Source organism: Gordonia sp. GN26 (genome assembly GCF_054823965.1).
Map to the genome: position 1 here is coordinate 1 of NZ_JSYC01000067.1, position 46,540 is coordinate 46,540.

The 46,540-nt window shown below is 67.2% G+C and carries 46 protein-coding genes; 28 read left to right on the forward strand and 18 right to left on the reverse strand.

Annotated features, from left to right (window positions below; genetic code table 11):
* Positions 1–103: 103 nt before the first annotated feature.
* Complete coding sequence (gene eccB / locus OK17_RS14940) at positions 104–1,582, forward strand: type VII secretion protein EccB (protein WP_461417924.1); 1,479 nt, start codon at positions 104–106, stop codon at positions 1,580–1,582.
* 18 nt (positions 1,583–1,600) lie between these two features.
* On the opposite strand, the gene hpxO is transcribed toward eccB, so the two are convergent.
* Positions 1,601–2,761 carry an FAD-dependent urate hydroxylase HpxO gene (hpxO, locus tag OK17_RS14945; RefSeq protein WP_461417941.1) on the reverse strand — a complete coding sequence of 387 codons (1,161 nt, stop codon included), beginning with the start codon at positions 2,759–2,761 and terminating at the stop codon, positions 1,601–1,603.
* Between the two features lie 125 nt (positions 2,762–2,886).
* The gene (locus tag OK17_RS14950) at positions 2,887–3,513 is read right to left on the reverse strand and encodes a TetR/AcrR family transcriptional regulator (RefSeq protein ID WP_232717640.1); all 627 of its coding nucleotides are present in this window, start codon (positions 3,511–3,513) and stop codon (positions 2,887–2,889) included.
* A gap of 111 nt (positions 3,514–3,624) precedes the next feature.
* Between OK17_RS14950 and OK17_RS14955 the strand changes: the two genes are divergently transcribed.
* The 5 genes from OK17_RS14955 to nrdF all read left to right on the forward strand — a co-directional run bounded on the left by OK17_RS14955 (position 3,625) and on the right by nrdF (position 8,890).
* Complete coding sequence (locus OK17_RS14955) at positions 3,625–4,182, forward strand: NAD(P)H-dependent oxidoreductase (RefSeq protein WP_461417925.1); 558 nt, start codon at positions 3,625–3,627, stop codon at positions 4,180–4,182.
* 414 nt (positions 4,183–4,596) lie between these two features.
* Positions 4,597–4,833, forward strand: coding sequence for a redoxin NrdH (locus OK17_RS14960; protein ID WP_005198719.1), 237 nt, complete (start codon positions 4,597–4,599; stop codon positions 4,831–4,833).
* Positions 4,834–5,059: 226 nt separating this feature from the next.
* Positions 5,060–5,524 (forward strand): class Ib ribonucleoside-diphosphate reductase assembly flavoprotein NrdI, encoded by a 465-nt coding sequence (gene nrdI / locus OK17_RS14965; protein WP_006865648.1) that lies wholly within the window; start codon positions 5,060–5,062, stop codon positions 5,522–5,524.
* A gap of 99 nt (positions 5,525–5,623) precedes the next feature.
* On the forward strand, positions 5,624–7,819 hold the full coding sequence (nrdE, locus tag OK17_RS14970; protein WP_232717642.1) for a class 1b ribonucleoside-diphosphate reductase subunit alpha: 2,196 nt from the start codon (positions 5,624–5,626) through the stop codon (positions 7,817–7,819).
* A 66-nt stretch (positions 7,820–7,885) separates the two neighbouring features.
* Positions 7,886–8,890 carry a class 1b ribonucleoside-diphosphate reductase subunit beta gene (gene nrdF, locus OK17_RS14975; protein ID WP_232717643.1) on the forward strand — a complete coding sequence of 335 codons (1,005 nt, stop codon included), beginning with the start codon at positions 7,886–7,888 and terminating at the stop codon, positions 8,888–8,890.
* A 47-nt stretch (positions 8,891–8,937) separates the two neighbouring features.
* Here nrdF and OK17_RS14980 read toward each other — a convergent pair whose 3' ends face one another.
* Together OK17_RS14980 and OK17_RS14985 are read right to left on the reverse strand one after the other, a co-directional pair.
* Positions 8,938–9,747 (reverse strand): SWIM zinc finger family protein, encoded by an 810-nt coding sequence (locus tag OK17_RS14980; protein WP_461417926.1) that lies wholly within the window; start codon positions 9,745–9,747, stop codon positions 8,938–8,940.
* Positions 9,744–12,731 carry a DEAD/DEAH box helicase gene (locus OK17_RS14985; RefSeq protein ID WP_461417927.1) on the reverse strand — a complete coding sequence of 996 codons (2,988 nt, stop codon included), beginning with the start codon at positions 12,729–12,731 and terminating at the stop codon, positions 9,744–9,746. Before OK17_RS14985 ends, OK17_RS14980 begins: the two co-directional genes overlap by 4 nt.
* Positions 12,732–12,852: 121 nt before the next feature.
* On the opposite strand from OK17_RS14985, the gene OK17_RS14990 reads away from it, so the two are divergent.
* Complete coding sequence (locus tag OK17_RS14990; protein WP_232716096.1) at positions 12,853–13,011, forward strand: hypothetical protein; 159 nt, start codon at positions 12,853–12,855, stop codon at positions 13,009–13,011.
* 68 nt (positions 13,012–13,079) lie between these two features.
* Here the strand turns inward: OK17_RS14990 and OK17_RS14995 are convergent, their stop codons facing one another.
* Both OK17_RS14995 and OK17_RS15000 read right to left on the reverse strand, forming a co-directional pair.
* Positions 13,080–13,568 carry a beta-class carbonic anhydrase gene (locus tag OK17_RS14995; RefSeq protein ID WP_232716097.1) on the reverse strand — a complete coding sequence of 163 codons (489 nt, stop codon included), beginning with the start codon at positions 13,566–13,568 and terminating at the stop codon, positions 13,080–13,082.
* Positions 13,569–13,646: 78 nt separating this feature from the next.
* On the reverse strand, positions 13,647–14,582 hold the full coding sequence (locus tag OK17_RS15000) for an ABC transporter substrate-binding protein (protein WP_461417942.1): 936 nt from the start codon (positions 14,580–14,582) through the stop codon (positions 13,647–13,649).
* Between the two features lie 379 nt (positions 14,583–14,961).
* On the opposite strand from OK17_RS15000, the gene ctaD reads away from it, so the two are divergent.
* The 4 genes from ctaD to OK17_RS15020 are packed head-to-tail and all read left to right on the forward strand — an operon-like array spanning position 14,962 to position 19,291.
* Positions 14,962–16,746, forward strand: coding sequence for an aa3-type cytochrome oxidase subunit I (gene ctaD / locus OK17_RS15005; protein WP_006359429.1), 1,785 nt, complete (start codon positions 14,962–14,964; stop codon positions 16,744–16,746).
* A gap of 3 nt (positions 16,747–16,749) precedes the next feature.
* Positions 16,750–17,991, forward strand: coding sequence for a phosphoserine phosphatase SerB (gene serB, locus OK17_RS15010; RefSeq protein WP_232716102.1), 1,242 nt, complete (start codon positions 16,750–16,752; stop codon positions 17,989–17,991).
* Positions 17,992–18,000: 9 nt separating this feature from the next.
* Positions 18,001–18,819, forward strand: coding sequence for an aminoacyl-tRNA hydrolase (locus OK17_RS15015; RefSeq protein WP_232716103.1), 819 nt, complete (start codon positions 18,001–18,003; stop codon positions 18,817–18,819).
* A 19-nt stretch (positions 18,820–18,838) separates the two neighbouring features.
* Positions 18,839–19,291, forward strand: coding sequence for a cupin domain-containing protein (locus OK17_RS15020; RefSeq protein ID WP_232716104.1), 453 nt, complete (start codon positions 18,839–18,841; stop codon positions 19,289–19,291).
* 15 nt (positions 19,292–19,306) lie between these two features.
* On the opposite strand, the gene OK17_RS15025 is transcribed toward OK17_RS15020, so the two are convergent.
* Positions 19,307–20,320 (reverse strand): LLM class flavin-dependent oxidoreductase, encoded by a 1,014-nt coding sequence (locus OK17_RS15025; protein WP_232716163.1) that lies wholly within the window; start codon positions 20,318–20,320, stop codon positions 19,307–19,309.
* Between the two features lie 121 nt (positions 20,321–20,441).
* Between OK17_RS15025 and OK17_RS15030 the strand changes: the two genes are divergently transcribed.
* Positions 20,442–21,278: an ABC transporter ATP-binding protein gene (locus tag OK17_RS15030; protein ID WP_232716105.1), complete on the forward strand. Its 837-nt coding sequence runs from the start codon at positions 20,442–20,444 to the stop codon at positions 21,276–21,278.
* The gene (locus OK17_RS15035) at positions 21,275–22,099 is read left to right on the forward strand and encodes an NUDIX hydrolase (RefSeq protein WP_119032821.1); all 825 of its coding nucleotides are present in this window, start codon (positions 21,275–21,277) and stop codon (positions 22,097–22,099) included. The genes OK17_RS15030 and OK17_RS15035 overlap by 4 nt, the downstream gene beginning before the upstream one ends.
* A gap of 3 nt (positions 22,100–22,102) precedes the next feature.
* On the opposite strand, the gene ligD is transcribed toward OK17_RS15035, so the two are convergent.
* Complete coding sequence (gene ligD / locus OK17_RS15040) at positions 22,103–23,083, reverse strand: non-homologous end-joining DNA ligase (RefSeq protein WP_119032820.1); 981 nt, start codon at positions 23,081–23,083, stop codon at positions 22,103–22,105.
* A gap of 102 nt (positions 23,084–23,185) precedes the next feature.
* On the opposite strand from ligD, the gene OK17_RS15045 reads away from it, so the two are divergent.
* The 3 genes from OK17_RS15045 to OK17_RS15055 all read left to right on the forward strand — a co-directional run bounded on the left by OK17_RS15045 (position 23,186) and on the right by OK17_RS15055 (position 25,412).
* The gene (locus tag OK17_RS15045) at positions 23,186–23,974 is read left to right on the forward strand and encodes an enoyl-CoA hydratase-related protein (RefSeq protein WP_005198736.1); all 789 of its coding nucleotides are present in this window, start codon (positions 23,186–23,188) and stop codon (positions 23,972–23,974) included.
* A 78-nt stretch (positions 23,975–24,052) separates the two neighbouring features.
* Entirely contained in the window at positions 24,053–25,027 is a 975-nt protein-coding gene (locus tag OK17_RS15050; RefSeq protein WP_006865666.1) for a class I SAM-dependent methyltransferase, read from the forward strand.
* A gap of 127 nt (positions 25,028–25,154) precedes the next feature.
* Positions 25,155–25,412, forward strand: a complete 258-nt coding sequence (locus OK17_RS15055) for a hypothetical protein (RefSeq protein WP_232716106.1) — start codon at positions 25,155–25,157, stop codon at positions 25,410–25,412.
* A gap of 6 nt (positions 25,413–25,418) precedes the next feature.
* Here the strand turns inward: OK17_RS15055 and OK17_RS15060 are convergent, their stop codons facing one another.
* Positions 25,419–26,039, reverse strand: a complete 621-nt coding sequence (locus tag OK17_RS15060; RefSeq protein WP_461417929.1) for a P-loop NTPase family protein — start codon at positions 26,037–26,039, stop codon at positions 25,419–25,421.
* On the opposite strand from OK17_RS15060, the gene OK17_RS15065 reads away from it, so the two are divergent.
* Both OK17_RS15065 and OK17_RS15070 read left to right on the forward strand, forming a co-directional pair.
* The gene (locus tag OK17_RS15065; RefSeq protein WP_232716108.1) at positions 26,038–27,237 is read left to right on the forward strand and encodes a class I SAM-dependent methyltransferase; all 1,200 of its coding nucleotides are present in this window, start codon (positions 26,038–26,040) and stop codon (positions 27,235–27,237) included. The genes OK17_RS15060 and OK17_RS15065 overlap by 2 nt on opposite strands.
* A gap of 58 nt (positions 27,238–27,295) precedes the next feature.
* Entirely contained in the window at positions 27,296–27,928 is a 633-nt protein-coding gene (locus OK17_RS15070) for a DUF3887 domain-containing protein (protein ID WP_461417930.1), read from the forward strand.
* 73 nt (positions 27,929–28,001) lie between these two features.
* Here the strand turns inward: OK17_RS15070 and OK17_RS15075 are convergent, their stop codons facing one another.
* Complete coding sequence (locus OK17_RS15075) at positions 28,002–29,339, reverse strand: outer membrane protein assembly factor BamB family protein (protein WP_119032815.1); 1,338 nt, start codon at positions 29,337–29,339, stop codon at positions 28,002–28,004.
* Between the two features lie 90 nt (positions 29,340–29,429).
* Between OK17_RS15075 and OK17_RS15080 the strand changes: the two genes are divergently transcribed.
* Complete coding sequence (locus OK17_RS15080; RefSeq protein ID WP_232716111.1) at positions 29,430–30,194, forward strand: acyltransferase; 765 nt, start codon at positions 29,430–29,432, stop codon at positions 30,192–30,194.
* A gap of 158 nt (positions 30,195–30,352) precedes the next feature.
* Here the strand turns inward: OK17_RS15080 and OK17_RS15085 are convergent, their stop codons facing one another.
* The 8 genes from OK17_RS15085 to OK17_RS15120 form a co-directional block, all read right to left on the reverse strand.
* Positions 30,353–31,864 carry a S24/S26 family peptidase gene (locus OK17_RS15085; RefSeq protein WP_461417931.1) on the reverse strand — a complete coding sequence of 504 codons (1,512 nt, stop codon included), beginning with the start codon at positions 31,862–31,864 and terminating at the stop codon, positions 30,353–30,355.
* 107 nt (positions 31,865–31,971) lie between these two features.
* Positions 31,972–32,415 carry a hypothetical protein gene (locus OK17_RS15090; protein WP_461417932.1) on the reverse strand — a complete coding sequence of 148 codons (444 nt, stop codon included), beginning with the start codon at positions 32,413–32,415 and terminating at the stop codon, positions 31,972–31,974.
* Between the two features lie 128 nt (positions 32,416–32,543).
* The gene (locus OK17_RS15095) at positions 32,544–33,251 is read right to left on the reverse strand and encodes a signal peptidase I (protein WP_461417933.1); all 708 of its coding nucleotides are present in this window, start codon (positions 33,249–33,251) and stop codon (positions 32,544–32,546) included.
* The gene (locus OK17_RS15100) at positions 33,248–33,820 is read right to left on the reverse strand and encodes a hypothetical protein (protein ID WP_461417934.1); all 573 of its coding nucleotides are present in this window, start codon (positions 33,818–33,820) and stop codon (positions 33,248–33,250) included. The genes OK17_RS15095 and OK17_RS15100 overlap by 4 nt, the downstream gene beginning before the upstream one ends.
* A 13-nt stretch (positions 33,821–33,833) precedes the next feature.
* On the reverse strand, positions 33,834–34,424 hold the full coding sequence (locus OK17_RS15105; protein WP_232716116.1) for an alternate-type signal peptide domain-containing protein: 591 nt from the start codon (positions 34,422–34,424) through the stop codon (positions 33,834–33,836).
* A gap of 82 nt (positions 34,425–34,506) precedes the next feature.
* On the reverse strand, positions 34,507–35,790 hold the full coding sequence (locus OK17_RS15110) for a glycosyltransferase family 4 protein (RefSeq protein ID WP_232716117.1): 1,284 nt from the start codon (positions 35,788–35,790) through the stop codon (positions 34,507–34,509).
* The gene (locus OK17_RS15115; RefSeq protein ID WP_461417935.1) at positions 35,787–37,340 is read right to left on the reverse strand and encodes a 1,4-alpha-glucan branching protein domain-containing protein; all 1,554 of its coding nucleotides are present in this window, start codon (positions 37,338–37,340) and stop codon (positions 35,787–35,789) included. Before OK17_RS15115 ends, OK17_RS15110 begins: the two co-directional genes overlap by 4 nt.
* 3 nt (positions 37,341–37,343) lie before the next feature.
* Entirely contained in the window at positions 37,344–38,162 is an 819-nt protein-coding gene (locus OK17_RS15120; protein WP_406566965.1) for a class I SAM-dependent methyltransferase, read from the reverse strand.
* Between the two features lie 231 nt (positions 38,163–38,393).
* On the opposite strand from OK17_RS15120, the gene OK17_RS15125 reads away from it, so the two are divergent.
* From OK17_RS15125 to OK17_RS15165, 9 genes are all read left to right on the forward strand, one after another.
* Positions 38,394–39,179: an electron transfer flavoprotein subunit beta/FixA family protein gene (locus OK17_RS15125; RefSeq protein WP_006865681.1), complete on the forward strand. Its 786-nt coding sequence runs from the start codon at positions 38,394–38,396 to the stop codon at positions 39,177–39,179.
* Positions 39,180–39,231: 52 nt separating this feature from the next.
* Positions 39,232–40,188, forward strand: a complete 957-nt coding sequence (locus tag OK17_RS15130) for an electron transfer flavoprotein subunit alpha/FixB family protein (protein WP_232716120.1) — start codon at positions 39,232–39,234, stop codon at positions 40,186–40,188.
* An 86-nt stretch (positions 40,189–40,274) separates the two neighbouring features.
* Positions 40,275–41,201, forward strand: coding sequence for a GNAT family N-acetyltransferase (locus OK17_RS15135; protein WP_461417936.1), 927 nt, complete (start codon positions 40,275–40,277; stop codon positions 41,199–41,201).
* Between the two features lie 4 nt (positions 41,202–41,205).
* On the forward strand, positions 41,206–42,054 hold the full coding sequence (locus OK17_RS15140; protein WP_461417937.1) for a lysophospholipid acyltransferase family protein: 849 nt from the start codon (positions 41,206–41,208) through the stop codon (positions 42,052–42,054).
* A 63-nt stretch (positions 42,055–42,117) separates the two neighbouring features.
* Positions 42,118–42,597 (forward strand): DUF4334 domain-containing protein, encoded by a 480-nt coding sequence (locus tag OK17_RS15145; protein WP_006359407.1) that lies wholly within the window; start codon positions 42,118–42,120, stop codon positions 42,595–42,597.
* A 144-nt stretch (positions 42,598–42,741) separates the two neighbouring features.
* Complete coding sequence (locus OK17_RS15150) at positions 42,742–43,944, forward strand: cysteine desulfurase family protein (protein ID WP_461417943.1); 1,203 nt, start codon at positions 42,742–42,744, stop codon at positions 43,942–43,944.
* On the forward strand, positions 43,944–45,062 hold the full coding sequence (gene mnmA, locus OK17_RS15155; RefSeq protein WP_461417938.1) for a tRNA 2-thiouridine(34) synthase MnmA: 1,119 nt from the start codon (positions 43,944–43,946) through the stop codon (positions 45,060–45,062). The genes OK17_RS15150 and mnmA overlap by 1 nt, the downstream gene beginning before the upstream one ends.
* A complete protein-coding gene (locus tag OK17_RS15160; RefSeq protein WP_461417939.1) occupies positions 45,008–46,075 on the forward strand; it encodes a uroporphyrinogen decarboxylase/cobalamine-independent methonine synthase family protein in 1,068 nt (355 codons plus the stop codon). Before mnmA ends, OK17_RS15160 begins: the two co-directional genes overlap by 55 nt.
* A 49-nt stretch (positions 46,076–46,124) precedes the next feature.
* Positions 46,125–46,517 carry an MmcQ/YjbR family DNA-binding protein gene (locus OK17_RS15165; protein WP_461417940.1) on the forward strand — a complete coding sequence of 131 codons (393 nt, stop codon included), beginning with the start codon at positions 46,125–46,127 and terminating at the stop codon, positions 46,515–46,517.
* The last annotated feature ends 23 nt before the right edge of the window (positions 46,518–46,540 follow it).

Sequence of the window (46,540 nt, forward strand, 5' to 3'; positions counted from 1 at the left end):
TAGGCTACTACCGCGCGGCTGGGGGTACGCCGCAGGAGATCACAACCGGTCCACACCGACGCCCGTTCGCGGGCGCATGGGATCGGTGCGGACAGGGGGAGTCGTGGCACGTCAGCTGACGACCAAGGCTCAGGTCAACGGCTATCGTTTCCTGATCAAGCGGCTCGAGCACGCGCTCGTGCGCCGCGATGTGCGGATGCTGCACGACCCGATGCGGTCCCAGCTGCAGGCACTGGTGGTCGGAACCGTCCTCGGCCTGCTCGTCCTCGGCGGTTGCGGTGTGTACGGCCTCGTCCGTCCGCAGGGATCGGTCGGGGACGCCACCATCATCGTCAGCAAGAACAGCGGCAGCACCTACGTCCTCATCGAGGACACCCTGCATCCGGTGCTCAATCTCGCCTCGGCCCGCCTGATCACGGGGAGCTCCGAGAAGCCGGCGTCGGTGGCCGACTCCAAACTCGAGCCCTACCCGCGCGGCCCGCTGCTGGGCATCCCGGGTGCGCCTGCCTCGCTGCCGGGTTCGGCGCACAAGAGCACCTCGATGTGGACCGTGTGCGACTCGTCGACGGTCTCGTCGGACTCCGCGAGCGAGTCGATCCGACAGACGGTCATCGCCGACAAACCCGTGTTGGGGTCGTCGACCGTGGAGACCGCCCGTCCGGAGGACGCGGTGCTCGTCCGCACCGGCGACGAGACCTTCCTGATCTATCAGCTCTTCCGCGACGGGGCCTGGAGCCCGGTCCGGGCGGAAGTCGACACCGACAGCGCCCCCGTCATGCGTGCCCTCGGTCTCGACGGGGTGACACCGCGCCTGATGACCCCTGGCCTCCTCAACAGCTTCCCGCTCGTCGAACCGCTGAAGGTGCCCACCGTTCCGGGTGCCGGGCAACCGGGAGCGGTCGACTCGACGACCGTCGGTTCCGTCGTGAAGTCGGTCGACGTCGACGACGAGACGAGCTATCACGTCGTGCTCCGCGGCGGTGTGCAGGAGATAAGCGCCCCCGCCGCCGAGATCCTGCGTCTCGCCGATCGCGACGGCGCCGCACCCGTGAAGACGGTGGCACCCGGCGAGCTCGCCACCCTGAAGGTGGTGGACGAGTTACCGATCGGGGACTTCCCCCAGGTCAACCCGTCGATGCTCGGCCTGTCCGCCGATCCGACCCTGTGCCGCAGCTGGTCCCGCGGCGCCGACGAGCCGCGGGCCGAGACCGCGCTGTTGGCCGGCCGCGCACTTCCGCTGAAGTCCGACGCCCGGCCGGTACGACTGACGTCGGCCGACGGTGCCGGACCCGGTCTCGACGAGGTCTATCTGCCGCCGGGGTCGGGGGAGTACCTCCAGGTGACAGGCAATGAGGCCGACAGTGCCCGCACCGAATCGCTGTTCTACGTGAATGATTCGGGTGTGCGCTTCGGCATCCCGGACCTCGAGACGGGTGGGACCCTGGGCCTCGGTGACTCGCCTTCGCGTGCACCGTGGTCGGTGGTGTCGCTGCTCGCGCAGGGGCCGACGCTCTCCGCGGAAGCGGCGCTGGTCGCCCACGACGGTCTGAAGACGGTCGGCATCGACCCCGCCGGCGAATGATCCGGACGGGCCGGCGTCTCAGGACGTGAGCGGCCCGCCGACGATGTTCCCGACGATCCCGCGGATGATGTTGGTGCCGTCCTCGCCGCGCAGTTCGTCGTACCAGGCAGCTGTCTTCTCCGGATCCTTGCCGTGGGTCACGTCGCAGCGCTTGCGGGCGCGCAGTACGAGATCGCCGGCCCGCTCGGTGCGAGCGGCTTGATAGGCCGCCAGGGCTGCGAACGGGTCGTCGGGGTGGTCGCGGAACGCGAACTGCAAGGCGACTGCGTCCTCCATCGCCGAGCAGCCGCCCTGCCCGATGTCGGGGGTGGTGTTGTGTGCGGCGTCGCCGAGCACGGCGACGCGTCCCTTGACCCAGGTGTCGAACGGGTCGAGGTCGAGGATCTCGACCCGATTGGTGGTCGCGGGATCGAGCTTGCCGATGAGGGTCTGGACTCCCGGCGCCCAGTCGGCGAATTCCTCGGCGAGCACCTCGCGTGCGGTGCCCCGTTCGAACGGGACGCCCTCGGGCATAGGGACGTCGAAGAAGAAGTAGAAACGGTTGCCCGCCACCGGCATCACCGACACACGACGCGAATCGCCCACGTAGGTGGTCCATTCGGTGGCCGGACCGATGTTCTCATCCACCTCGACGAGTCCGTTGAAGTTGACGTATCCGGCGTAGCGGCGCTGGACCGGGCCGCCGAGCACGTACTCGCGGGTCAGCGACTTCGCCCCGTCGGCGCCGATCACGATGTCGGCGGAAGCGGTGGTGCCGTCGGCGAATTCGACGGTCGCGCGATCGGTGCCGTCGTGGACGGCCACCATCTTCTTGCCGAAGTGGATGTCGTCGTATCCATAGGCGTTCATCAACATCAGCTGCAGCTCGGCCCGCGCGATCGGGTAGGGGCGCTGGCCCACCTCGTCGATGAGCGGCAGCATGCTGAAGCGGCACATGGTGTCCCCGGTGAAGCCGTCGATGTAACTCATCGAGTCGACGATGCCGCCGAGTTCGGCGGTCTCCTTCTCCAGGCCGAGGTGGTTGAGACACTTGACGCCGTTGGACCACACCGAGATCGCCGCACCCACCGGCTTGTTCTCGGTCACCTGCTCGTAGACCTCGACGTCGACGCCGAGCTGCTCGAGGGCGATGGCCGCCGACATGCCGCCCATACCCGCGCCGACGATCACTGCCTTCACACTCACCACCGCTTTCTCGAGATCACCTGCCGACGCCGACGCTGTCGGCCCGACACCAGGCTAAGGGGCGACCGACAGCGGCGCGCGACGAAGTCACGGTGATGACGACGGCCGGTCGGTGGCGGTCAGTGCGAGCCGCGGGAGGTCACGAGCGCGGTGACCATCTCCTGCCACTGGGTGGTGATGGTCTCGAGATCGAGACCGACCTCGACCATCAGATAGCGCACCGATCCGGCGGCCAGCGGAGCCTGCACGGCCAGCGACATGAAGTCGAGCTCATCGGCGAACCCCAACTGCCGCAGCAGGATCTGAACGTGCTGCGTCGACGCGCGGCCCACCGGGTGGGTCATGAAGTCGTCACCGGCCGCCCCGGCCTCGAGGAGGATGTCGAGGTGGTCGCAGGTGAGTTTGAGGCGGGCCCGGCCGTAGGCCAGCAACCGGTCGAGCGGCGGCGCGCCGGGACCCAGCGGTTCGGGCCCGGACAGGTAGGCCTGCTGCATCTCCGATTCGGAGTGGTCGAGAAGCGCGAGCATGAGCCCGGTCCGGTTGCCGAAGCGGCGGAACACCGTGCCCTTGCCGACGCCGGCCTCGCGGGCGACCGCCTCCATGGTCACCGCGGCGGCGCCGTGGTGATCGATCAGGTTCTTGGCGGCAGCCAGCAACAGACGCCGATTGCGTGCGGCGTCGGCACGTTCGGTCCCCGAGGTGTTGAAGGAGATATGGAGCGGGGAGTGGTCTGGCCCGTTCGGCACGTGATGAGGGTAACTCTTTCCCCGGATCGGGAATCAATCGGACCCGGGTCCGGTTGCTGGCTTCGTATCCACCGCCCTCGCCGGGCCGGTGCCCTCGTCGAAAGGAATGACATGTCGGATCGAGTCGTCGAACTGGTAGCCCTCGTCGGAAGCCTGCGTGCTGCCTCCGTGAACCGTCAGCTGGCCCAGGTCGCTGCCGACAACGCCCCCGACGGAGTCCACGTCACCGTCGTCGACCATCTCGGTTCGCTGCCGTTCTACAGCGAGGACGTCGATGTCGAGGGCACCCTCGACGCCGGTGTGATCGCCCTGCGCGAGGCCGTCGCCAAGGCGGACGGCGTGCTGATCGCCACCCCCGAGTACAACGGCACCATCCCCGCCGCGCTGAAGAACGCCATCGACTGGCTCTCGCGCCCCTATGGCAACGGCGCCCTCAGCGGCAAGCCCGTCGCCGTCCTGTCCGCCGCGCTCGGCCAGTACGGCGGCCTGTGGACCCGCGAGGACACCCGTAAGTCGGTCGGCATCGCCGGTGGCCGCGCGATCGAGGAGGCCGACCTCGGTCTGCAGATCCCGGCGCTCCCCGAGGGCGGACTGGCCGATCCCGCGATCGTGGAGAAGGTCGTCGCCTCCGTCGCCCGCATCGTCGACGAGGTCGCCGTCAGCGCCTGATCCGTCTCCTCCGTTTCTTCGACGCCGCGCCGGGTACATACCCGGCGCGGCGTCGTCTTTTCGGACGTCCATATAGAGGTATGGCCACCAGGGCCTTGTGGACTGCCGGTGCACACCTTGTGGAGGACCCCTGGACAACCTGTGAGCGACACGCCGGAGGCAAGCGTGACACGCCGGAATTTATGATCCTGCACCCGCCCGACCTGCACGTCTTCCACCAATGTTATTCACAACCCCTTGTGGTGCCCAGAAATGTCAGCCACTAGGTGTAGTGTTTGCACTACCAGTCAGGCGGACAAGAGGAAGCGGATGTACTCCTCTGGAAACGCCAGGAAGACGGTGACCCAGATCACCATCTTCACGCTGGGAAACTGCACGTCACTGGCGTTCCAACGACCCGAGGAGAACCACTCGATGTCTTCCATCACCGTCTACACGAAGCCGGCATGTGTCCAGTGCAACGCCACCTACAAGGCCCTCGACAAGCAGGGTCTGTCCTACGAGATCGTCGACATCAGCCAGGACCCGGAAGCCCGTGACTACGTCATGGCGCTCGGCTACCTGCAGGCTCCGGTCGTCGTCGCCGGCGACGAGCACTGGTCGGGCTTCCGTCCCGACCGCATCAAGGCGCTCGCCACCGCTGCTGCCTGATCGCCCGCAGTCTGCCGTCACCATCGACCCCGACGCGGGTGTGATCCGAAGGGGAAGCCGGATCCGCCGCGTCGGGATGTGACAGCCGAGATGAATGTGGCCGTCGGCCCCGATGAGGGAAATGGTCACGACGGTTCCGGTGTTGGAACCACCAGGCGTCGGCGATCGCGGACGCAACGAACAATCGTCATCACAATCGGTCATCTCAGCAGGGTTGGAGGGAGATATGTCGGCCACCTCGCCGCTGATCGTCTACTTCTCCTCGGTCTCCGAGAACACCCACCGGTTCGTCGAGAAGCTGGACATGCGTTCCGTGCGCATCCCGCTGACCGGCGCAGCCGGTGAATTCGGTGTCGACGAGCCGTACGTGCTGGTCTGCCCGACCTACGGGGGAGGCAAGGCGACGGGGCAACCCGGCGGCTTCGTCCCCAAGCAGGTCATCCGCTTTCTCAACGACGAACACAACCGATCCCTGATCAGGGGGGTGATCGCGGCGGGCAACACGAACTTCGGTGAGGAGTTCTGCTACGCCGGCGACATCATCTCGCGTAAATGTCGCGTGCCCTACCTGTACCGATTCGAACTGATGGGCACCACCGACGACGTCGACCGCGTCCGCGCGGGACTGGCCGACTTCGCCCAGAGCCCGGCGTTCGCAGGTGGTGTGTCGCTGCACGCCACACCGGCCTGACGCCCCGCCCAGCGCGTCGCCACCGGACTGTCACACCCCGCCCATACTCTGCCCACGAGGCACTTGGTAAGCCCCCACTAACCGCAGGAGTCATCTGTCGTGTCGCCCACCGCCGCCGCCGTCTCGGACACCTCTTCAGCAAGCAAGTCGGGCGTGCATGCCGGCCCGTCGGGTCATGAACCCGGCGAGCTCGACTTCCATGCGCTCAACGCGATGCTCAACCTGTACGACGCGGACGGCAAGATCCAGTTCGACAAGGATCGCGAGGCCGCGCGTCAGTACTTCCTCCAGCACGTCAACCAGAACACCGTGTTCTTCCACGACCTCGACGAGAAGCTCGACTATCTCGTCGAGGAGAACTACTACGAGCCCGAGGTCCTCGACAAGTACGACCGCGAGTTCGTCAAGGGCCTGTTCAAGCACGCCTACGACAAGAAGTTCCGCTTCCCGACGTTCCTCGGCGCGTTCAAGTACTACACGAGCTACACGCTCAAGACCTTCGACGGCAAGCGCTACCTCGAACGCTTCGAGGACCGCGTCTGCATGGTGGCGCTGACGCTGGCCGACGGCGACACCGCCCTCGCCCGCAACCTGGTCGACGAGATCATCTCGGGCCGATTCCAGCCGGCCACCCCGACCTTCCTCAACTCGGGCAAGAAGCAGCGCGGCGAGCCGGTCTCGTGCTTCCTGCTCCGCATCGAGGACAACATGGAGTCGATCGGCCGCTCCATCAACTCGGCACTGCAGCTGTCCAAGCGCGGTGGCGGAGTTGCGTTGCTGCTCTCCAACATTCGCGAGCACGGCGCCCCGATCAAAAAGATCGAGAACCAGAGCTCGGGTGTCATCCCGATCATGAAGCTGCTCGAGGACTCCTTCTCCTACGCCAACCAGCTCGGTGCGCGCCAGGGCGCGGGCGCGGTCTACCTGCACGCCCACCACCCCGACATCTACCGCTTCCTCGACACCAAGCGCGAGAACGCGGACGAGAAGATCCGCATCAAGACGCTGTCGCTCGGCGTGGTCATCCCGGACATCACCTTCCAGCTGGCCAAGAACAACGACGACATGTACCTGTTCAGTCCGTACGACGTCGAACGCGTCTTCGGAGTGCCGTTCGCCGACGTCAACGTCACCGAGCGCTACCACGAGATGGTCGAGGATCGTCGTATCCGCAAGACCAAGATCAAGGCGCGCGAGTTCTTCCAGACCCTCGCCGAGCTGCAGTTCGAGTCGGGCTACCCGTACATCATGTTCGAGGACACGGTGAACCGGTCGAACCCGATCGACGGCAAGATCACCCACTCCAACCTGTGCTCGGAGATCCTGCAGGTCTCGACGGCGTCGACGTTCAACGACGACCTGTCCTACTCCCATGTGGGCAAGGACATCTCGTGCAACCTGGGGTCGCTGAACATCGCCAAGACGATGGACTCGCCCGACATCGGCCAGACCATCGAGACCGCCATCCGCGGACTCACCGCGGTGAGCGACCAGACCTCGATCACCTCGGTGCCGTCGATCGAGCACGGCAACAACAACTCTCACGCCATCGGCCTCGGCCAGATGAACCTGCACGGCTACCTGGCCCGCGAGCGCATCTTCTACGGCAGCGACGAGGGCATCGACTTCACGAACATCTACTTCTACACGGTGCTCTTCCACGCCCTCCGCGCGTCGAACCGCATCGCCCGTGAGCGCGGCCAGGCGTTCACCGGCTTCGAGAAGTCGAAGTACGCCTCGGGCGAGTTCTTCGACAAGTACACCAACAAGGTGTGGGAGCCGGAGACCCAGAAGGTGCGGGACATCTTCGGGCAGGCCGGGATTCACATCCCGACGCAGGACGACTGGCGTGAGCTGAAGGAGGCCGTCCAGCGCGACGGCATCTACAACCAGAACCTGCAGGCCGTCCCGCCGACCGGTTCGATCAGCTACATCAACCACTCGACCAGCTCGATCCACCCGGTCGCGGCCAAGATCGAGATCCGCAAGGAAGGCAAGATCGGTCGCGTCTACTACCCGGCGCCGTACATGACGAACGACAACCTGGAGTACTACCAGGATGCGTACGAGATCGGGTACGAGAAGATCATCGACACCTACGCCGCGGCGACGCAGCACGTCGACCAGGGCCTGAGCCTGACGCTGTTCTTCAAGGACACCGCGACCACGCGCGACGTCAACAAGGCGCAGATCTACGCATGGCGCAAGGGGATCAAGACGCTGTACTACATCCGCCTGCGTCAGATCGCGCTCGAGGGGACCGAGGTGGAGGGCTGCGTGTCATGCATGCTGTGACCCCCTGCGCCACCGCACCTATCAGCACTCCCGGCCCCCACACCCCCCGTTAGACGAGGAACAGTCATGACCTCCACCGAAAGCCACAGCCCCGCCGACGGCGCCCCCATCAAGCTGGTCAGCCGGGTCTCGGCGATCAACTGGAACCGCGTCCCCGACGAGAAGGACGCCGAGGTGTGGGATCGCCTCACCGGCAACTTCTGGCTGCCGGAGAAGGTGCCGGTGTCCAACGACATCCCGTCCTGGGGCACGCTGACCGCGTACGAGAAGCAGCTCACCATGCGGGTCTTCACCGGCCTGACGCTGCTCGACACCATCCAGGGCACGGTCGGTGCGGTGTCGCTGATCCCGGACGCCACCACTCCGCACGAGGAGGCGGTGCTCACCAACATCGCGTTCATGGAGTCGGTGCACGCCAAGTCCTACAGCTCGATCTTCTCGACCCTGTGCTCCACCAAGGAGATCGACGAGGCCTTCCGCTGGTCGGAGGAGAACGAGAACCTGCAGCGCAAGGCGCGCATCGTCATGGACTACTACCGTGGCGACGACCCGCTCAAGCGCAAGGTCGCCTCGACGCTGCTGGAGTCGTTCCTGTTCTACTCGGGCTTCTACCTGCCGATGTACTGGTCGAGCCGCGCCAAGCTCACCAACACCGCCGACCTGATCCGCCTCATCATCCGTGACGAGGCCGTCCACGGTTACTACATCGGTTACAAGTACCAGCGTGGCCTCGAGACCCAGACGCCGGAGCGTCGTCAGGAGCTCAAGGATTACACCTTCGAGCTGCTGTTCGAGCTGTACGACAACGAGAGCGACTACACAGAGGCGCTCTACGACGAGGTCGGGCTCACCGAGGACGTCAAGAAGTTCCTGCGCTACAACGCCAACAAGGCGCTGATGAACCTCGGCTACGAGGCGATGTTCCCGAAGGACGAGACCGACGTGAACCCGGCGATCCTGTCGGCACTGTCGCCGAACGCCGACGAGAACCACGACTTCTTCTCGGGATCGGGTAGCTCGTACGTGATCGGCAAGGCCGTCAACACCGAAGACGAGGACTGGGACTTCTAGTCCACAGCCGTTTTATAGCCCGGAGCCGCGCTCAGCGCGGTTTCGGGCTATAGATCTGTGGCGGTCAGGCGGTCGTAGAGATCGCCGAGTTCGTCGATGGCCTCGGCGATGTCGGCCGGCGCGACACCCGTGGCGCGCAGCGCGGCACGGAGATCCGAACCGTCGAGCGCGGTGAGCGGATTCATCCGCGGAACCGTCGGAAGCGGCGGCAGCGTGGACGCGGTGCCGTAGAAGTCGTCGGGGCGCAGCGTCCCCGACGACGAGTCGGCCTCGGCGACGGGGGATTGCGCAGGCCGCGAGTCGATCTCGGCGAGCAGGTCACGCAGATCGGTACCCATCACCGTCAGCAGCGTCAGCGGCGACCGGTCGATCTCGGCAGCGATCTCGTAGCTGGTGACAAGGGCATGGACGCACCGTGGGGCCTCGTCGGGGCAGGTGCAGTCGGTCGCGACGTCAGCGGATTCGGTGGGTACGAGCAGTTCACCGAGGATCGGCGGCTGTTCTCCGCGGGTGAGCCGCATGAGTTCCTCGACGCCGCCGCGGTCGCGGAGCAGCCCGGCCAGCGTCGGGGTGTCGACGGTGCGGGTGGTGATGATGACGTCGAACGGTTCGAGCTGGGTGCCCTCGACCGACGCCGTCACCTGGCCCGCACCGATCCGGAGTCCGCGCACATGCCGGTCGCGGAAGTACCTGCGCGCCTTGGTGACATGCCGGCTGTCGGCGACCGCCTCGCCGTCGGCGCCGCGACCCTCGACCACGTCGACGAACGCCCGCGACCACGGTGTGAGGCCGTACCCGCGGACGGCGATGGTGCCGCGTTCGCCCTTGCGCTGGGTGCCCTTCTTGCGGACGGTCATTCGCTCACCGCCTCCTCGCGGAGGCGGAACAGATCGAAGAGTTCGTCATCGGCGAGGTCGGACACCCAGTTCTCGCCGGCGGCGACGGTGAGCCGAGACAGTTCGCGCTTCTTGGCGATCATGTCGTCGATCCGTTCCTCGATGGTGCCGACGCAGACGAACCGGTGCACGGACACCTTCTGGTTCTGGCCGATGCGGTAGGCGCGGTCGGTGGCCTGGTCCTCGACGGCGGGATTCCACCAACGGTCCACGTGGATGACGTGGTTGGCCGCCGTGAGGTTGAGGCCGGTACCGCCCGCCTTGAGGGTCGCCAGCATCACCGGGGGACCGTCGTCGGACTGGAAGCCGGCGACCATGCGATCGCGTTCCGTGCGGCCGAGTCCGCCGTGGAGCAACGGGATCTCGGTGCCGAACTGTTCGGCGAGCCAACCCGACAGCATCTCGCCGAACGCCGCGAACTGGGTGAAAACGAGTGCGCGGTCACCCTCGTCGGCGACGGTGGAGACGATGTCGGCCAGCAATTCGACCTTGCCCGAGCGGTGTTCGCCGTCGCGGATGAGGTCGGTGCCGTCGCCGAGGTAGTGCGCCGGGTGGTTGCACACCTGCTTGAGTCGGGTGAGTGCGGCCAGCACGTTGCGACGTCGCAGGGTGCGTTGCTGTTTGTCGCGCAGCGCGGCCATGAGTTCGTCGATGACCGCACGGTAGAGGGCGGCCTGCTCGACGGTGAGGTTGGCGCGCACCGCGAAATCCGCCTTCTCCGGCAGATCGGCGGCGATGGCGGGGTCGGTCTTCTCGCGGCGCAGGATGAACGGCCGGGTGATCGCGGAGAGGCGTCGGAGGGCACCGGGGTCGCGGTCGCGTTCGATGGGTTCGGCATATCGGGCACGGAACACCGACGCCGACCCCAGCAGTCCGGGGTTCACCAGGTCGATCACCGCGCGCAGGTCCTCGAGGCGGTTCTCCACCGGGGTGCCGGTCAGCGCGAGGCGTCGGTCGGCGGGGATGTTCCGGATGGCCTTGGAGGCAATCGTGTTGACGTTCTTGAGGTGTTGGGCCTCGTCGACGACGACGCGGTGCCAGGGATGTTCGGAGAGCAGTTCGAGATCGCGGCCGGCGATCGCGAAGGTCGTGATCACCACGTCGACGGAGTTCCGGATCGCGGTGAAGGCGGCTCCCGATGCCCGCGAGGGGCCGTGGTGGATCGCCACCCGCAGCGTGGGCGCGAAACGTGCGAACTCACGAGACCAGTTGCCGACCAGCGACATCGGGCAGACCACCAGGGTGGGTCCGGGGGTGTCGTCGACCACATTTCGCTCGTGGCACTCGAGTGCGATCACCTGCAGCGTCTTGCCCAGTCCCATGTCGTCGGCGAGTACTCCTCCGACGCCCAGATTCGACAGATGTGCCAGCCAGTCCAGACCCCGCTGCTGATAGGGGCGCAGCACGGCCTCCAGATCGGCTGGGGGAGTGACGGGCTCGGGTCGGATGGCGCCCCCTTCGGCGACGTCGTCGAGCCACGAGAGTCCTTCGACCCGGGTTACCGGGACCGGGAGCTTGTCGGCCTCGCCCGTCACCAGGCCGAACAGTTCGCCGAAGTCTGCGGGCGGTTGGGATGCGGCGAGCGCCCGCTGGGTTGCCACGAATGCGGCGGCGCGCGTCAGCGCCGATCCCTCGGCGCGAACCCACACGCCGCGTACCCGGACGAGATCGCCCTTCTGCCCGGACAACTCGTCGAGGTCGGCGTCGGTCAGGGTGATGGCGTCGGAAGTGTCACCCAGAGCCAGGCGCCATTCGAACTCGCGGATCTCGCGGAGTCCGACCATCGCCGCCGGTGCGCCGCCACCAGGTGGGGGCAGTGCGCGCAGGGTGAGGCTTGGTCGGACCTCGGCGATGGTGCGGGGGAGCAGCACCGGGATGCCGGCGGCGCCGAGAGCGGCGGCGCCGGTGGCGAACAGCTCGGCGGCGACGTCGGTGGGGAGCATGAAGTCGAGGGAGCCGCGATCCGGGTCGGCCCGGTCGAGTTCGGGGAACTCGCGTACCGCGGTGGCCAGCGCCGTGGTCAGCTCGTCGAGCTCGTGGGCGTCGAGACGATGAGGCGCCACCGGTTCGATCTGACCGTCGATGCTGCGCCGGCAGACCTCGAGTCGCCACCGGGAGGCGTCGGCGACGTCGTCGCGGGTCGGCAGGTCGAAGGAGTCGTCGTCCCACGCGTCGTCCCAGTGGGACTCGGCGAGGTCGTCGTACTCGGGTTCGTGGAGACGGAAGATGAGGGACTGGTCGTCCCGCGGCACCCCGGCATTCCACCGGGACCAGCTCCCCACGGCGGCCGCGAGTCGCTCGGGGGAACAGGGCGGGCCGGCGTCGGTGCCGGGCAGCAGCGCTCGGACCACCGGCGACGCCGGACGCGGCTCGCCGAGCCGGGGGACGGAGCGGGCGATCGTGGTGCGGCACTCGTGGTCGACGAGCTCGGCGAGGAAGTCGTCCAGCGCGGCGTGGGAGCCGTTGTGCAGCAGAGAGTCCGGAGCGCTCCCCAGGACGACGGCATGCCAGCTGCGCCACGTCGGCGTCGGGATGACGACCCAGCGGAGCAACCATTCGCCCGCAACCTGCTCGACCGACGGTGCCACCGAGCCGGCGGCGACGAATGATCGCACGCCGTCGAGCAGATACCGGTACCACCGGACGTCACCGGTGACCGTCACCGACCGCGAGACGTCGAGCAGGGACACCGCAGAGGTCAGGCCGAGCGTCGCAGCACGGACGAACTGCCGTCGGTTGCCCTCGCCGACGATCGGGATCTCGCTGCGGAACCGGCGGCCGGACAGGGCGTCACGGAGCGGCTCCGGCAGGTCGGCCGGTTCGCCGTCGACCCACACGGCCATACCCACACCGGGTCGCCACAGGGCGTGAAGCGGTGCGAGGGAACGAGGCGTCGGGGCGGAGTCCGGGGGAGTCGGCCCACTGAGCTGCGATTCTGATGGCATCGAGGATCGCCCGCCAGTCTAACGACGGCCCCCGACACGGCGGTTTCCCCGTCGATCGTCGCGGGTAAGGGAGAAGATCGATTCGCAGGCACAGCGGCATCACGAGTGCGAGGAGGCACCGATGGGACAGTCGAAGGACCAGCAGGCCGAACATGACGAGGGCACTGCCGAGGTTCGCAAGGACCCGCCCGGCCCCAAGGACCACGGACGTGAGGGCGGCATGGCGACCCGGGAGAACGCGCCCGACGCGGTGAAGCGCTCGGACGACTCCGGGGCCTGACGAGAAGCGACTGACCGGATACGCAGCAGTGCGCGTACCCGGTCAGTTCTGTCTACAGATCAGAAAGGTCAAGAGACCTCGCGGAGAAGACCGGTCGCGACGTCGAAGACGAACCCGCGCAGCGAGCTGGTCTTGGTGATGTACGGGCTGTTCTTGATGCGGTTGAGCGACTGGCGCACGTCCTCGTCGAGGTCGCTGAACGCCTCGGCGGCCCATTCCGGCTTCTGACCGATCTCGGCCTGGATGTCGCGCTTGAAGTCGTCGTCGGTGAAGGTGAGCATTCCGCAGTCGGTGTGGTGGATCAGGACGATCTCGGTGGTTCCGAGAAGGCGCTGACTGATCGCGAGAGAGCGGATCTCGTCGGCGGTGACGACGCCGCCGGCATTGCGGATCACGTGGGCCTCGCCCTCGTTGATGCCGAGGGCGCGATAGACGTCGAGGCGGGCGTCCATGCACGCGACGATGGCGATGTGCTTGCTCGGCGGGAGAGGCAGCGGGCCGTTGAACGATTTGGCGTATTCGGCGTTGTTGGCCAGGTACTGATCGGTGACAGTCATGCGCAAACAGTGATGGGTTGCGGTGTCCTAGGCGAGGGTTTGACCTGCGCTGATCCAAACGGTGGACGCGGGGGCGACTCAGGAGTTCCCGTCGAGCGAACCCTTGACGTCGTTGAGGACCAGCCAGGCGGCGGCGAGGCCGGAGGAGTCGTACCAGACGGCGTCGTCGACGGCGAGGACGCGCTTCCACATCGAGGCGCCGAGGCCCAGCCACTCGTCGCTGAGCAGAACTTCTTCGCCGTGCTGCTGGCCCTTCTCGCCCTCGAAGCTCACATAGATGAGGTCACCTTCGGCCTCGCGGAAGTTCTCGGACGTGACGGGGAAGGAGTCGGGGACCCGTTGCGGAGCGGGTCGCTGCACGCCGATCTCGCCGAGGATCTGGCCGGCGAAAGTGTCCATGCCGGCGATGGTCTCCGAGTCCTCGCCGAACCGGACCAGCGACACCTGGGTGTGCGAGGCGTCCATGCGCCTGCCGGTCTTGGCGGCCTCTGTGGTGAACTCGGCCAGACGCTGACGGCCGGCCTCGCTGCGGTCGACCGCGTCGGCCACCGCCTGGAACTGTTCCTGCCAGTCGCCGGCCGGGATGGTCACCGAGCGGACATCGCGGAAGGTCTTCGACGCCGCAACGGTCTCGGGCGTCGTGAGGACGAGGTCGGCGTCGGCCTCCGCAACCGTAGCGGCGTCGGGGGTGGCCCCGATCGCCGGTACGGACGTCAGTTGCGGCCCGAGGTACGCGGGCACCGAGCCGGGAGCGGCGGTCACAGCGGCCACCTTGTCGCCCATGCCGAGAGCACACAGTGCGTCGAGGAGCGTCGGATCGGTCACGACGATCCGGGCGGCGTCGGTGGTGCCGGATTCGGCGGTCGTGGGCGCGAGACATGTCTTCGAGAAGTCGCGCTCGGGGGAGACGATGTTGACCTCCGCGACGCGCGTGACGGTGGTCGAGATGGGGGAGCCGTCGGGAGTGGTCAGCTGCTCGTCACTCGAGCACGCCGCTGCAGCGACGACGACCATGCCGAGGGCCGCTGCTGCCCAGACGCGCCGGCGACCCCGAACACGACGAACACGTACATCCGTGACCCCGTTACCCCTGCTCTGCACCCGCCCAACCTAGCACCGGCGCCGAGGCGTCGAGCGTAGGCTTCTACGGGGCCGCGAGACCGTCGGTCGCAGACGCCGCCGAGGGTGTCCCGAACACGCGGCGCGTCGACGAGGAAAAGGGTTTGAGCACCACCGATGTGGTGTGTCGGGCGTCGAATACGACAGATCGTAGGACCCGCTCGGCCCGGGCGTCGGGAAGGGTTTAGGATCAGTACTCAGCGCTCGGTTTGTGTTCATGTGCCGACCGACGTTCGAAGGGGTTCGACGTCGAGCTCGCGCAAGAGGAGGATCTGTGACCGCGGTAGACCAACCCACCACGCAAGTGGCTCCAGTGCGACCATTCCCGGAGCGCTATCAGCCCAAGGGTTCGTTCATCTACAAGCTGTTGACGACGACCGATCACAAGCTGATCGGCATGATGTACATCACTGCATGTTTCGCGTTCTTCCTCATCGGCGGCCTGATGGCCCTGCTGATGCGTGGTGAGCTCGCGGCTCCGGGCATGCAGTTCCTGTCGACAGAGCAGTTCAACCAGCTCTTCACGATGCACGGCACCGTGATGCTGCTGATGTACGCGACCCCGATCGTCATCGGCTTCGCCAACTTCGTGTTGCCGCTGCAGATCGGTTCGCCCGACGTCGCCTTCCCGCGACTGAACGCACTCGGCTTCTGGCTGTTCGTCTTCGGTTCGACCATCGCCATCGCCGGCTTCATCACCCCGGGCGGTGCCGCCGACTTCGGTTGGACGGCGTACACGCCGCTGACCGACGCCGTACACAGCCCCGGCCTCGGTGCCGACCTGTGGATCATGGGTCTGGGTGTGTCCGGTCTGGGCACCATCCTCGGCGCGGTCAACATGGTCACCACCGTGGTCTGCCTCCGTGCACCCGGTATGACGATGTTCCGCATGCCGATCTTCACCTGGAACATCCTGGTGACCAGCGTGCTCATCCTGCTGATCTTCCCGCTGCTGACCGCTGCCCTGATGGGCCTCGAGGTCGACCGCCAGTTCGGCGCCCACATCTACGACCCGGCCAACGGCGGTGTCATCCTGTGGCAGCACCTGTTCTGGTTCTTCGGACACCCCGAGGTGTACGTCATCGCGCTGCCGTTCTTCGGCATCGTCTCGGAGGTCTTCCCGGTCTTCTCGCGTAAGCCGATCTTCGGATACTCGGGCCTGATCTACGCGACCCTGGCCATCGCCGCCCTGTCGGCCGCGGTGTGGGCGCACCACATGTACGTCACCGGCGCCGTGCTGCTGCCGTTCTTCTCCTTCATGACGTTCCTGATCGCGGTTCCGACCGGCGTGAAGTTCTTCAACTGGATCGGAACGATGTGGCGAGGTCACATCACGTTCGAGACGCCGATGCTGTTCTCCGTCGGCTTCATCGTGACCTTCCTCTTCGGTGGTCTGACCGGCGTCCTGCTCGCGAGCCCGCCGCTGGACTTCCACCTGTCCGACAGCTACTTCGTGGTCGCGCACTTCCACTACGTGCTCTTCGGAACCATCGTGTTCGCCACCTACGCCGGCATCTACTTCTGGTTCCCGAAGATGACCGGACGCATGCTCGACGAGCGCCTCGGCAAGATCCACTTCTGGCTGACGTTCATCGGCTTCCACATGACGTTCCTGGTGCAGCACTGGCTGGGCAACGAGGGCATGCCGCGTCGCTACGCCGACTACCTGCCGTCGGACGGCTTCACCACGCTGAACACCATCTCGACCATCGGTGCGTTCATCCTCGGCCTGTCGACCCTGCCGTTCCTGTGGAACGTCTTCCGCAGCTACCGCTACGGCGAGGTCGTAACCGTCGACGATCCGTGGGGCTTCGGCAACTCCCTGGAGTGGGCGACCTCGTCGCCGCCGCCGCGCCACAACTTCACCGAGCTGCCCCGCATCCGTTCGGAGCGTCCGGCCTTCGAGCTGCACTACCCGCACATGATCGAGCGGATGCGTGCCGAGGCTCATGTCGGCCCGGGTCACGACGCGGGCAAGGATCGCCAGATGGAAGAGGCTCGTCGCGAGCCGTTCACCGTGGGATCGCACGAGGGATCGCCTGATCCCGATCCGCGCTGACCGGTGGGCAACGACTCAACAGGCACTACCGGTACGACCGTTCTCTTCACTGTCACCGGTCCCGACCGGCCAGGTGTCACCTCTGTTCTCATGGGTGCCCTGGCCGGTCAGGCCGTGGCACTGCTCGACGTCGAGCAGGTGGTCATCCGCGGTCAGCTGACGCTCGGCGTGCTCGTCTCCGCGAACGGAGATCCCGAGACGCTGCAGGAGATCGTCGAGCAGGCGATGGCCTCCATCGGCTTCGACGTGCGGGTGGAGATCGGTGTCGATTCGGGTAGCCGTTCGACCTCGTCTCATGCCGTCGTGATCCTGGGCAGTCCGGTCACGGCCACCGCCTTCAGCGCGGTCGCCGCGAAACTCGCCGGTCAGGGCGGAAACATCGACTCGATCCGCGGTATCGCCGACTATCCGCTCACCGGCCTCGAACTGATGGTCAGCGTGGCCGGACGCGGCGGGGTGGCCGCCGACGCGGCCCTGCGCAAGGGTCTCGCCGAGGTCGCCGCGAAGCACTCGGTCGACATCGCCGTCGAACGCGGTGGTCTGGCCCGACGTGCCAAGCGCCTCATCGTCTTCGACGTCGACTCCACCCTCATCCAGGGTGAGGTCATCGAGATGCTCGCCGCGAAGGCCGGCCGCGAGGCCGAGGTCGCGGCGGTCACCGAAGCCGCCATGCGCGGTGAACTCGACTTCGAGCAGTCGCTGCATCAGCGCGTCGCGGCCCTCGCCGGGCTTGACGCCGGGGTCATCGACGACGTCGCGAAGTCCCTGCAGCTCACTCCTGGTGCGCGCACCACGATCCGCACGCTGCATCGGCTCGGTTTCCACTGCGGCCTGGTGTCCGGCGGATTCCGGCAGGTCATCGACGGGCTGGCCCACGAACTCGAACTCGACTTCGTGCGCGCGAACACCCTCGAGATCGTCGACGGCAAGCTCACCGGACGTGTGATCGGCGAGATCGTCGACCGGACCGGCAAGGCGCATGCGCTCCGCTCCTTCGCCGATCAGGTCGGTGTGCCGATGGAGCAGACGATCGCCGTCGGCGACGGTGCCAACGACATCGACATGCTCAGCGTCGCTGGACTCGGCATCGCCTTCAACGCGAAGCCCGCGTTGCGAGAGGTCGCCGACGCGACGCTCAACCATCCGTTCCTCGACGCCGTGCTGTTCATCCTCGGCGTCTCACGCGACGAGATCGAGGCCGCGGACGCCGCCGACGGCGTGTACCGGCGGGTCCCGCTCGGCTGACGTGTGGACATGTCGGACAGCGCTGACGTCACGGGTTCGCCGGTGCCGCCCGACGCCGTGACCGGGGAACCCGACAATTCGACGCGGCCACCCGTCACCCCCGATGCAGTGGTGACGAACCATCGACGCCTCGTCGGATACGTCGGTGGCGGTGAGGATCCCGAGGACCCGGCCGACGTCCTGGCGATGGCGATGGTACTGCGCATCGAGAAATCCGATCCGCCGAATCGCACCGATCTGCTGACCGCGGCCGCGCGGGCCGTCGCACTGCTGTGTCTCGACGACCGCGCAGCCGGAGACGGGCCGTGGGCGAAGCCGATGGACGACTGGTGCAACGCGCGAATCCGCAAGATCGCCCGCCGTGCGCGTGGGGCGCAATGGGCTGCGGCGCAAGAGGTGTGGGGCGTGACCGCCACCGAGGGCGACGCCGAGGCGCGTGCGTTCGTACCCGGCCGCGTCGGCGATCTCGACCGTCGGGTGAAGAAGCTGCAGATCGGCGGCACCGAGGTCGACGGCGCACCGCGCACAGAGAAGCCAGATCACGGCGTGGTGCTGTGGACCAATCCCGGACTCGACATGACCGTCGGCAAGCTCGCCGCACAGGTCGGGCACGCTTCGATGCTCGCCGCGAAGTTGCTCGACGCCGACGAGGCGATCCGGTGGCGGCTCGACGAGTGTCCGCTGGCGGTGCGTGAGGCCACCCCAGAACGGTGGCGGGATCTGCTCGACGCCGATGCCGCCGGAACCGCGGTCGCGGTCCGCGACGCCGGCTTCACCGAGATCGCGCCCGGTTCGGTCACCGTCATCGCCGAGGTCGTCGGGAACTGATCACGAGACAGGGGAGCAGATGAGCGCTAGCGAGCTACCGGACTGGGCGAAAAGCCTTGACCTGCAACCGCACCCGGAGGGTGGCTGGTTCCGCGAGACCTGGCGCAGCGAGGTGGGTCTGCCGAACGCGGTGCTCCCGGCCGGTTACACCGGTGACCGGGCGGCCGGGACCGCCATCTACTTCGTTCTGATGCCCGGCCAACAGTCGGCCTGGCGCACCGTACGCAGCTCGGAGATCTGGCTGCACCACCGCGGGGCGCCGGTCCAACTCGATCTCGGCGGCGACGGCGAGGCCCCCGGCGACCCGACCCCGATCATCGTCGGGCCCGACATCGAGGCCGGACAGCATCCGCAGGCGCTGGTGCCGCCCGGCGTGTGGCAGCGTGCCCGCCCCGTCGGCGACGAGGCGGCTCTGGTCAGCTGCGTCGTCGTGCCAGGCTTCGACTTCGCGGACTTCCGGCTCGAGGACTGAGGCCCGCCGCCGGGATCAACTGCCCACGGCGACCGGTGAATTCGCCGGGGCGAGGTGTCCGAGCGTGCTCATCCAGACATCGCGGCTCGGCGCCAGCGACGCGACGATCAGCTCGTCGGCGTCGGCATGCCCGGCGAACCAGCTCAGGTACTGGCGCACCTCGTCGGGTGTTCCGATGCCGGCATAGGTGAGCATCTCGTCGATCTGGCGCCCCTGGGGCATCGACAGGACGGCGTCGGCCTCCTCGTCGGTGAAGGTCCGGCCGCGTCCGTACAGAAGTGAGACACGGTTGCGTCGGGCGATCTGCAACTGCTGCTGCGCTACGTCCGGGTCGTCGTCGGCGATCACGCCGACACCGGCGATCACATACGGCTCGGCGAGGACCTCCGACGGCCGGAACTCGCGGCGGTACAACTCGACTGCCTGCGTGAGGGCCTGCGGTGCGAAGTGGGACGCGAAGGCGTAGGGGAGTCCGAGGGCGGCAGCGAGCTGTGCGCCGAACAGCGACGAACCAAGGATGTAGAGAGGGACGTGGGTCCCGGCACCCGGGGTCGCACGGACCCCTTCGATGCGTGATTCGTCGCCGAGGAACGCCTGCAGCTCGAGCACGTCGTGGGGGAAACGCTCGGCCGAGGCGTGCGTCCGACGCAGTGCCTGGAAGGTCTGCTGGTCGCTGCCCGGCGCGCGGCCGAGTCCGAGGTCGATGCGGCCGGGATGCAGCTCGGCGAGGGTGCCGAACTGCTCGGCGATGGTGAGCGGGGCGTGGTTGGGCAGCATGACGCCGCCGGCACCCAGGCGGATGGTCGAGGTGTGGGCGGCGATGTGCGCGATGAGCACAGCAGGCGCCGACGACGCGATCGCCGACATGTTGTGGTGTTCGGCGTACCAGATCCGCTTGTATCCCCACTTCTCCGCGTTCTGCGCGAGATCGACACTGGCGGCAAGGCTTTCCGCGACGGTCTCGTCGCGGCCGACGGTGGCGAGATCCAGGATGGACAGAGGAAGGTTTTGAGCGGTCACGTAGTCCATCAACCCGCCGGACGGGTCGGAGTATTCCCGCCCGGTCCCTTCGACGCAGCTCACACCGGCCGTCCCCGACACGGCTCATCCGAACCGGTCGAACGCCCGGGCGTGAGGCAGGATAGGGGGCGTGACCGAATCCGATCCCGACCTCTTGATCGACTTCCGCGACGTCGCGATCGTCCGCGGCGGCAAAACGCTCGTCGGCCCGGTGTCCTGGCAGGTCGAACTCGACGAACGCTGGGTCATCATCGGCCCGAACGGCGCCGGTAAGACGACCCTGCTGCGCCTCGCCGGTGCGGAGGTCCACCCGACCTCGGGCACGGCGTTCGTGCTGAACGAGAAGCTGGGCCGGATCGAGATCCGCGAACTCGCGACGCGGATCGGCGTCGCCAGTCCCGCCCTCGTCGACCGGGTGCCCGACCACGAGGTCGTCAGCGACGTCGTCATCTCTGCGGGTTACGCGGTCCTGGGCCGCTGGCGCGAGGCGTACGACGACATGGACCGCGACCAGGCCGTCGAATCGCTGGAGTCGATGGGCGCCGAGCATCTCGCCGAACGCACCTTCGGGACCCTGTCGGAGGGGGAGCGCAAGCGCGTCATCATCGCCCGCGCTCTCATGACCGACCCCGAACTGCTGCTGCTCGACGAGCCGGCCGCAGGTCTCGACCTCGGCGGCCGTGAGGAACTCGTCGACCGTCTCGCCACCCTCGCCGCCGACCCCGATGCCCCCGCCATCGTGCTGATCACCCATCATGTGGAGGAGATCCCGGAGGGGTTCACGCACGCGCTGATCCTGTCCGAGGGTGGTGTCGTGGCTCAGGGCCTCCTCGAGGAAGTCATGACCAGCGAGAACCTGACGGCCGCCTTCCGGCAGCAGATCATCCTCGACAAGGTCGACGGCCGGTATTTCGCTCGACGCCGTCGCCGCGCGGGCGGTCACCGTCGAGCAGGAGGCAACCGATGACATCCACCGATCAGGGACCCGAGGTCGTGTCCGCACCGATCCGCGACGCCGCGACGGTCGTCCTGGTCCGGGACTCCGCCGACGGCATCGAGGTGTTCCTGCAGCGTCGGGTGAAGCAGATGGCCTTCGCCGGCGGCATGACCGTCTTCCCCGGTGGCGGCGTCGACAAGCGCGATGCCGGCGCCCACGTGGCCTGGACCGGGCCGGACGCCGCATGGTGGGCGTCGCAGTTCAACACCGATGACGAGCTCGCCCAGGCGCTCGTGTGCGCAGCCGTCCGCGAGACCTTCGAGGAGTGCGGGGTCCTGCTCGCGACCACCGCCGACGGGTCCTTCGCCGACCCGGGCGCGCTCGCGGACGACCGGCAGCGCCTCGTCGAGAAGTCGCTGTCCTTCGCGGAGTTCCTCACCGCCCGCGGCCTCACCTTGCGTGCCGATCTGCTGAGTCCGCTCGCACACTGGATCACCCCGGTCAACGAGAAGCGGCGCTACGACACCCGCTTCTTCCTCGCCGCCATGCCCGAGGGCCAGAAGGCCGACGCCGAGACCACCGAGGCCGAGGTGGCGCGCTGGGTCAACGCCCGCGTGGCGATCGACACCTGGGCCGACGGCAAGCACTTCCTGATGCCGCCGACCTGGGCGCAGCTCCACTACGTCAGCGGCTTCCCGCGCGTCGAGGAGCTGCTGGCCGCCGAGCGGTCCATCGAATGCATCCTCCCGAACACCACCCCGGGCGCCGGGCTCGCCGGACTCGGGTTCCCGGGCTCGGACGAGTACTTCCGCACGCTCGGCGATCAGACGCCGCCGGAGATCACGCTCTAGACCTCAGGCTTCGTCGAGATCGACGGTCTCGTCCTCGTCCTCGCCGATCTCCTCGCGATCGGCCCACTCGAGCAGGGTGTCGAGCCGGTAGGCGACGTCGTCGATCTCGGCGTGCAGGTCTCCGAGCTCCGCGAACCGCGCGGGCACGGTGGCGATGGTGAAGTCGTCGGGTTCGATGTCGTCGATCTCGTTCCAGCGGATCGGCGTGGACACCGTCGCACGCTGGTTCCCACGTACCGAGTAGGCCGACGCCATGGTGTGGTCGCGGGTGTTCTGGTTGTAGTCGACGAACACCGCCGCCGGGTCGCGGTCCTTGCGCCACCACGTCGTCGTGACGTCCTTGGGGGCGCGACGCTCGACCTCGCGGGCGAAGGCGAGCGCGGCGCGTCGTACCTGTGGGAAACCCCATTCGGGGGCGATGCGCACGTAAATGTGCAGACCGCGACCACCCGAGGTCTTCGGGAAGCCGCGCATGCCCAGCTCGTCGAGGACCTCCTCGACGACGTGGGACACCCGCTGGATACGCGAGAAGGTGCAGTCCGGCATGGGGTCGAGATCGATGCGCCACTCGTCGGGGGACTCCGGGTCGGCGCGACGCGAGTTCCAGGGGTGGAACTCGACCGTCGACATCTGCACCGCCCAGATCACCGACGCCAGCTCGGTCACGCACAGCTCGTCAGCGGTCCGCCCGTACCGGGGGAAATAGATCTCGGTGGTCTCCAACCAGTCCGGTGCGCCCGCCGGGACCCGCTTCTGGTGCACCTTGTTGCCGCTGACGCCCTTGGGGAAACGGTGCAGCATGCAGGGACGTTCGCGCAGGGCCCGCACGATGCCGTCGCCGACCGACAGGTAGTACTCGGCGAGGTCGCGCTTGGTCTCACCCCGCTCGGTGAAGTACACGCGATCCGGACTCGACAGGCGGACGGTGCGATCACCCACCGTCAGCTCGATCGGCTCACCTGCGGAACCCGCGCCTTTGGCCATGTCGCCCACTGTAGGGCGGTTCGATGTGACGCGTGGGATCTCCGGGACCGGTGACACCGGCCTGCGACACCGGGCCGACTTACCAGACGGTAGCCTTCGAGAATGCCTGAGTTCGTGACCCTCGAAACGTCCGACGATCATCCCGGCGTGGGCACCATCCTGCTGGCCCGCCCGCCGATGAACGCGTTGAGCCGCCAGGTGCAGGCCGAGCTGGCCGCGGCCGCCGAGGAGGCGACGCTCCGCGACGACATCAAGGCCGTCGTCGTCTACGGCGGACCCAAGGTCCTCGCCGCCGGCGCCGACATCAAAGAGATGAACGACCTCGGTTACGCCGAGATGAGCAAGGTCGCCGGTCGACTGCAGCGCGACCTCGGCGCCATCTCCGAGATCCCGAAGCCCACGGTCGCGGCCATCACCGGCTACGCGCTGGGCGGTGGCCTCGAAGTCGCTTTGGGAGCCGACCGCCGGATCGCCGGTGACAATGCGAAGCTCGGCGTCCCCGAAGTCCTGCTCGGACTCATCCCCGGTGGCGGCGGCACGCAGCGTCTGGCGCGACTCATCGGACCGGCCAAGGCCAAGGACCTCATCTTCACCGGCCGCTTCGTCGGCGCCGAGGAGGCACTCGCCATAGGCCTGGTCGACGAGGTCGTCGCCCCCGACGAGGTCTACAACGCCGCCCTCGCCTGGGCAGGGCAGTTCACCGGCGCCGCGTCGGTGGCGATCGCCGCCGCCAAGAAGGCCGTCGACCAGGGCCTCGGCGTCGACCTCGACACCGGACTCAAGATCGAAGAACAGCTCTTCGCCGCGCTGTTCGCCACCGAGGACCGTGCCATCGGCATGAAGTCGTTCGTGGAGAACGGCCCCGGCAAGGCGAAGTTCACCGGGCGCTGAGCGAAGCGACCCTCGAACGCTGAGCGACGCCCCATACAGACATCAGTAGTGACCGACCCACGCGACAAGGAAGCGATCATGACCACCGACGCCACCCCGGGTATCGATCCGGCGCCGAATCCGCATGCCACAGAGGAGCAGGTGCAGGCCGCTCTGAAGGACACCAAGCTCGCCCAGGTGCTCTACCACGACTGGGAGGCCGAGACCTACGACGAGAAGTGGTCGATCAGCTTCGACGAGCGCTGCATCGATTACGCGCGTGGACGTTTCGACGCCATCGAGACCGACGAGCCGCTGCCGTACGGGCGTGCGATGGAACTCGGTTGCGGCACCGGCTTCTTCCTGCTGAACCTCATGCAGTCCGGTGTGGCCGAGAAGGGTTCGGTCACCGACCTGTCGCCGGGCATGGTGAAGGTCGCGCTGCGCAACGCCGAGAACCTGGGCCTCGACGTCGACGGCCGGGTCGCCGACGCGGAGAAGATCCCCTATGACGACAACACCTTCGATCTCGTCGTCGGACACGCTGTGCTGCACCACATCCCGGACGTCGAGCAGGCGCTCCGCGAGGTGCTGCGCGTGCTGAAGCCGGGCGGCCGGTTCCTGTTCGCCGGCGAGCCGTCGACCATCGGTGACTTCTACGCGCGCTGGATGAGCCGCGCGACGTGGGCGGTCACCACCAACGTCACCAAGTTCGGACCGCTGCAGAGCTGGCGTCGCCCGCAGGAGGAGCTCGACGAGTCCTCCCGCGCCGCCGCTCTCGAGGCCGTCGTCGACATCCACACCTTCGATCCCGACGAGCTGGCCGGCATCGCCCGTTCCGCCGGTGCTGCCAAGGTCTCCACCGCCACCGAGGAACTGGCCGCCGCCATGCTCGGCTGGCCGGTCCGCACCTTCGAGGCCGCGGTTCCGCCGGAGAAGCTCGGTTGGGGATGGGCGCGGTTCGCATTCGGCGGCTGGAAGCGTCTGACCTGGCTGGACGAGAACGTCCTGCGCAAGGTCGTCCCGCAGAAGTTCTTCTACAACGTGGTGGTCACCGGCACCAAGCCGGAGTAACTCCAGCGTTTTGTAGAAAGCGCAGGGTTATGGCGCGCATTCTCTCTACAGATCGGGTCGTCGCTTCCGCGGCGGCCCGATCGTCGTTTTCGGGACCGGGGCCGCATCCTGCGTGCAACCATTGGCTATGGCCACCCTGCTGTCGTCCGATGAGTTCGAGATCCGTCTGCTCTTCAGTGACCCGGTGCCGGAGGTGAGGCAGTTCCTTCACGAGGTCATCGAGAAGCGCGAACCCATTGCTCTCGACGTTGAGGGCACGGTGCATCTGCTGAACGTCGCCAACGCCAGGCACGTGGTGCTGGCCGAGCAGGACCCGGACGACGAGTCGCTGGTCACCGACGATCGGACCACCGTCGTCACGTCGATCGTGGAGTTGCGCCAGTAGGACCGATCAGGAGAGTCCGGCGAGCCACGCGTCGACGTCGGCCTGGGATCGCAACCGCACGACCGGAAGTCCAGGCTCTGACCGCTGGAGCTGCGGTACCGCCGCGGCGACCGCGTGCCGTTGGCTCACCGACCACCGGATGATGTGCTCGGGGTTGGTGAAGATGGTCCGCAGGGGCGCCTCGAGGTTGCCGTTCCACAAGACCTCGCGCCGCAGTCGCCGCCGCACAGTACGCCTCACGACGCGAGGGAAAGTGGTCGTCCAGTAGGGCAGGTCGAGCCAGACCAGCAGTTCGGCACGCGCGGCTATCAACGGTCGCGCGTCGCGGTACTGCCACTCGGTCACCCAGGCGTCGCCTGCCAGGAACTCCCGTACATCGTCGAGGAACTCGGGTCGGCGTACCCAGCCCGGTCCGTGGTGGAGGGCGTCGATCTCCACATGCGGAACGTCGAGGAGTCCGGCGATCCGGCGCGCCGTGGTCGTCTTGCCGACGCCGGACACCCCCGCGACCGCGATGCGCCGGGGATGCCGCGGACGGTCGTCGTGGACGTTCACATCCGCCATCGTCGCAGACGTGGCGGGCGATCCGGGGAGGGGCAGGTGACGACGGTAGCCTGCAAGGATCATGAGCTATTCCTTCGGTCTCGACGACGTCGCGTTCCTGCGGTCGCGCCACGGTGAGAAGGCGCTGGAGACGGTGTCGGGTCTGGCGCTCACCCCCGCGTCGATGCTGTCCGACATCACCGAGGTGCGCAGTCGGTACGCCCCGCACGACGCCGCGCTGATCGAGACCGTCCGGAACCGTCGGCGAGCCACAGCGAAGCTGCGGGACCCGGCGGGGTTGTTGCTCACCGACGACGGGCTGCAGCAGGCGACAGCGTCGGTCGTGGCCGCTCATCGCGCCGCCGAGATCTCCACTCGTTACCCGGCGTCGGTGGTTCACGACATGACCTGTTCGATCGGTGCAGAGCTCCGGGAACTGGTGCGCGTCAACGGCATCGCCGGAGTGATCGGCAGCGACCTCGACCGCGTCCGGCTCGCGATGGCGCGCCACAACGTTCCCGGTGCGACGCTTCTGGTCGCCGACGCGTTGACCCCGACCTCGACTGCGGATGTTCTTCTCGCCGACCCTGCTCGACGCTCCGACGCCGGCCGGATCTTCCGTCTCGACCAGCTGACCCCACCGCTGCTCGAACTGCTCGCCACCTATGCGGGCCGCACACTGATCGTGAAATGTGCTCCCGGACTGGATCATCAGATGCTGCGCAACCGGTTCGGTTTCGACGGCGAGGTACAGGTGACCTCGCTCGATGGCGGCGTCCGCGAAGCCTGTCTGTGGTCGGGGCCGGGAGTCGAGTCCCGGCGCCGGGCAACGGTTCTGCGCACCCGGCCCGACGGTACGGTGACGGAGTTCGAGATCACCGATCACGAGGACGACGACGTACCGGCCGGCGAGGCGGGGGAGTGGATTGTCGATCCGGACGGCGCGATCGTCCGGGCCGGGCTCGTCAAGCACTACGCCCACCGCTTCGGTCTGTGGCAACTCGACCCGCAGATCGCTTACCTGACCGGCGATTCGGTGCCCGCCGGGGCGCGCGGGTTCCGGGTGATCGAGCAGGTCGGGGTGACGGAGAAGATTCTCCGCAAGGCCCTGGCGGCCCACGGTTGCGGCCCACTGGAGATCCTCGTCCGCGGCCTCGACGTCGACCCCGACCAGCTCCGCAAGAAGCTCAAACCCAAGGGCGACCGCCCACTGTCTGTGGTGCTCACCCGGATCGGACGCAAAGGGGCCGCATTCATCTGCGAGCCGGGCGTGAGGTTCTGACGAGACCTTTGTAAACCGGAGCTTGACACCTCGACACTTGTAAATCTAATCTTTACAAGTGTCCGAGGTGGAAGAAACAGCACGGGAGATCGAGCGGTACGCGCGCAGTGTGGCAACCGGACCCGGTTCCGAACCGGGGGACCCGGGTGCTCGCGAAGCGGCACTGACCCGAGTCCATGACGCACTCCAACTGGGCCGTCGCGCAGAGGAATTGCTCAGCGCCACGGCTCGCGCCGCACGAGAGTTCGGATGTACCTGGCAGGAGATCGGCGACGTCGTCGGTGTCACCCGTCAGGCGGCGTTCCAGCGCTTCGGCAAACCCATCGACCCCAGAACAGGAGCACCCATGCAGAAAGTCACGATCGCCCACGCCGACGTCATGGCCCTCGACATCATCGAGAAGATCACCAAGACGGAGTGGGCCAGTGTCACAGCACGTTTCGACGAGACGATGACGGCTGCCCTGTCGGACACCGCACTCGCCGACGCCTGGGCGGCGGTGGTGGCTCTCCAGGGTGAACTCGAGAGCACCGGAACGCCTTTCGTGCGCGGTCACGGCCTGCACACGGTGGTCGACGTCCCGCTGGAGCAGGAGGCCGGGGATATGGTCTTCCGCGTCGCCTTCGACGCCGACGGCCGGATCGCGGGACTGTTCTTCCTCAATCCCGACGCGGCGAGCAAGGAACTCTGAGCGACCACGTAGAAACAGAATGCGGGCTGAGTGCTGGTTTCGGGCACTCAGCCCGCATTCTTGTTCGGACGCTCTATCCGAGGTTGGCCTTGCTGTCGAAGAAGTACACCTCGCCGAGGTTGGTCGCGGTCGCGATCTGCCCCGAGAATGAGACCGAGACGCCGGTCGCGAACCCTGACGAATTCGGCAGCGGGAGGGTACGTTTCGTCGCCCCGTCGTCGGTCGAGACCTCCACCAGTGACAGGGTGTCCTTGCCGGCATCACGGACGACGGTCCAGGCGGTCTTCTGCTGGGTCAGCGCGGAGAGACTGACCGTGGCGAGATCGGTGCGCTGCCACACCTTTTCGGCGCGGTCACCCGCATCGCGGTACAGGGTCAGCGGGGCACCGAGCGAGCCGGTGGGGATGATCAGGCCATCGGGTGACACGGTCATCGTCGCGAAGCCGTGGCCGCCGATGTCCTGGGTCCACTTGGTCGACCCGTTCTCGGTGTTCAGCGCGACGATCTTGCCATCCCGCGAGAAGGCGTAGAGCGTGGCGCCGTCGGCGGACAGGGTCGGTGTACCGATGACGCCGCTCGGGACGTCGGCCTGCCAGGCGGTCCGCACCTCGCGCTTGCCGGCGACCTTGTTGTACTTCATCGCCCGGATCTGCGACGACGCCGCGCCCTGGGGGAAGAAGTTGAGGTAGAAGCGTTCTCGGCCGGTGTCGACCGCAGCGGGTGCCGGGATCGCGCATTGCGGTCCGTTGCGCACGCAGTCGCCGAAGCCGAGGAGCGGCTGTTCCGGGTCGGCGTCGTCGCGCAGTTTCACCTCGGGGGCGGTCAATTCGTTGCGCTGGGTGTCGATGAGCAGGATCTGGCCCTGCGTCGTCGTCACGAGCACCTCGTTCGGGGCGGCGAACTTCGCCGACAGCGGGACACCGATCACGCCGGCACGCCAGCGGATCGCACCACCGGCGTTGTACGCGAGGAAGGTGGTCTCCTCGCCGAGGTACGGCTGGTCGTACTGGTCGACGAGCATCGCGTTGACCTCGACGCCGGCGCGCATGTCCTTGCAGAAGTTCTTGCGGCCCGACCGGCCGTCGAGCACCAGGACGTTGCAGCCCTGGGCGGCGTTCGAGGTGACGCCGACGTTGCCCTTGCCCGAGATCGTGACGGGTGCGGTGACCGGTCCGCCGGTGGGGCGCGTCCAGCTGAGGGTGAGGTCGTCGGGGACGTCGGCGTAGGCGAAGTTCGCGTTGCCGGGGACGCCGCCGTAGCTGGGCCAGCCGACGCTCGGGATCGAGCGGACGTCGATGTGCCCGTCGGAGCAGCCGGCGAGTACCAGCGAGCTCACGGCCGTGACGGCGACGAACAGGCGGGTCAGCGCAGATCGGCGGTGTCGGGACACCTGCGGTCGTGCCAAGGCCATCCTGCTCCTCATCGTCGGTCCTCACCGGCACGAGACGTGCCAGCAGTGAGCCTATCGTGTGCGAAAAACCGGTCGTTTAGGGTTTGTCCCATGACCACCATGTGGAACGCCTCCTACCGGTCCCGTCGCCGCGCCGGCCGTCGCCGCGATCCCGAGCAGGCACGATTCCTCACTCTCGATTCGCTGCGCTGGGTGAAACGCAATCGCGCGTACACCCCGTGGTACCTGGTCCGTTACTACCGTCTCGCGAAGTTCCGCCTGGCCAACCCGCATGTCGTGCTGCGCGGCATGGTGTTCCTCGGCCGCAACGTGGAAATTCACTGCACTCCGGAGCTGGCCCGGATGGAGATCGGCCGTTGGGTGCACATCGGCGACGGCAACTCGATCCGGTGCCACGAGGGCAGCCTGAAGATCGGCGACAAGACCGTCTTCGGCTGCAACAACGTCGTGAACGCCTACCTCGACCTCGAGATCGGCGGGTCCACGCTCGTCGCCGACTGGTGCTACATCTGCGACTTCGACCACAAGATGGACGACATCACGCTGCCCATCAAGGACCAGGGCATCGTGAAGGGCCCGGTCCGCATCGGACCCGACACCTGGGTGGCGGCCAAGGTGTCGGTGCTGCGCAACACCATCGTCGGACGGGGCTGCGTCCTCGGCTCGCATGCGGTGGTCAAGGGCGTGATCCCCGACTACTCAATCGCGGTCGGAGCCCCCGCCCGCGTGGTCAAGAATCGCATGGACGACTGGGCCAAGAACGCCGAACAGCGCGCGGAACTCGAACGCGCCCTCGCCGACATCGAACGCAAGAAGGCCGCCGCCGAGAAAGCTGCCGCAGAGCGGGCCAAGTAGCGTCCGGCTGTCCGGGTTGATGTCGCGCGCGACGTCAGTCCGGTCCTGCGAACTCGGCTGCGGTCGCGCGGCCGGGTCGACGTCGCACGCGACCTCGCTTCGACCGTGCAACCCGGCAGGGATCAGCATTAGGTACCGCCTGCGATACCTATTGCTGATCAGGATTCGGCTGGGTCATCCGCAGACGGCACCGATGTGGCGGCAGGGGTAGGTGCCGAGTCCGACGGCGCATCGTTGTCCTCGGTCGGAGCCTTCGCCCCGGCGGCTGCAGGTTCGACAACGGTCTCGGTCCACCGGTTCCCGTCCCGCTCGACGGTTGTCACCGTGCCGTCGGGTTCGGTGATCTCCAGGGTCGAGGTCCCTGGAAGCCAGCGGATCTCGCTGCTCGAGGAGAACCGACCCTCGTACTCACGGTCGCCGGTTTCCGCGCTACGTATCGTCACCTTGCCGCCCGACTCGTAGTAGGCGTAATCGCCGGCATCGGACAGGGTTCCGCCGGATGGCAAATCCACCTTGGTCGAGGTGGGGGTCGACGAGTCGTCATCGGCGGACTCGCCAGCAGGGGTCGACGCGTCGAGTTCGGCAGACTCGTTGGTGGACTCGTCGGATGCGGCGGACTCTGATGATTCAGCTTCGGTGGATTCCGAGGGCTCGGTAGTCAGTGACTCCGGCGCTGCGCGACGCGCTGCTGCTCCAGACGTGGCATAGATATATCCCGGGCTGTCACATCGGGCGCCGCTTAGGAGAGTGGCGGAAAAGTTATGAGTAAGAGGCTGCGAAGAAAAGTCGCCTTTGTACACCCGCAGGACGACTCTTGTGTCCTGCATCAACAGCGTCGAAAGCAGGGTTGTCAGGCCCGTGACAAGAGCGGAAGGGAACGTGTAAGTGATCGGGTTGGCGGTCGTCTCGTCGGCCTCCCAGGTCAGAGATATTCCCAGATTCGCAAGAAGGGGAAGAATATTCACCAGCGGCAGATCAGGAAAGGACAGCCTGTAGATATAACCGGCTTGTTGGTTCACCGGGGGGTTCGGCCAGCTGATAGTGATGGTATTCGCCAGCAACCCGATCGTTGTGTTCTGGCACCTGAACCAGTCGATGGGGGGCCGTGCGAGAGAAACCGACCCGACGGCAGTCACCTGGTCCGTCAACGCGGCGCGCGCGTTCCCGGGCCCATGCACCTGTGAAACTCCCAGTGCGACAACTGTCGCAGCGGCGGTGCCGGCCAGAATACGTTGACCTGCAGGTGAATGGCGCCACCCCTGTTTCGGTGCGAAAGCGACGGTAAGAAGGAACAGTGCAGCGAGCGCCTCGAGTGCCAGTGTGTACGGATTCTTCAGCCAGGCAGCAACGTAACCGAGAAATGGCACCGTGCCGACGACGCGCTGGACCTCGGTGACGGTGTAGCTCCTCGGATCAGCGATGTTGTTCGCGTCGCCGCGCAGCGTGAATGTCACCGAGTTTCCAGTCGGTGTGGAGACGGTTTCGGCTCGGTGAGTAACGCGGATACCGTCGTCGCGAACGATGCTGACCACATCGCCAGGGCGCACCGACGTGGCAGGAACGGAGTGTCCGAGGCCAAGTGAGCCCGTGGGGATCGTGGGTGTCATGGACCCGGTCTCGAAAATCATCGGTCGAAGCCCGAGTATCAGTGCGAGGACCGTCGCGACCATGCACAGTCCACCCACTACCGCGCCTACGGTCAGCAGTCGGTCGCCGCGACCACGGGGACGTTGCGGCTCGAACTCTACCGTCGGTAACTCGTACAAGTCTGTCGGAGTCATGAGGGCGTCGTCGCTGCGAAACTAAAGGTAACGGACCCTTCACCGTTGTTCGGCGGTTCAAGGAGGCTTGAGGAGGCCGACAATGGCAAGGAGAGTTCGAAACACAGGAACTCTTCGCCAGAACCTGCCGCCAGATCGCCGCGGTTGGACGTGAACGTGTTGATTGAAGAGGTGATCACCTGATTGTTGACGATCACTGAACCACCTGAGCAGGTCCTACCGCTCATCGTGGGGGTGGCTACGGCGCGGAGAATCATCGATCGGCCGACGGGGTTATCGCTCGCAACACCGACGCTGTACTTGAATGCGACGGACCCGATGTTCTGCACCTTGACCACCTTCGCGGTCCGTTCTCCCGGAAGCAGGGGGTCGGGAAAGTCGAAATCGTATTGCACGGTTCTGTCGTCCACTGCGAGTTTGATGCTGGCGGTGGTGAACATGCCCGACGTGGTGGCCGCGGTCGTCGCCCACAACGCCGTTGTGCCGATTGTCGCTGTGGAGAGCAGAGTTCCACACGTCAGGAGTGCGCGCACTCGCCTGGACAGGCTGGGGGACACGGTCGGAAGCTTCAACGGGCTGTCTCCGCTTCCGGGTCTTCGGCTTCGTCGTGTGGGGTCTCATCGATCTTCTTCTCGCGACGATCGGCGATGAATTGCCATCCGCCGTAAACGAACAGCGCTCCAGCAAGCACGAAGATCAGTATGGTCCGGGACTGGCTCGCGAGCCAGTTGTTGACCCAGCCGACGTAAGGCACGGAGTACCACAGGGTGCCGCGTACCTGAACGGGGCGGACGGGCTCGGCGTCGGGGGCACCGTTGTCGTCGCCCTGTGTGATGAACCGCGGTTCTCCCGCGTCGCTCTCCGCGATCTCGATGACGCGGTGGGTGACGACTTCCGGCGACCCTGAACGGATCTGGTAGGTGACCACGTCACCGACCCGGATATCCTCCGCCGGCCCCGGTTTCACGACGATGAGTGTTCCCGGCGGATAGTTCGGCTTCATCGACCCGGTCAGCACCGTGTAGGCCTGTGCGCCGGCGATTTTGGGGATGAGAATGGTCGCACAAAGGATCGCGATGGCGCCAATGAGGAGCAGCCAGGAGATGCCCTGCCACACAATGTGCAGAACGCCATGCTTGGTGTCAGTGCCACCTGAATTACCGGTGTCAGGCGACCCAGACTGATCCGAATCAGTAAGCTGCGGGGCAGCTTTCGCAAGTTCGACGGTGCGTTGTTCGTCGTCCGTCGTGCCCGGCACGTGCGTGTACTCGTTCATGGTCGGTCCTGGTCCGCCTTGAAATTGAAGGTGATGGTGAAGGTGGCCGGTTGTTGCCCGCTCACCGAGACCAGTTCGGCGCGAATGCACCACATGGTCGAGGCGCCCACCGCGAGGGGAAACACAGGGCCGACGATGCCAGTGTGTTCGTCAATGGCGGTAGTTGCGGAGAATGCGCCGCCCAGCGGGACTTCGCTACCGGGACATATCGATGCCTGACTACCGGACAACTTGATCGAGACTGACGCGCCGGAGGTCGAGACCACTGGTCCGGCGGAGGCCAGATGGAACAAAAGCGGTGTAGAGCCGGTGTTGGCGATCGTCAGGACCGCCTGCGACGACTGGCCGGGAAGCATGTTGGTCCCGTTCAGTGCAGGGAAAGTGAACGACGAACCACCACCGGAACCCGGTGCGAGACCGATAGTTCCGGTGGTGATGTTGGACGTGGGGCCATCCGCCTGCGCGGTCCACAGTGCCAGAGTGGTCTGTACCGATCCGAAGATCAGCACGACCACCCCGATCGCGAGGGCCGCGAAGAGGACGCCCCGCCGCTTCAGGGCCGCGGGCACGAGTAGACCAGCGCTACGACGGACGGACCTGATTCAGCATGATCTGCATGCCACTGACATTGATCTGACCGTTGGTGAAATCGGTACCTGTTGTTGCAGGGTCGAAGGCCACTGTGACTTTGACAGGCAACACCTGGCCACCGGACACGACAATCGGCGCATTGGTGTAGGCGGCATTGTCAACTTCGGTTTCGATGTCGACCCGACTTGTGGGAGGCAACGTCGAGTCTGTCCCGAGGTCGGTCACCGAGAGTTGAGCACGCATATTCTTACCCGTGGCAGTGACAGTACAAGTGACGTTGTACTCCCAAATGTCGCCGGGGACCATGAGCGTGGTGCCTGGTGTCACAGCGGTGACTGGAACGTCTCCCGAGACGTCCGTCCACGCCCCGTTCGGGCATGCGAGTCCGAAGGCTCCCGCTGTTATATCCGCGCCCGCAACGTCCTCCGCATCACTCCACAACGCATACGACCCCATACCTCCGAGGAGCAGGATCGCGCCCGCGCCGACGGCAATGGCGCCCTTTGTTTTCCGATTCATGAACGTGCCCCTTTCAGGGAAAGCCGCGCCCCAGAAATGTTTGCTGTGGGCAATGCGCGTCACGTTAGCGAATCGGAACAGGGTCCGCTTTCGAAACGGATGTTATTGGTGATGCTAGAGACTAATTTGTTATGGAAAGTACAAATCAGGGCTCGACGGGTTTTCCGGGGTCGCGTTCCGGAAGTGGCCGCATCGGGATATCCGGACGTCCGACGGGGTGACGCACCCGGCGCTTGGCGGCCAGGTGCACCGATGCGGTGCGTTCGGCCACCTCGGCCCAGGAGAACTCGGCGGTGAGTCGGGCCCGCGCGCGGACAGCTCGTTGTGCAGCCGCGCCGGGGTCGGACAGCGTCGCTCGTACTGCAGCGGCGAGTCCGGCGACGTCGGCCGGTTCGAAGGTGAGGCCGGTATCGGGTTCCTGTACGGCCTCGCCCAGGCCGCCGGCGGTCGAGACGATCAGCGGGATACCGGTGGCCGCCGCCTCCAAGGCGACGATGCCGAACGGCTCGTAGCGGCTCGGCAACACGATGGCGTCGCAGCGGTGCATGAGGGTCACCAACTGGTCGTGGTCGACGGCGCCGATGAACCGCACCGCCTTGCTCACCCGATGCTTGCGGGCCTGCTCCATCAACCACTCTCGCTGGGTGCCGTCACCGGCGATGGTGAGGGTGGTCCCCGGATGACTGCGACGGATACGGGGGAGTGCTGCCAGCAGGTCCTGCACACCCTTCTCGTATTCGAGGCGGCCGGCGAACAACAGTTCCGCCGGGCCGCTGGTCCGCGTTCGTGCCGCGAACGGCCACGTGCGGATGTCGATTCCGTTGTGGATCACGGAGATGTCGGCGGCGTCGTAACCGAACAATCGGTTCACCTCGTCGCGCATGGACGCCGAACACGTGATGAGAGCGTCGGATTCGGCGACGAGCCACCACTCCACCGAATGCACCTGCCGGTTGGTGCGGCCGCTGACCCAGCCACTGTGCCGGCCGGCCTCGGTGGCATGGATAGTGGAAACCAATGGCACATCGAAGAATTCGGCCAGCGCGATCGCCGGGTGGGCGACCAGCCAGTCGTGCGCGTGTACGACATCCGGAATCCATCGAGTCGACGAATCTGCGAAAGCCCGCTCGCCGGCGAGGATCTTGAGTCCGGCACGGATGAAGGAATGGCCCATCGCCAGAGTCCAGGCCATCATGTCCTGACCGAAATCGAACTCCGGCGGATCCTCGGCGACCGCGATCACGCGCACGCCTTCGACAACGGTGTCGGTCGTCGGATGCGTGAGTGCGTCGGTACCGGACGGGCGGCGGGTCAGGACCACGACATCGTTTCCGGCGGCGGCCATCTCGGTGGCGAGATGATGCACATGCCGACCCAGCCCGCCGACGACGACGGGTGGGTACTCCCACGACACGAACAAGATCTTCATGAGATGCTCCCTCCGGCATCCGCGGTCAGGATCGCGTGCAGACGGCGCGCATCGAGTGCGGGGAAGAGATTGTCGGCCCGCGCCCAGTTCTGCGCGAGCGTCGCCGCCGCGTCGTCGCGACCGCGGAGTGCGGCATCGCTGATCTCCCGCGTGGCGTGTGCGTGCGTGTGCGCCCGGGAGACAGCGTACTGCGCGGCGGTGTCTTTCGACACCATGAACGGCCAGTCCGACGACACCGTGAGCAGGGCTTCCCGAACGATCTGGTCGGCGACGCGGCTGCGTTCACCGCCACCGGCGAGGAGTTTGGCCACGGCGTCGAGAGCCGTCTCGGTCACCTCCTCATTGAGGGTGACGAGATGCTGTACCTGCGGACCGTTCCACACGCGCCAGTCCTTACCGGATCCCCACGACGACGCGGGAAGATCGACCGGGTCGCCGACGAGACCGGATCGCGTTGCGCCGGCGAGGGTTCCGACCTTCACCCCGACCTCGGGCAGGCGACGCAGGACGCGTTCGAGCCAGATCGGACCCTCATGCCACCAGTGCCCGAAGAGCTCGGTGTCGAAGGCGGCGACCACCAGTGCGTCGCGGCCGATGCGCTCCGACTCCGCGATGAGGCGCTCCCGGACGTGTCCGACGAAGTCCTCGACGTGGCGGTCGATCACGTCGTCGACGCGGGCCGGGTCGTAGGGCTTCTTCTCCTCGCCCGGCACCGAGCGTCCGGTGACGCGGAACCGCTTCAGTCCCGACTCATGATCATAGGTGTGGAAGTCGCGGTAGGCGGCGTGGCCGGGATAGCCCGACTTCGGCGACCACACGCGGTAACTCACGGTGAGGTCGCGACCGTAGGCGATGACCCCGCTGTCGCTGACCGGGCGGCCGAGTGCGGTGTCGCCGTGCAGGGTCGGCCCGTCGACCATGAAGTGCCCGACGCCGGCGCGGGCGTACTCCGCTTCCATGCCCGGCGCGAAGGCGCATTCGGGCGCCCAGATGCCGGCGGGGTCGAAGCCCCAGCGCGCGTGCGCGTCGTGGAGGCCTTCACGAAGGAAGAAGGTGCGCAGCCGCGGGTCGAGCAGCGGCGCGAAGGGATGCGCGAGGGGTCCACCGAGGATCTCGGCGACCCCGCTCGAGGCGACGCGGCGGATCAGCGGTGAGGCGCCGTGTCGCCACTTCGTCTCGAAGGTCTCCAGGGCCCGCTGGGCGTCGAGGAACTCACGACGACCTGCGTCGGCGCGGTCGGGGTCGTTCGACGTCGCCGCCTCGGTCGCCCGCAGCTGCCAGTCGGCCAGCCACTCGTACATCGACGACGCACAGTGCGGGTCGTCGAGCTGCGCGGCCAGGACCGGGGTGATCCCGAGCGTCACCTGGTCGGAGAAGCCGTCGTCGGCGAGACGTTCGAGGACGTCGAACAGCGGGATGTACGACGACGCCCACGACTGATAGAGCCACTCCTCACCGACCGGCCAGCGGCCGTGGTTGGCCAGCCAGGGCAGGTGGGAGTGCAGGACGAAGGTGAACTGTCCCGGAACCTCGGGGGTGCTGATGGTCATTGCTCAGTCCCGGGTCGCCACCGCGAACAGGTCGAGCGAGGCGTCGATGTCGGAGTCGCGCGCGTCGAGCACGGCGAAATCCTCGGCGGTCACCCCGGCGACATCGTCGACGAGATCGGTCGGCCACGGTTCGCCTGCGAGCGCCCGCTCGATCTGGGCGTCGATCAGCGATCCGCCCCACTTCTCGTCGAGTGCGGTCAGGCGCGGTCCGTGGTGCACACCGAGCATCGCGTCGAGGGTGAACCCGCCGTCGACGATCAGTTCGGTGAGTTCGGCGGCGTTGAGTTCACGGGTGTGGAACGGGTTGAGCGGGGTGTCGCGGCCGGGGGAGAAGGTGATCCGGTTGGGCGTGGAGATCAGCAGCCCACCGCCCGGACGCAGCACACGACGGCACTCGGCGATGAAGGCGGCCTGATCCCAGAGGTGCTCGATCACCTGGAAGTTGACCACCAGATCCACCGAGGCGTCGTCCAGCGGGAGATCGATCAGATTGCCCTGGTGCACGATCAGCCCCGGGTAGCGGCGGCGGGTGTGTTCGACCGCCGAGGTGTCGTAGTCGACGCAGACCACCGACGACGCCCCGGCGTCGGCGATCATCGCGGCCCCGTAGCCCTCGCCGGAGCCGGCTTCCAGGACCGCGCGGCCCGCGCAACGGTCGAGGATGTGTCGGTAGGCGATCTCGTGGCGGCGGAACCAGTAGTTCTCCGCGGGAATCCCCGGGACCGTCCGCTCACCGGTCAGCGCCAGTTGTTGGTCGGCGTCGAGGGACTCCAGACCGGTCATCCCGGCCGTCGGCGGAGAACCGAGGTCTGCGTCAGTCATCTGCAAGAGCGTAGGGCATGGGGTCGCGGCGTCCCGGTTCGTCCCGGCGTCGGCGACCGACCGAACGATCGGCCGAGGTCGTCCCCGGTTCTCTGTCCAGGTACGACGCCGGTCCAAAGTGTGAGGTAGTCGATGTTTAGTGAGAACATAGGAGACGCTAAAGTGGTGGAGACCAATGGCCTTACCCGCCGGTAAGTTGCCGAACCCGACGCAGGAGGTCGACGAAGACCAATGACAAACATTGTCGTACTGATCAAGCAGGTTCCCGACACGTGGTCCGAGCGCAAGTTGTCCGACGACGACTACACCCTGGACCGCGAGGCAGCTGACGCGGTTCTGGATGAGATCAACGAGCGCGCCGTCGAGGAAGCGCTGAAGATCAAGGAAGCCGACGGCGGCGAGGTCACCATCCTGACTGCAGGTCCCGACCGGGCCACCGACGCCATCCGCAAGGCCCTGTCGATGGGCGCCGACAAGGCGATCCACATCAAGGACGACGCGCTCCACGGCTCGGACGCGGTCCAGACCGCCTACGTCCTGGCCCGCGCGCTGGGCACCGTCGAGGGCGTCGAGCTCGTCATCGCCGGTAACGAGGCCACCGACGGTCGCGTCGGCGCGATCCCGGCCATGATCGCCGAGTACCTCGAGCTCCCGCACCTCACTCACCTGCGCAAGCTGACGCTGGAGGGCGAGACCCTCAAGGGTGAGCGTGAGACCGACGAGGGCATCTTCCACATCGAGGCCCAGCTCCCGGCCATCGTCTCGGTCAACGAGAAGATCAACGAGCCCCGCTTCCCGTCCTTCAAGGGCATCATGGCCGCGAAGAAGAAGGAAGTCACCGTCGTCTCGCTGGCCGAGATCGACGTCGAGCCGACCGATGTGGGCCTGGAGAACGCCGGCAGCGTCGTGAACTCCTCCACCCCGAAGCCGCCGAAGACCGCGGGCGAGCGCGTCACCGACGAAGGCGACGGCGGCACGAAGGTCGCCGAGTACCTGGTCGGCCAGAAGATCATCTGATCTTCCCCACCAGTCCATCCGGCGAACCCCAGACATTCAGGAGAAAACCAACATGGCAGAAGTACTCGTGCTCGTGGAGCAGGACGCCGAAGGCGCCCTGAAGAAGGTCACCAGCGAGCTCATCACCGCCGCCCGCGCTCTCGGTACCCCGTCGGCTGTTGTCGTCGGCAAGCCCGGCTCGGCCGACGCGATCATCGACGGCCTCAAGGAGGCCGGCGCCGAGAAGATCTACGTCGCCGAATCCGATGACGCAGCAGGCTACCTGGTCAACCCGCAGGTCGACGTCCTGTCCTCGATCGCCGAGAGCGCCGCTCCGGCAGCGATCCTGGTCGCGGCCACCGCCGACGGCAAGGAGATCGCCGGCCGTCTTGCCGTGCGTCTCGGCTCGGGCGTGCTCGCCGACGTCGTCGACGTCAAGGAAGGCGGCGTGGGCATCCACTCCATCTTCGGCGGCGCGTTCACCGTCGAGGCCCAGGCCAAGGGCGACACCCCGGTCATCTCGATCCGCCCCGGTGGTGTCGAGGCCGCTCCGCAGGCCGGTGCCGGCGAGCGTGTCGACGTCGAGGTCCCGGCAGCTGCCGAGAACGCCGTCAAGATCACCAAGGTCGAGCCGAACATCGGCGGCGATCGTCCCGAGCTCACCGAGGCGTCGATCGTCGTCTCCGGTGGTCGCGGTGTCGGTAGCGCCGAGAAGTTCTCGGTCGTCGAGGAACTCGCCGACGCACTCGGTGCCGCTGTCGGCGCCTCGCGTGCCGCCGTCGACTCCGGCTACTACCCGGGTCAGTTCCAGGTCGGTCAGACCGGTAAGACCGTGTCGCCGCAGCTCTATGTCGCCCTGGGTATCTCGGGCGCCATCCAGCACCGCGCCGGCATGCAGACCTCGAAGACCATCGTCGCCGTCAACAAGGACGAAGAGGCACCGATCTTCGAGATCGCCGACTACGGCATCGTGGGCGACCTGTTCAATGTCGCCCCGCAGCTGACCGAAGAGGTCAAGAAGCGCAAGTGATCTGGAAGATCACGTAGTACCCCGGTGGCCCCCGACGTTCGCGTCGGGGGCCACCGTGCGTTCGCGCCCCGTCACCGGGGCCGCCGGTGCGGCTCGTGTTCATCCGGATCGCCCCGACACGTCACGCGGCCGTGGTCGTGGCGACGCCGGCGGTGGCTTTCATACGGGGCATGAACGCTCTGCAGTCCATCGCCACCACTGCGGCAAACGATTCCGCCGTCTCGGCCACCCTCCTGACCGCCGGCCCGGTCCGGGTGCTGGTGTCCGACGACCCCGCCGACGTCCTTGCCGCCCAACGACTTCGGTTCCGGGTCTTCGCCGACGAGCCCGGCTTCTCCGACCGTATCGGCGACGCGACCACCGGCCGCGACGCCGACCGGTTCGACGAATTCTGTGAACACCTCATCGTGCGGCACGACGACCACGGCGTCATCGGGTGCGCACGTCTTCTGGCGCCGCCGCGCGCGATCGCTGCCGGCGGCTGGTACTCATCCACCGAGTTCGACCTGAGTGGACTGGCCGATATCTTCGCGGAGACAGTCGAATTGGGCCGAGCGTGCGTGCACGCGGGGCACCGCGACGGATCGGTCACCGCCCTCATGTGGGCCGCTCTGCTCCAGTACATGGAGATGGCAGGCTACCGGTATCTGATGGGTTGCGTGTCGGTGCCGCTGCACAGTCCGGGGGAGTGGATGCCCGGAGCCGTGCTGCGCGCGGTTCGTGATCGGTTGCGCGTGGACTACTCCGACCCGGTACGACGCGTCACCCCGCTGACGGCTGCGCGCATCGGTGGGCGTCTCCTCGACGACATCACGCCCTCCGACATCATCGGCATGCCGCCCCTGATGCGCGGATACCTGAGGATGGGTGCCCGCATCTGCGGTGAGCCCGCTGTCGACGACGTGTTCGACGTCGCGGACTTCCTCACTCTCCTCGACCGAGAGGGCGCCAACCGGCGCTATCTCGACCGCCTGCGATCGAGTGCCCAGCGTCTCGGCTCGGCGAGGTCCTGACGCGGTGACCGCCGTTCCGGTGGAGCGTCACCCGTGGTTCCCGGTCAGCGACTGCGGGCAGGAGTGTCTCGGTCCGTGCACCACGAGGCGGGTCGCCGATGCCCTGACCGTGGGTGCGCGACTGTGTCGTCTCGGAGCGACCACCGGCCGGCTCGTCGCGACACTCGTGGCCGATGGCACGATGGCGCGGCTCCGGAGGCGGCCCCGACGAGCACTGCGTGCACGGGCCGCGGGTTCCCTGCTCGCAGCCCTCGGGATCGGGGTCGTCGTCGACGACCGCCGAAGCGATCCGCACGCGAACGGGCTCATCGTCGCCAACCACATCTCCTTCCTAGACGTGCTCGCGCTGGCGCTCGTCAGCCCGGCGCCGGTGGTGGCGAAGTCCGATGTCGTCGACATGCCGGTGGTGGCGGGCCTCGCGCGTGGGTTCGGGGTGATCGCGGTCGACCGGGGGACGCTGCGCGGGCTCCCGGCGGCGGTGGGGGACGTCTCCGCGCGACTGGCTGCCGGATCGTCGGTGATCGTGTTCCCGGAGGGGACGACTTTCTGCGGCCGGACCGGCGGCTCGTTCCGGCCGGCGTTCTTCCAGGCGGCGGTCGACGCCGCGGTGCCGGTGGTCCCGGTCCGCCTGCGGTTCGTCGGGCCCGACGGGCGTGCTGCGCCGGCCCCGAGTTTCATCGGCGACGACTCGCCGCTCGACACCTTGCGTCGGGTGCTGCGGGCCCGCGGACTCACGGTGGTCGTCCGCCTGGAACGGGCCGAGGTGCCGGGCGCCGACCGTCGTGAACTGTCCCGGCGTTGCGAGCGTGTGTTGCGCACCGCGGAAAGTGACATCGAACGTTCTCTGATATAGGTTCCTTCGCAAGCGGCCGCAGATGTGGCCGAGGAGATCGCCGTATGTCGAAGGAGTCCGACGATGACGTCCACCCTGACCCGAGAAGCGGCTCGCGCCAAGTTCTTCGAGCTGCGGGAAGCGGAAGGGCTCGTCGACGACGCGGTCCTCGACACCGTGTGGGCAGGACTGGCGACGCTACGTCCCGAGGAGATGCTCGGAGCCTGGAAGGGCGGCGAGTTCACGACCGGTCACGCCATCAACGGGATGCTGGCAAAGGCGAACTGGTTCGGCAAGACCTTCACCTCACGCAGCGATGTGCAGCCGCTGGTCTGCCGAGACGAGAACGGCAAGCTGTTCTCGAACGTCAAACTCGGCAAGGGTGAGGCGAGCCTGTGGGCGGTCGAGTTCCGCGGGGAGATCACCGCGTCGATGGTCTACGACGGTCAGCCGGTCATCGATCACTTCAAACGCGTCGACGACACCACCGTCATGGGCATCATGAACGGCAAGGGCGGCGTGATCGACGGACGACACCTGTACTTCTATCTCGAACGCGTCTGAGGCGTCCGAGAAGGCGCCAGCAGGGTCGGGGCCGGTGGTCGGGTGCCCGATGACCAGTGCGGGACGCATAGCGCTCACACGTCGCGGAATTTGTCGACGTCGGTCGCGCGTTTATCCTTGCTAGCGATGCCCCTGCCAACCCGAGTGCCGCCGCGCACGTCCGTCTACCTCGACCACGCCGCTTCGACGCAGATGCTGCCCGAAGCCGTCGAGGCGATGACCGCTGTCTTCGGCGCCCCGGGCAACGCCTCGTCGCTACATGGTTCCGGGCGGACCGCCCGACGCCGCCTCGAGGAGGCGCGCGAGGCGATCGCTGCGGCCGTCGGTGCCCGGCCGTCGGAAGTCATCTTCACCGGCGGTGGCACCGAGTCGGACAACCTCGCGATCAAGGGCATCTACTGGGCCCGTCGCCGCGACGACGATCAGCGTCGTCGCATCATCGTGTCGGCGGTCGAGCACCACGCGGTCCTCGACCCCGCGCAGTGGCTCGCGGCCGACGCCGGCGCTGAACTCGTGGTGCTGCCGGTCGACGCCGACGGCGTGGTCTCACCCGCCGATCTGCGGGCCGAACTCGAGGCGCACGCCGACCAGACGGCGCTCATCTCGGTCATGTGGGCCAACAACGAGGTGGGTTCCATCCAGCCCATCGCCGAGATCGCCGCGCTCGGAGCCGAATTCGGCGTCCCGGTGCACTCCGACGCCATCCAGGCGGTCGGCCACCTGCCGGTCGACTTCGCCGCCAGCGGACTGTCCGCGCTGAGCCTCGCCGCCCACAAGTTCGGCGGTCCGCAGGGTGTCGGCGCGCTGCTGCTCGGTCGCGAGGTCGCCTGCGTCCCGCTGCAGCACGGCGGTGGCCACGAACGAGACGTGCGGTCGGGAACCCAGGACGTGGCGGGCGCCGCCGGGATGGCCGCCGCGCTGACCTGGTGCGTCGAGCACATGGAGGAGAACACCACCCGTGTGCGCGCCCTCGCGTCGCGACTCTCCGAGATCCTGCTCGGTGTCGAGGGTGCGGTCCGCAACGGTGCCCCGGCGGACGCCCGGCTCCCCGGAAACGTCCACGTCTCCTTCATCGGCTGCGAGGGCGACTCCCTGCTCATGCTGCTCGACGCCAAGGGCATCGAATGCTCCACCGGTTCCGCCTGCACGGCGGGCGTCGCGCAGGCGAGTCACGTGCTGCTCGCGATGGGACTCGACATGGCCGACGCGCGGTCGTCGTTGCGGTTCTCGCTCTCTCACACCACCACCGACGCCGACATCGACGCGGTGGCCCAGGTCATCGACGAGGTCGTGGATCGAGCCCGCGCCGCCGGCCTCGTCTCCGTACCCGGCGGAAAGGTTTCGTGATGCGAGTACTCGCAGCAATGAGCGGCGGCGTCGATTCGGCGGTCGCGGCCGCCCGCGCCGTCGACGCCGGGCACGAGGTCGTCGGTGTCCACCTCGCTCTCTCCACCGCGCCCGGAGCCCTGCGCACCGGATCGCGCGGCTGTTGTTCGCGCGAGGACGCCTCGGATGCCCGACGCGCCGCGGACGTCCTCGGAATCCCGTTCTACGTCTGGGATTTCGCCGACCGGTTCAAGGACGACGTCATCGACGAATTCGTCGAGGCCTACGCCGCCGGACGCACCCCCAACCCCTGCCTGACGTGCAACGAGAAGATCAAGTTCGCCGCGCTCGCCGACAAGGCGATCGCCCTCGGCTTCGACGCACTCGCCACCGGCCACTACGCACAGCTCGTCGACGGTGAGCTGCGCCGCGCCGTCGACCACGACAAGGACCAGTCCTACGTGCTCGCCGTCCTGACGAGCGAGCAGCTGTCCCGTGCGCTGTTCCCGATCGGGGACACCCCGAAGGCCGAGATCCGGGCCGAGGCCGCTCGCCGCGGTCTCGCGGTGGCCGACAAGCCCGACTCCCATGACATCTGCTTCATCCCCAGCGGTGACACCCGCGCCTTCCTCGGCGCCAAGATCGGCATCCGCCCGGGTGCGGTCGTCGACGCCTCCTCCGGCGAGCGCCTCGCCGACCACGAGGGTGTTCACGGTTTCACCATCGGACAGCGCAAGGGTCTCGGCATCGACGCCCCCGCCGCCGACGGCAAGCCCCGCTACGTCACCGAGATCGACCCGGAATCGGGCACGGTCACGGTCGGTACCGCCGAGGACCTGCAGGTCTGGGGCATCACCGCGACGCGCGCGGTGTGGACGTCGGGCATCACCCCCGACGAGCCGTTCGAGGCCGTGGTCCAGGTGCGTGCGCACGGCGGACTCGCACCCGTCACCGCGACCCCCACGACGATCGACGGCCAGGCCGCGATCGACATCGTCCTGCACGAACCGCTGACCGGCGTCGCACGCGGCCAGGCCGCCGTGCTGTACCTGCCCGACGCCGAGCGCGGCGACAAGGTCGTCGGATGTGGGCGCATCGCGTCCACCTCGTCGCAGCCGACCGCAGTCGCGACTCGGTGACCCCTTCCGGTCTGCCCACCGGCGTCGGAACCGGCGTGGGCTCGATGCCCGGCGCCGATCCGCGCACGGCGGCCGCCGTGGTCAACGGCGAGCTCGACCTCGCACACCTCGTCGAGCTCCCCGCTCGCGGAGCGGGTTCGGACCTGATCGGCCGGATGGCCGCGATCCTCGTCGACCTCCCCATGGACGCCGCGACCTGGGGATATCGCCTGGCCCAACGGGAATCGCAGCTCACCCGCCGCGCCCGCGACTTCCTCAAGGAAGATCTCGACGTCGTCGAAGAACTCTGGGAGACAGCAGGATTCGTCGGTACCGGCCGGCCGTTCAAGGTTCAGGTCGCCGGCCCGTTCACCACCTCGGCATCGGTGGAACTGCCCAACGGCCATCGCGTGCTGAAGGATTCGGGTGCGGTCCGCGACATCGTCGCGTCGACCGCAGAGGGTCTGCGCGAACACGTCGGCGAGATCACCCGGCGCCTCGGCGCACAGGTCGTCGTCCAGGTCGACGAGCCGATGATCGGCCGGGTCATCGACGGGACCGTCAAGCCCCTCACCCGGTTCGACCCGATTCGCGCGGTCCCGGCCGTCGAAGCGGCCCGGGCCCTCACCGAACTGTTCGAACACGTCGACGCGCCGGTGATCCTGCACGACTGCAACCGGCCCCGCTGGGACCTCCTCGAACACCTGCGGGGCGTTGCGTACTCGATCGACGTCACCGCCCCCACCGACGCCGACCTCGACGGCATCGGGATGCTCATCGACCGTGGCGACATCCTCGTCGCCGGCCGCATCCCGTCCACCGCACCTGGGCAACCGGTGAACGCAGACACCGTCGCGACCGACCTCGCCGCCATCACCGACCGCATCGGCCTCAACCGAAAAGTGTTGTCCGAGAACGTCGTCGTCACACCGACCTGTGGTCTCGCCGGGGCGTCGGAGAGCTGGGCGAAGAAGGCTCTCGCGATGTCCGCCGAAGCGGGTCAGCTGCTGGGTACCGACCCGACCGCGCTCTGAGGCCCGCGAAGCTCTGCGGAATCCTGCCCGCCGGAACTATTCTGCGAGGGTGCCGCATCCGATCATGTTCGACGACGCCGACCCGATCCTGGGTCGCGTGCGCGAGATCGCGCTCGCGCTGCCCGACGCCACCGAGGTGGTCGCGCACGGCCGCCCGACCTTTCGATGCGGCAAGATGTTCGCCAACTACGGCGGCGGCCTGAAGGGCGGCAAGGTCCGATACGACCAATCGGTCCTGTTCATCCCCGACGAGGCCGAGAAGCCCGCCCTCGAAGAGGACCCGCGGTTCTACGTTCCCGCCTACTACGGCCCCTTCGGCTGGCTCGGCCTGATCCTCGACGACGCCACCGACTGGGACGAGGTCGCCGAACTCCTCGACGCCAGCTACCGGCACATCGCGCCGAAACGGTCGCTGGCGAAACTCGACCCCACCGCTCCCTGAGGTGCGAGCGGAGCGGCCCGTTC

Excerpts from the sequence above, each read along its gene's own strand:
- OK17_RS14955 (WP_461417925.1), top strand. The coding sequence starts at position 3,625 with ATGTCGGATCGAGTCGTCGAACTGGTAGCCCTCGTCGGAAGCCTGCGT.
- OK17_RS14960 (WP_005198719.1), top strand. The coding sequence starts at position 4,597 with ATGTCTTCCATCACCGTCTACACGAAGCCGGCATGTGTCCAGTGCAAC.
- nrdI (WP_006865648.1), top strand. The coding sequence starts at position 5,060 with ATGTCGGCCACCTCGCCGCTGATCGTCTACTTCTCCTCGGTCTCCGAG.
- nrdF (WP_232717643.1), top strand. The coding sequence starts at position 7,886 with ATGACCTCCACCGAAAGCCACAGCCCCGCCGACGGCGCCCCCATCAAG.
- OK17_RS14980 (WP_461417926.1), bottom strand. The coding sequence starts at position 9,747 with ATGACCGTCCGCAAGAAGGGCACCCAGCGCAAGGGCGAACGCGGCACC.
- OK17_RS14985 (WP_461417927.1), bottom strand. The coding sequence starts at position 12,731 with ATGCCATCAGAATCGCAGCTCAGTGGGCCGACTCCCCCGGACTCCGCC.
- OK17_RS14990 (WP_232716096.1), top strand. The coding sequence starts at position 12,853 with ATGGGACAGTCGAAGGACCAGCAGGCCGAACATGACGAGGGCACTGCC.
- OK17_RS14995 (WP_232716097.1), bottom strand. The coding sequence starts at position 13,568 with ATGACTGTCACCGATCAGTACCTGGCCAACAACGCCGAATACGCCAAA.
- OK17_RS15000 (WP_461417942.1), bottom strand. The coding sequence starts at position 14,582 with ATGGTCGTCGTCGCTGCAGCGGCGTGCTCGAGTGACGAGCAGCTGACC.
- OK17_RS15015 (WP_232716103.1), top strand. The coding sequence starts at position 18,001 with ATGTCGGACAGCGCTGACGTCACGGGTTCGCCGGTGCCGCCCGACGCC.
- OK17_RS15020 (WP_232716104.1), top strand. The coding sequence starts at position 18,839 with ATGAGCGCTAGCGAGCTACCGGACTGGGCGAAAAGCCTTGACCTGCAA.
- OK17_RS15025 (WP_232716163.1), bottom strand. The coding sequence starts at position 20,320 with ATGGACTACGTGACCGCTCAAAACCTTCCTCTGTCCATCCTGGATCTC.
- OK17_RS15035 (WP_119032821.1), top strand. The coding sequence starts at position 21,275 with ATGACATCCACCGATCAGGGACCCGAGGTCGTGTCCGCACCGATCCGC.
- ligD (WP_119032820.1), bottom strand. The coding sequence starts at position 23,083 with ATGGCCAAAGGCGCGGGTTCCGCAGGTGAGCCGATCGAGCTGACGGTG.
- OK17_RS15045 (WP_005198736.1), top strand. The coding sequence starts at position 23,186 with ATGCCTGAGTTCGTGACCCTCGAAACGTCCGACGATCATCCCGGCGTG.
- OK17_RS15050 (WP_006865666.1), top strand. The coding sequence starts at position 24,053 with ATGACCACCGACGCCACCCCGGGTATCGATCCGGCGCCGAATCCGCAT.
- OK17_RS15055 (WP_232716106.1), top strand. The coding sequence starts at position 25,155 with ATGGCCACCCTGCTGTCGTCCGATGAGTTCGAGATCCGTCTGCTCTTC.
- OK17_RS15065 (WP_232716108.1), top strand. The coding sequence starts at position 26,038 with ATGAGCTATTCCTTCGGTCTCGACGACGTCGCGTTCCTGCGGTCGCGC.
- OK17_RS15060 (WP_461417929.1), bottom strand. The coding sequence starts at position 26,039 with ATGATCCTTGCAGGCTACCGTCGTCACCTGCCCCTCCCCGGATCGCCC.
- OK17_RS15075 (WP_119032815.1), bottom strand. The coding sequence starts at position 29,339 with ATGGCCTTGGCACGACCGCAGGTGTCCCGACACCGCCGATCTGCGCTG.
- OK17_RS15080 (WP_232716111.1), top strand. The coding sequence starts at position 29,430 with ATGACCACCATGTGGAACGCCTCCTACCGGTCCCGTCGCCGCGCCGGC.
- OK17_RS15085 (WP_461417931.1), bottom strand. The coding sequence starts at position 31,864 with ATGGTCGCGACGGTCCTCGCACTGATACTCGGGCTTCGACCGATGATT.
- OK17_RS15090 (WP_461417932.1), bottom strand. The coding sequence starts at position 32,415 with ATGTTCACCACCGCCAGCATCAAACTCGCAGTGGACGACAGAACCGTG.
- OK17_RS15095 (WP_461417933.1), bottom strand. The coding sequence starts at position 33,251 with ATGAACGAGTACACGCACGTGCCGGGCACGACGGACGACGAACAACGC.
- OK17_RS15110 (WP_232716117.1), bottom strand. The coding sequence starts at position 35,790 with ATGAAGATCTTGTTCGTGTCGTGGGAGTACCCACCCGTCGTCGTCGGC.
- OK17_RS15115 (WP_461417935.1), bottom strand. The coding sequence starts at position 37,340 with ATGACCATCAGCACCCCCGAGGTTCCGGGACAGTTCACCTTCGTCCTG.
- OK17_RS15120 (WP_406566965.1), bottom strand. The coding sequence starts at position 38,162 with ATGACTGACGCAGACCTCGGTTCTCCGCCGACGGCCGGGATGACCGGT.
- OK17_RS15125 (WP_006865681.1), top strand. The coding sequence starts at position 38,394 with ATGACAAACATTGTCGTACTGATCAAGCAGGTTCCCGACACGTGGTCC.
- OK17_RS15130 (WP_232716120.1), top strand. The coding sequence starts at position 39,232 with ATGGCAGAAGTACTCGTGCTCGTGGAGCAGGACGCCGAAGGCGCCCTG.
- OK17_RS15145 (WP_006359407.1), top strand. The coding sequence starts at position 42,118 with ATGACGTCCACCCTGACCCGAGAAGCGGCTCGCGCCAAGTTCTTCGAG.
- mnmA (WP_461417938.1), top strand. The coding sequence starts at position 43,944 with ATGCGAGTACTCGCAGCAATGAGCGGCGGCGTCGATTCGGCGGTCGCG.
- OK17_RS15160 (WP_461417939.1), top strand. The coding sequence starts at position 45,008 with ATGTGGGCGCATCGCGTCCACCTCGTCGCAGCCGACCGCAGTCGCGAC.